Here is a 57,671-nt window from a genome sequence, read left to right as displayed (position 1 = left end):
TTTTGCTTCAGTTAGACTCGCTAAGTAGAAAAAGTTCATGCCAGGCAATAGATTTAAGAAAATATTGGTACGTCGATCATGTTCACAGTTAAGAACCAAATAAAATCGCCTTCTTGGGAGCTCTGTAACCTTCATAAGGGATAATATACAATGCGGCTAATGGGAGGACTGAATGGAGAAGGAAGTATGCATCTTATTAAATGAAAGTTTATAGCATTGATCCCCGGACATTAATGTATTCCGGGGATTATTTTATTATTAAAAGCTTGTAGAATCTGTCCATTTGGCCTTTTTCTAAAAGCATTTTTATTTGACAGGTGAATGTCTTTTTTCAATTGAATGTGAAAAGATTGGTACAACAAAGGGATATCCAAGTCTAAATCGACATCTTAAAACTCGTTAAAGCGCTCTTTTCGATACTCAGCCTCCTCTTCTTCAGTAAGCAATCTGGTTGCTTCTCCTACTGAACCTCCTTGAAGTTCCCAAATTTTATTATGGTCTGAAACAGCTTTACTAAAATCACCCACTTGCCATTTCTCTAAGATGCCTATGTATAGATCACTGTGATCTAAACCGTTCTTATCTCGTATAACTGCATCAAGTAATTGATCAATTCTTTCTTGAGTTGGCTCTAAATCACTCCATTTCTCCGAAGCATATACCTTAGAATGACTCATGAAATGGATCGCGTCTTGAACTTCATCATCAGTCATACCTTCTGGAAATTCTGTTTCCACTTGCGTTTCAATTACTTCATCATCTTCTGAAGCTACATCAGTAGGGGTCCATGTTTCAATGACGTCCTTTTTTTCGTTTTTTTCAACGTGTTTAACCTCTTCCTTTGATCCTAGCAAACTAGTAGATACATAGTAACCAATGCCCAAGACTAGAGTGGCAATAACGATAACGATGGCACTTCTATATTTCCCCATAATACCCTTCATACCCTTCAATGTAGGTTTGACCTGATAACTGCACCAAATCTTTCCTTAATTTAGGCGTATCCACCATAACGTACACTTGATATTTGGGATTGTCCTTGTTTCTCATGCTGTGGTGAAAATCTTGGCCTAGTTTAACTAACTAACATTATTAATCTTGTGAAAAAGGGTGTATTGAAGAAAAAATAGATATGCTTTAATAGTTCATAATGGATTACAAAAGAAAAATTCCCCGATCCACTAAAGTATTCGGGATTATTTAGTTCTTGTTTTAAGCTATTTTTATGAATCTAGTTGGTCTTTATAAAATTTCAACTGCTCTCCTATCCCTTTTCCTTCAAGTGGTATCTCATATTGAATCCCACTATTTTCTAGAAGCGGAATAAGGTATTCTCTATATTTTTTTCCAGCATAAAAGTCTAATTGGAGTGGCTCCAATTTTATTAGTTGATCAAATCTTCTTTTGACCATTCTTTGCGTTGTGACGAATTCATTTTATTTAAAGTTTCATCATACGGTTCAATTACTGTTTCTTTATTAAGCAATCCATATTTAGAGGATAAAATAAACCAATTATCGTAATTTTGTTTGCTGATAAATGCGATTGCTTTTTTGAATAATTGAGATTCTATGTACATTTCTTGAGCAGAGCAAGGATAATCTCTTTTTAATTTTGTACAGCTAATTAAGGCATATTTAGACATAGAATTCACCTTTCATAAAAAGTGGTCTAATATCACAGTTCCAATAATGTAAAAGGTTATCCCTAGTTCACTTGAAAGAGCCTAAGGTATGCCATCGGACTTGATCCCCATCAACACTTTAAAAACCCCCGTGGGATTCTTATCTAGATCTTCAAAGGGAACTTCCTTCTTTACATCATTCTTGACAAATACAATTTTTCTCTCTGCCTTGTGCATGATTACCTTTATCTCTTTTATCCGATAATAAGCACAGTAAAAGGAACTCATACAACTTGAGATCCTTTTTTTGTTGGAGCTGGATAGTTTAAAACCAATAGGCGCTCATTGAGTGAGTTTCTAAAAAAGATGAAGAGTCCTTTTATGGATTCTCTTTTTAATTCCAAAAAAAGTTTACATCCAGTACATAAATATCATTACTAGGAAAAATAATACTTTCGTAGTACATAATCCAAATTTAGGAGGAACTATTAATGATGAAAAGTTTTAAGTTTATTGCTCCAATTATTGCATTGGTATTTGGATTGATTTTACCGAATACTGCATTTGCACAAGACAAAGATTGCTCTGATTTTTCAACATGGCAAGAAGCACAAAATTATTTTGAATCAAAGGGTGGAAGCCCAACGAATAATGTAGATCGACTGGATGGAACAAACCCAGCTCAGGGAGAACCTGATGGAATCGTTTGTGAGAATCTACAAGGATATAACGGAGAAACCTGGGCCAATCTTCATCCTGCTGACGGTGGTGGTACCACGACACCAACTCCAACCCCTACTCCACAACCTGCACCAATGCCTAGCACAGCAACAAACAACGTCCTAACTTTGATTATTGGTGCTTTAGGAATGGTAGGATATCTCTTCTTAAGACGTACTTTGAATAAATCAGGATCATGAGAAAGTTTTTTGTGAGAGTGGTTGGACTACTCTCACTCTTTCTAGTTTGTAGCAGCTTGTATCAAATGGGATATGCCAAATATTATATGTATCGATCCGAACAATCCTTTGAAAAGCAAGTTAAGGTAAAATCTGTCGAAGTAAAGAAACAAGAACCTGTAGTGAAACCTGCTGTAAAAGAAGAGCCACTTGCCGACAAGGAAGTGTTCCTAACCTTCCCCAAACTGAAAAAGACGGTTTCTGTTGTCGAAGGGATCGATAAGAAAACTTTACTAAAAGGTGTAGGCCACTATCCTGATACCGCTAAACCTAATCAATATGGTATGTCAATCCTTGCAGGACATAATGATACAGTGTTCAAGAATCTTGATCTTTTGAAATTGGGAGATCGAGTTGTTGTAGATGAGGATAATGTATCGACTACATACTATATAACTGGTAAGAAGATCGTTTCAAAGGATTACAGGTTACCGATCACCGATCAGAAAAAACCTGTATTAGTTTTGATCACCTGTTATCCAATGAATATGATAACTCCTGCTCCAGAACGCTTGATTTTAACAGCAGAAAAAAGCCAAGGGAATTAACCCAAGGCTTTTATTTTGACCAAGTAGTACCGTTTCAAATTGTCTAATAGTACGTGAATCCACACCAAAAGCAAGAAATATTACCTCATAAGTCTTCTAAAACTATAAAACTTTACCTCTCACAAGCATAATTATCGTGATCTATATCCATTTTAGATTGATATGCTGGATGATTAGAAGGTAAGCCATTATATCTTCCAAATCCATCCATAAGTAATCGAGCAGTATCTCTTACCTCACCCCAAGTATTTTGGCTTTTGAGGAAAGCAAATCCTTCTCTATGCGAATTCCTTTTTTTATATATTTTTACTATAATTTCAAAAATAATAAATTCTTACGAGGATATTATATATATTGGTTAATGAACCTATCAAATGGTTTTAGATTTTGAAACCAGAATCGAGCTAACTTTAACAACTTTTAACAACTTTGAAAGAAAAGAATTAAATAAAATGTGAAAGTAGGGACTAAATTGACAAACAAAAGAAAATGGGGCTTCCTCTCTCCCTTCTCTTATATATGCAGAAGCTTCAGTACACTCCATTGGTGGTGAATCGTTGTTCGAAACAAAGGAAATTATCACCCCTGAGAACGTCGGACAATTCCATAATAATCCAGACCTAGTTGATTTAGCGGTAAAAAAATTGAAGAGTGCTGGCTTTGATGTATTACAAATTGGCCCGACTTCTATTAACATCGCGGCTCCTGCGGAGATCTACGACAAAGTATTCCAAACAAAGATTGTCCCAAAAGAGCGCGAGGTGATCAGGTATGGGAAAAAAACTCTATCTACCTTTCTTGATACCACTGACACTCCCCTATCAGGTTTTATTGACACTTCGAAAAGTTCGCTTGCAGACGTACTTGAAGGTGTGGCGCTTAATGAGCCGATGTATTATTTTCAAATTGGTAGCAGCGCACTAGCCGACCGACACACTGAAAATACGATTCCTCCCCAAGTTGATCAGTTTCATCTGAGTGTACCAGATGATGTGGCAAGACTTTTACGGGCAGATCGTGTACACAATAGTGGAATCACCGGAAATGGTGTAAAAGTCGTAATGGTGGACACTGGTTGGTATCGTCATCCTTATTTTGAACATCAAGGCTATCGTTCCACACCGGTTGTGTTGGGTGTAGGTGCAAGAAACCCAGAAGATGACGAGTACGGTCATGGAACAGGAGAATCGGCAAACTTGTTTGCCGTAGCACCTGGGATAACGTTTACAATGGTAAAACAAGGGCCTGCTGAAAGTGAAGATCAAGTAATGATCAATGGTGCCGCAGAAATTAATATAGCCTCTTCCCTAAGCCCAGATATCATTTCCTGTAGCTGGGGGCTAAGCTTCCGTGATGGAAGTTTGACTCCTCCACAGAAAGCCATAGCCGCAGCAATCGCGAATGCGGTGAAAAAGGGAATAATTGTGGTATTTTCAGCAGGTAATGGTCACTACGGTTTTCCAGGCCAGCTTCCTTATGTCATATCAGCAGGCGGTGTATACATAGACGAAGATGGAAAACTTCAAGCATCTGATTACGCCAGCGGATTTGAAAGCAAGCTATTCCCTAGTAGAGAAGTTCCAGATGTCTGTGGTTTGGTTGGAATGCAGCCTCGCGCCCAATATATTATGTTGCCAGTACAACCAGGAGACACACTCGACGAGGAAGAATCAAAGGATGAAGTGGATAGAAATGGTAATGTACATCGCGAATGGGGAAATGATGGAACAGCGCCTAATGACGGTTGGGGAATGTTTAGCGGTACTTCTGCTGCTGCTCCACAAATCGCTGGCATTTGTGCCTTGTTGAAACAGGTCAAGCCGAATCTTACATTTCGTGAAGCAAAGGATATTCTTACGAAAACTGCCATCGATATTGTAGAAGGACAAAGTTCTCAGGGCAACTCTGCAGGTCCTGGTCGCGATTTAGCAACTGGCTTCGGTCTGGCTGACGCAGAACGAGCCGTTCAAATGGTTCGCGAGGGAAGATAAGACTAATAACCAAATAATAGTTAATAATCAATTTTGCTTTCACTATTGTTCGAAAAATTGACAAACGACATATTTTTTTTTACTAAAGGAGGAAAGATGATTCAAAATCAATTTACAGGGATTGTTGAAAACGGAGAATTTCACATTAGAAAAAAAGAACCACATGAGGAATGTAATAAATTGAGGTTAACCAAAATACCATTGCAGGCAGCACAAACTCCAGAAAGCGCTATAATTGACCTGTCTAGTTATGAAGGAAAAACAATTACAGTTAGTGGAAAAGAAGACGGATGTTGGATTTTCTCCGCTAACATAATCTAGTAAGTCTCATTTAAACTAAAATATTTATATTGTGGGATTGGTCAAAAATATTCCATATTAGATATACAGTAGATTGGTGGGTTTAGGATATTACAATAAAGCTTTCATTATTTCTTCAGCGGTTCAATGGTTTTCGTCTCCTTAATACATACCTGTCAAAGTCTTGCCCTGCCTTTCCCCTTACGCTCAATTCCATAGCTTTTGACTACAGCACCTTAGGGTGGTTTGCAACCTCTACCTGCATAGCGATTGCGAGAGGCCTTCTCTCATCTTAAGTGCAGCACAGCGAACTAATGTGCTTTTCAAGCACACTTAGTTTGCTTTCGTGGCACACAGTCATCGGCATAGCGTACAAATTTATGTCCTCGATTTTCCAGTTCTTTATCAAGTTCATTTAAGATGATATTGCTTAGTAGCGGACTAAGTGGACCTCCTTGCGGAGTACCTTCTTTATTTACAGACACAACCCCATTTTCCATGAACCCCGCTTGTAGGTACCGACGAATTAGTTTTATGTTGGTTTGTCAGTGATAGCCTTAGAAACGATTGACATTAATTTGTCATGTTGCACTTTGTCAAAGAACTTTTCCAATTCCATATCCACTACATATTCATTTCCATCTTCGATGTATAATCTTGCTTGCTCAATAGCTTAATGTGCACTTTTATTGGGTCTGAACCCAAAACTATATGGACTAAATTGTTTCTCAAATATTGGGGTTAGTATTTGGATAATTGCTTGTTGGATAACTCGGTCAGTTACTGTAGGGATTCCAAGATTTCGTTTTCCACCTTTTGGTTTTGGATTTCTACCCGTCGGACAGCTTGAGGTTTGTATTTTCCATCCTGTATAAGTCGGATTATTTCTTGACCGTGCTCTTTCAAATAAAGGCGGGTTGCTTCTATATCTTTCTCATCGACACCTGCAGCCCCTTTATTTCTCTTGACCTTTTGAAAGGCTTGGTTCATATTTTCACGACTTATGATTCTCATAATTAATTCATTGTCTGGTTCCATATTGTTTCCATGTCCTTGAGTTTGCACAAAGGGAACTCCACTCTACAAATGAATTCGCTGGTTTCCGTCCATCTCCATCTTTTGTAATCATACGATTGGCTGTGTCTTAGTTCCTTTGTAAAGTGCTCTAACATGGTCGCTCCTTTCGTTCCGTCCTTCTCAACCGTAAGGTTGATACTATGACTTCGGCTGACTTCTCTTAATTCAGCTACTTATCACTAAGTAGGTTCCTGTATTGGGTATTAAGCGACCTCCCAGGGTAAGTTCATTCACTTTCTCCTCAAATATCCGCCACATTTATTCCCGTTTCATCCGGAGATATTTTGGACTTTGTTTTGTTCTGCTAACTCGTCCTGAAACGGAAACCTCGAATGTGATTCGTGTACCTCAGACCGAGGATTTGCCTAGAGCTTCCTTCAGATTCCGTGTCACCACGGACACCCTTGCCTTCGGCTAATGGTTCGCATATCCCAACGCCCATAGCGGACTTGCACCGCCTAGTTAATGAACATGCCTGGCACACAAAAAAGCTGGGGCTCGTAAACAGAGCCTCAGCTTAATAAAACATCTATATTATCTACATCTTGCCTTCTATTATTTCAAATCTATGGTCTAGGTAAAACGGTATACGTATTTGATTGTCCAACCGAAACCACATTAAAATAAGTATTTTTATTGTTTGGAAATTTGACCGCGTAGGAGATTCCGCCTCCAAGGTCTTTAACTCCACTGATGGTGACCTTACTAGGCACAGGGATGCTTATGGCAGCGGCTTTATCTGATAATATGAGTTTTTCTTTTACTGGAACTCCATCAACAAATATGGCCACTTCATCCAAATCCACTTTGTTAAAATCCCATATTAACATTCTTGCTTCCCCACCATCTGAACCAGCGTTCGTCACTTGAAAATCTCTTGATTTAATATTACCATTTGTTTCATTTTCAAATAAACTTTCGCCTGCTGTTGTTGATTGACTTATTCTGTTTGCAACCACTTCTTCTGCTGTCCCTTCATCACTAAAACTGGTTGTAAGAAAGCTGCCCAGTATAGCCATCGCTATGATTATCAACGAAGCCCAACCGAGTGATTTGCGAATCAATGGTTGATGTGGGACAATCTCTCTTTCGATCGGATCCTGCTGATATTCAGAATTTTGTTGGGTATATTCGGCATGATTGTCATGGTTGCGCTGCTGTTTGTTTTTTTTCATCGTTTATCCCCTTACATCTTGTGTACTTTATAGCTGATTGGGTATTTACTATACCAATACGTTAGATAGAATCGCACAGTTATGAGACAAAGAATGGATAAGGCAATGGCCATTCCTTTACCGTAAACAAGTTTATCAGCCCACAGGTTGGCAAAAAATATCGCGACCTCTATTCCTATTAAAGTAATAAAAAACATTTGTAAGAGTGGGATTAATACAGGGAATTGTCTATTTAACCAGCCGAGCCTAGGGAATCTATAGGATAAAAATAAGAGGACCCCCAATACAGCTAACAAATCGAGTGTTAAACCTGCTCTTGGTGTACTCAGTCTAAATATCTCTAAAAGAACAGGAAATTCCATTAGTGGCCCAATTAAGATGAAAATTAAGACAAACGGATAGCATAAGTAATAAGCTATCGCTCCTAGAATGGCAAATAGTTTACTCATATTGTTCACCGACTTCCGAAATATCCTCTGGTAGAATGGTCACTAATTGCTCGACAGTAGGATTACTAATTCGACTCACTCGTAATGCATGATTACGGATGGCTAATTCACAAAGGTTTCTCGCCATTCTTCCATTGCCTGCGTTTTCCATTTGCTTCGATTGATAGAACCTTTTCAGTAAAACAGCTTCTGTTTCTGTTGAAACCGAATAGCCTTTCGCTTTAAAAATAAGACGGCTAATTTGTAATAGCTCATGTGGAGTATAATCAGGAAAATTTATAATAGTTGGAAACCGCGAGCGCAAACCAGCGTTAGAATCTAGGAATTGTTCCATGTCATCATCATATCCTGCTAAAATGACAATAATGTTTTCACGATGATCATCCATAAATTTTACGATGGTATCGATTGCCTCCTGACCGAAATCATTGTTACTTCCTAACAGGGCATAAGCTTCATCAATGAACAAAACTCCACCTAGCGCTTTCTCAAGTACCTTTCTCGTTTTAAGAGCAGTTTGACCAACATAGCCTGCAACCAAACCAGAGCGATCAGTTTCTACCAGATTATCTTGTTTAATCACCCCTAATTCCTTCAATCGTTTAGCCAAAATGCGCGCAATCATTGTTTTGCCCGTACCAGGATTTCCTTTAAACACCATATGAAGGGACTGTGAACCCGCCTTTGGCAGTCCTAATTCTTCCCTCTTCTTTGCAATTTCTATTTGTGCTGAAAGAGACCTGACAAATTCCTTTATTTTTTCCAAACCAATGACTTGCTCTAATTCCTTTAAGGCGGCTTCTTTTTTCTCTACAGCTGCTACCTTAAAATCTGGTAAAGATAATCGATTGAGTTCTTCGACTACTAAATCTGGTTGCTCAACGATTCGAATCGATTGATTCCGAATGGCACTCTCAACGGTATTCCGAACAAGGCGTCCATTGCCACTATCATTTTTACCTGGTATTTGCTTTTTCTCATAAAATTGTACTAGTGCAGTAGTTACCTCATCCGAAACAACAAACCCTTTTGATTTTGCGATTATCTCTGTCATTTGAGCTAATTGTTCAGCTGTATAATCAGGAAACGTTATATTTAATGGGAAGCGTGAGGAAAGCCCCGGGTTTGATTGTAAAAAAGTTTCCATTTCATTTGTATATCCAGCAAGGATTACCACTAAGTTTTCACGATGATTTTCTATTAGCCGAACCAATGTATCAATGGCTTCTTTCCCAAATCCTCCGCCAACTGTCCCTTCTTCGACAAGTGAATAAGCTTCGTCAATAAATAACACACCACCTAATGCACTTTCTACTACTTCTGTGGTTTTTACAGCCGTTTGACCGGCATATTCAGCAACCAGGTGTGAACGGTCCACCTCTACAAGATGTCCTCGCTTTAAAATGCCCATTGATTTAAGCATAGAGGCAAATAAACGAGCAATAGTCGTTTTACCAGTTCCAGGATTCCCAGAAAAAATAATATTCAGTGTTTGTTCATTGCTAGTCTTAATTCCCGCATCTTTCCGTCGTTTATTGGCTAATATTTGCTTTTCTAACGTACGAATAAAAGCTTTCACGTTCTCTAGGCCAATGATATCTTTAAATGCGGCTGCTAAATCAAATTCTTCCTTTACACCAATTCCAAAATCTTTACTTGTAAGTACATTTATAGCTGCTTTATTTTCCTTATCGGTACTATTAATAATCCGGACAGATTGCTTTCGAATGGCTTCTTCGATTAAATTTCGAACAAGTCGTCCGTTTCCACTATCATTCCTTCCAGGGATCTGCTTCGTAGCAAATAAATCTATCAATCCTTCATGTATGGCAGGGTCTATTACATATTCACGCTGTTTTGCGTTAATAAGCATAATATCAAGCATTTCCTTTGGTGTATAATCTGGGAATTCTACAATAAACGGAAATCTTGAGCGAAGACCTGGGTTTGATTTTAAAAAGGTTTCCATTTCATTGGTGTACCCAGCAAGAATTACCACTAAATGATCTCGGTGATCTTCCATTCCTTTTACCAATGTATCGATCGCCTCTAGACCAAAGCTGTCATGTTTGTTACGCGCAAGTGTGTAGGCCTCATCAACGAACAAAACACCACCGAGTGCACTTTGGATTTTTCCTTCCGTTTTAGGAGCCGTAGAACCCACATATTCTCCCACAAGATCCTGTCTTGCCACTTCCACGAGTTGACCTTGGGACAGTAATCCCATTGCTTTTAAAATTCTCGAGATCAATCTTGCAACCGATGTTTTTCCAGTACCTGGGTTTCCTGTAAACACCATATGTAATGTCATAGGTGTGATTTTCCCACCAAGCGCTTCACGTTGTTTTTGTAATTTAACGGTTTGCATAAGCTGATGGACAAAGGACTTAACAGATTCCAACCCAACCAAGCTATTGAGTTCATTCAGTATATCGTCTAATGTTTCCTCTTTAATGATGGAGATCGTTTTCAGTAATATTCTTTCTTTTCCTGTATCAGCAATAAATCGATTATCGTCCATTTTTACACTGATTACGCTATTACTAGAGATGACACCTCTTGCTCGTTGGTCTAATAACACTGAAAAAAAGTGATCTTCTACCAACTCCTGGACCGCTTCTCCATATCTTTTGGTACCTAAAATTATTTCAGCTAATTCAAAAAAAACATTGGGGTCGAATTGGATGTTTAACTGTGCCTGCGACTGTAATTTAGCTGCGGCTTTATGCAGTTGAGAATGTAAAATCGTACGCAGCGAATCCACTTCCAATGGAGCAGTATATGCAAAAGATTGAATTTCACGCAACAATCCAGGAGGTACTTGATTGGCAATGGATACAGGAATTTGGTGACCTGCTTCCATTTGATTGACTTCTGCATCCATATAGAGAATTAAAAAGTAATCTGTTGCACTGACAACGATCCCTTCCGGTGTTCGAAAATACCCATCTCGAAACAGCTTTGTTACATAATGAAGAACCTCAGAATGAGCCTTTTCAAATCCAGTGAAAAAGACAGTACCAATCCCATAGCTAAATAAAGCAGAACAATCGACAATAAAGTTCGTATGTATATCTTTTTGACTGTATTGACTTAAATCAAGCGTAGAAAAACTTTTATAGGGTGTTAGTTTTTTCTTGTACAATTCGTTGATCAGAATATTTAAGCTTAGATTTTTCCCTGTTCCTGATGGTCCACCAATTAACATGGTATTTTGAACGGTGCCTTTGTTTCTTGCCAAAAACGCTTTCTTAAAACAAACCAGTAAATCATCAATGAATCTTGTTTGTCCTAATACATGGTTATTTAAAGTGAACTTAATCTCATTAAACAATTGATCCAATTCGTCATTGGACCGATTTAAGCTTAAATTCTTAATCCCTAATCGTGCATCCTTTGCCGCTTCCTTAATCGCCCCACCCGACTGAGGAATGCCACCGTGATTCGTACTTGGCATGTTTGAACCACTTGGAATACTATTAACCCCAGCCACTGCTTGTTTTTCCAAAATTTTTCGTTGCTTTTTCCCTCTAAACCCCTCTTTTTGGATAAAATCTATAAGTTGAATTTCTGGTATCACAATCCTCAACCATTTTTGAAAACTCAAGGTCAGTCACCCTATCTATGTATGAATTCTAATTTAAATTACCATATTAAATTGGATATTTGTGTAAGTAACTTTCGTTTCAAGAATCTCTAATAACTATTGGTCAATTACCGATTAATTTCCCCAGTTACTACTGTTATAATCCAACCTACCATGCATTTTCCTACTATATTTCATCTTCCTGTCTAAGGATAATCGATTTGCTTAGTCTGGTGATCTCACCACAAAAATGAACCACTAGGGTGGTGGGTCTGACTTTCCACTGTAATGAGATAGTTCGGTTTATCACATAATAATTAAAAAAATAATTACTTTGGAGGTTTTACACAAATGAAAACAACATTCACAAAGAACGGCTTAGAAACACGAGTAAAGAAGGGTTTTTCATGGGTCAACTTATTCTTCGGGTTCTTAGTTCCATTATTCCACGGTGATATAGCACGAGCGTTATTGGAGTTAGTGGTCGGGATTATCACGGCTGGTATCTCATGGTTTATCTTCCCGTTCTTCTACAACAAGCACCGAGCGAACCGCTTGGTAGATCACGGGTGGGTCGTTAAACAATAAGTCGAAACGGGGTTGCTCCAGTCTTGAAGGGTTGATCGTCCTTTAACTGATGAGATAGATCGAAAGAGAAACACTTAATTGAATAATGGTGTTGACTCAATTATATGAGTTACTTTACACAGAAAGAGAAAAAATTAGAAAATTAATCGAGTTTAATGTGATCATTGTATATCTTAAAAGGATAACTTGTATCCCATCCCTGTGTTTTGATTAATGCAGTGAAAATTCAACAAAGTATGAAGTCATTCTTTGCTAAACTATTTGGAGGTAAGTAAGATGAAGCAGTTATTAATGGTAGGTTTAGTTATGGCAGGATTATTAACGGGTTGTGGTTCTAAAGAGGAAGTTAAGCAAGAACCTAAGAAAGAAGTTGTTAAGGAGGAGGTTAAGCAAGAACCTAAGAAAGAAGTTATTAAGGAGGAGGTTAAGCAAGAACCTAAGAAAGAAGTTATTAAGGAGGAAGTTAAGCAAGAACCTACAATCAAGAAGGAACAATATGACGTGGTTTGGGGTACATACGATAAAGAATGGGTATATAGTGACTCTTGGACAGGTGAAGGTTTTGAAAGTTTTGATGTAGCGTTAGAGGTTTTAGATAAATGTTCTAAAGCCACCGAGGAAGCAACTGAACAATGTGTTAAAGATTATTTAATTAATCATTAAGGGAAGGCTTATGCTAACCCACTTTACATGTCATCTCTTATCAGTATTACTCCAGTAACAAAGTCTCCTCATAAGACAATTTTCAGATTAATTATACCCATAAATCTTGACCATAAGAATAGAGTAGACCCTTGGCAGGCTACTCTACTTTTTTCGTCAATAAGAAACTTTTAAAAAACAAATTAATTTCATAGGTTCATTTGAGAAGACTGGAAGTATTATAAATTAATAAGATTTAAAAAAGCTGTTTATTTAATTATAAGTCTGCCATTTTTGGTCTGGTTTCTCTCCAGCAAAATCCCATCCAAGTACTGCGTAAACTCTGATTCACCAGAGTAAGATAAGCAAAGATATTCCTTCGCCCTTGTCATTCCAATATAGAATAAAGAAACCTCTCTTTCTTTATCCTCTTCAAGGGGAAATGGCATGGAATCAACATTTACAATAAACACTGCTTGGAAGTCGAGTCCCTTACTGCTATCAATTGTACTTATTTTAATCTTGCCATCTTCTTTTTCAAAAGATCGCTTCGAAACATCATTCTCGGTGATCCAGTAATTTGGCAATGCCAATTCACCTAAAGATCGTTTAATAATATCAACAATCGGATATTTATATGTTCGCTTCACTCTATATAGGATTAGCATCTCCTCAAGTGGAACTTTCTTCTCTTCATGCAATTTTTTAATTTGTCTGGCAACCATTCTCATTTCGTCAAAGAAATTTGCTGCTCGAATAATACCTGGCTCTGGCCCTTATCGTTTCGTGCTTTGTGGAGCAATGATTTCACCCTCAAGATTACGATTAACGACCTTATTTTTAAACATGGAATGCTCACGATAAAAATCCCAAGCAAACTTAACAATTTGTGAGGTATTTCTATAGTTGATTGACAGCACCTTTGAGCGGCCTTGAAAAGATAAACCGGTATCCTGCACGTACGAACGTTTTCGCCTATAAATCGTTTGCGCTCGATCTTCTACCAATAATAAGGATTGAGTATCCGTATTTATTAGCAGGCTCACTAACCTAAGCCAATCCGCATCAAAATCCTGCCCTTCGTCAATCAATATCGCATCATAGGATGGTAGAATGGTTTCTTTCTTTTCGATTTTATCGATGATACCTGATAGGTGCTGCTCTCTAATCTTTAGATCATTCTTTAACCAAGAATGAAAATTCCGCACGATAATATTTTGATTTTGTACTGCCTTACTAGTTGGATCAAAATCAAATAAATCCTCAGGTTCATTCAGCATATGATGAATCATTTGTTGAATCGCATTGGCCAATGAAATGTTATAACAAAGGATTAGAATTTTCCAATCAGGATTTTGTTTTGACAGCATCTTCGCTCGACTGGCCAAAATAATTGTCTTCCCACTTCCTGCTACACCACGAATCAAGCGGTTCTTATCACCAATCTGTTTCGCTAAATTCTCCTGATGAAGATCCATGGTTTTAATATCATGAAGAGATAATAATAGTTGATCCTGGTAAGGAACCGGCGCTTTAAATTCGGCACTAATCCGAACTTCCGGAAATAAATGATATCTGATGGCATTAATATCCTCGATCGAAAGGGGTTCCTTTAAGCGGTATGGGACTACAAACATATTCAAGATCTTTTCCATTAAGATTTCTTCCGAAAACCCATCTTTTTCAGGATCGATTTCATCTCTTGTTAAACAGAGATTTGGTTCAATGACTGAGTAAAGTCCCTCTACAATAAAATCCTTCGCATACATTCTGGTAAAGACGACACCATGACCATATGGGAACTTTAATGAAAATTTATACTTCCCATCCAATTGAATAAGATTTTTGTCCTTTTTCAACACATCAACCACATGAAACATATTGTCTCTCGCTTGTTTCATCGGGCTTTTTTTGACTTCTTGATCACCAGATGTCGTCACAATATGCCATTCATCATGGTTAATTTGAAAAAGGGTATTTTTGGTATAATCCTTCACTTCCAACACTACTATGCCAAGATCCGGTCCAATGATCACAAAATCAGGCCGTCTACCTTGAATTTCTGGTTCAAAGTACACAATATAATCGTCTGGTAGAAAGGTTTTTAAAGTTCGGAAAAACAACCGCTCACCTGTTGTGGCGGTAGACCTAATTGTCTCGGGAATCGTAAATGCCATAATAAACCGCTCCAAAATTTGCATTTTCCTCCATTATACTACAATTAGTTCAATCGGCCTAAATATTTACATAAATCTTCTATAATTGTAAAACCACCCTATTATTTTTAACAATTCTCTACTAAAACAAACAAAATCCTCCAAAAGCATTGTTTTTTCTTTCTTTTCATTGAATAATAGAATGGGTGAATTTACCTACACTGAACGCGAGAATGAAGAAAATGGAGTGGAGATCTTGTTTAAAGGAATCCTTAATAAATTATTTCATACAAACCAACAGACAAAAAAAGTGAACGTCCAACCGATTAGCCAAGCGGAAATAGAGGCATTAGTTGAGGGAAAAATCAGGGAGCATGCGGCAACACTACAAACTACAACGAATGACCAACCCATTCCAAAAACATCAACTGACCAAGAAGATTACACCTTAACCGCAAAACAGATTGAATATGCCCTCTCTTTACTTGAAAAGATCAAGCCTGAATTTGAACTTGCAATTGATCCAGCTCAATTGACTATTAAGGATTTAAATAGATTAATTGCTTATAATCGTTATAAAAATAAAGGGACACTTGTTAATCCGGTAAAAAAAGGGGTATTGAGAAAAAGGTAGAAAGGCTGTAGCTTATACAAAAGGAGATCATCGTGGAAAGAATAAGACCAACATTACAAAACAAGACCGAAATACCGGTAAACATATACAAAGGTGAAAAACTTCTGATAGAATGTCCATCGATTCAACAGGCAGCTAGGCTCTTCAAAAAACATACTGGAGCTGACCGTTTCAACTGGTCAGCTATTAATAAAGGCATATGGGTTAATGAGCCATATGCCTTTATTGGGGCTAGCTATTTTTTCTTAACCGACCCAGAGGCTGTTAAGAAAAAATAGGAGGAACTGTAGCCAAAACATCACGTTTAAATGAAATTTAATTACAGTTACAGTTTGAAAGATTAATTTGACCATACAATAAATAGAGCTTCCCTTTACTCGGACAGCTCTTTAAGGTTAATTAATACGGTTATAATGATTCCCCCAATAAATGACACTAATTAGGGTACCTATAAATACTAAGCTAAACTAAATCAAATTATTGAACAAGGGTATTATTAGATTTCCGCTCAAAGTGGTAATGAAGGCGGTATTCACATATTTCTTGTGTCCAGTTAAAGAGAGTTGTTTCATGTTCATTTAGGACTTCAATGTTTAACGTAAATATATCATTTTCAAATGTGATTAATCCTTTTGAGCTGCCACTCCATTTTGTCATCGGCATGGTAGCAATCAGTTTACTAACACCTTTTTCATCATAATCCCATAATTTTTTAGCACCTTTATCGGAAAAGTCTATCCTTTTGCGATGCTCTTTTTCCATCAAATAATAATGAAAGAAGGGTGCTACGTCTTTTGATGTAATGGGATGATACCAATTCGAAATACCCCGTTTCAGCATTGCCAACAAGACAACCATTTTATAGCTTTTGGCCATACCCGTCTTTTCTACTTCAACGAACCAATTTTCGTAACGGTTGTAAATTTCTATCTCATGATCTGTTAATTCCTCTGCCCATTTAAGAAATCCGAAGTACGAACTAAATTCCTGTCTGTATTGAGGAGAATCAGATGCACCCTTTAAATGTAATTCCAAATACGATGGCCTTCTTCCAAGCTCCCTTTTTAAATCCATATAATCATTGAACAACTTCTCTTTGCGCGGCTGCCGTTTCCGGGACATTGTTTGAAGAAGGTTAATTACATTTACATCTAAATTTAATTCACAGTAAATTGGCAATGTAGGTTCAATGATTCTAGTTTTTCCTTCACCTGGTAGTGTATCAAATAGACTTAACTTTATATCCGCATTTCGATAATTTCCGATTAAGTCAATGATGACACACGTTTCTTTACCAGGATGCAAACGGAGTCCACGTCCTATTTGTTGGGTAAAAACAGTTAAAGATTCAGTGGGTCTGACAAATAAAAGAGTATCGACGGCGGGAATATCTACTCCTTCATTAAATAGGTCCACTGTAAAAATAATATCAATTTCACCTTTTGAAAGTTGAGAAATAGCTTTATTTCTGCTCACACCCATTTGCTGTGAATGAAGACTAAATGTTCGATAACCATGATGATTAAAATAATGGGATAAAAAGTCTGCTTGCCTAATAGAAGAGCAAAATCCTAATGTTCTCGTCTGTTTTTTATTCTCCCAGGCACGAAGTACTTTAAGGGCTAACTCCTCTCGTAACTGGGCTTGAAGTAATTCTTCTTCATCATAGCGGTTACCCAGCCACGTTATTTGACTATAATCCGTATCATCATAAACGCCAAAATATTGGAAAGGTGCTAACCATTTCCGATTAATCGCATCTAAGAAATCTAAACGAAAAGCGACGTTCCCATCACATATCGCATAAACATCTTTATTATCATTTCGATCCGGAGTAGCCGTAATGCCCAACAGGAAGCGTGGTTGAAAATAATCAAGAACCCGTTGGTAGGAGTCAGCTGCAGCATGATGGAATTCATCAATGATAATTAAATCAAACTCATCTGGCTTAAAGTTTTCCAAATGCCTTTTAAGACTTAATGTATAGATAGAGGCAAAGATGGCATCAGCCTGGCCTTCTTTTGTCTTTCCATTATAGATCCCGAATTGTTTTTCAGGCATTATTTTCTTGAAAGAATCTCTAGCCTGATGAAGAATTTCTTCACGGTGGGCAATAAAAAGGATCTTATTAAAATTTTGTGCGAAGAATCCAGCTAAGTAGGTTTTCCCTAACCCTGTTGCCATCACAACAAGTGCCTTATTATACTCTTCATCAAGAGTTTTGTGTAACTCCTCTAATGCTTCTATCTGAGCAAATCTTGGTTGTATCTCCCCATATCCGACCGGAGGATCCAAAATAACTTCTGGCTGTACAGCTATCTCCTTCTCTACTGGCAGCATTAAATCTAATTCTTCAAGCTCCGTCCATTTTTGAACTAAATTCGGATGTTTAAGTTGGTATTCATCATAGCTTTTTCGATATTCTTCTAAGGTTTCTTTATTTAATGGCACGGTTTGATCTGAATAGAAAATTTTTAGAAACTCCGTTTGGGCATCATCAAATACTTGCTGCTCATCACTAACCAAAAGGTTCCATTCCACACCATTATGTAAAGCCGATTTTGATAAGTTAGATGAACCAATAAACAAAACATCATGTTCATTGGATTGGAATAGGTATGCTTTTGGATGAAAAGAAACACCATTACTTTTCCAGATACGAATATCTATATTTTCATCAATTGATAATATTTCTTCTAACCCCTTAGGTTGAGTAATGAACAAATAATCTCCGGTACAAACCTTTATTTCAGCACCGTTCTCCGCAGCCTTTTTTAATGCTTCTTTTAAGTAATCCACACCTGACTTCATAACAAAAGAAGCTAGAATACAAATGGTGTTAGCACCTTCTAGCTTTTCTATTAAATGCTTGCCAAGTTCTTTGGTAAGCAGTTGAACCTTACTCATCTTCAACCTCAATTAAGAATATTTTTTCCTTAAAGCCCCCACGCTTTTCCGCCTTTTTTTGTCGGACCTTCTCTACCTCTTCAAAAGATGAGCCATGACACTCTGCTAAGGCATGGATGATTTCCAATAAATCTGCTAACTCTTCAATTGCATCTTTATCAGTTGCAGCATTTAGGTATTCTTCAAGTTCTTCTTTGCTTTTGTTTTTAAGTTCTTTTATGTATTCTCCATTGTCCAATGTTTTTGCGGAAAACTTTTTTCCGGTACTCTCGATTATTTCTGGTATACGGTCTCGGACTAATTTGTTGTGTACGGGCATTTAAGATACCTCCAATATTGAAATATACCTATATTATATCGAATCATGGAATAGATTGGGAACTTTAATAATGAGAAACTAGGGTTACTATGAATTAAAAATATGTTTATTAATTTACAAAATTAAGTACTCTTCCAGAATTAGATTTGGTTAAAAAATAGGTGGTTAATGGTGTAAACGGAAATAGATTGGCTTAAAATCAAGGGTCGAGGGAACTATATAAAATTAATTAGTTGTGTTCAACGGAATGTGGTCGATGTTGTGGGCAGTCTTCTCCCAATAGTTTATTTGTAGGGGGGATTAAAGATTTACCCTAATAAATATTTACCGTCTGTTGCCAAGAAAGTAACCTCAATTAAGGTTCTTCTTAATCTAGACTATTTACAACCTTCAATATAAATCGCTCATTTACTAGCTGATTTTCAAGATTTTACTTCGTGTTTTCTTTTTAACAATCCTCCTTACCTCATGGTTGAGATAAAACTGCTAGTTTAGCCTGAAAGATGTCCAGCTCGCTACTTCAAAGGTCTTGTCTTTATTTATCCAAACTCTCGTTAAAAATTTTCAAATTTCCATCTTCATCAAACAATGCTCTTTCTTGTAGGAAATATATTTGCACGACAGTCATGCAAACCCTTATAAATCAACGATCTACCATAAATAGCAATGAGCTACAGTTTCCTAAACTGTAGGTCGGAGGTTCGAATCCTCTCTGGGACATCCTTTTAAAGAAACGCTATGTTATCGTATTGTTAACCTTTCAATCATACGGGACAATCACGTGACATAGCGTTTTTTTTTCGTTGTCTGTAGGACGTGGTTTTTATGACTGTAGGACAGATTTTTGTAACTGTAGGACACCTCGGCTGTATCTAAGGAGGAGTCAAAAACCGTATGAAAAGAAGAATTATCGGCGAAAGAGGTCTTAAAGTCTCTCCACAGGACCGACAGATTAGTAATGTCCTATATACAATGGACGAGGCCCTGGAAGCATTTATTCGTGCTAAAACAGCTGAAGGAGTTAGGAAAGGAACGCTCACTGGATACCACGATATTTTCCGTTATTTTCGGCAATGGTTAGACGAAGAAATTACGAATATTAACGATATTACAGCAGATACCATTCGTAATTACATTAATTATCTTCGTACAGAACGAACGCCATATGCCGAGGACCCACAAAGGAAACGAACCGGTAAAGGTTTATCGGTTCATACCATTAACATACGTATTCGTGGTTTATGCACGTTGTTTCGTTTTCTATATAACGATGGCATTATTTCTTATAATCCGATGCAGAATATCTCTCAAGTTCGCGACGATGCCCACGAAGAGGTTCCAGGCCTACCTGACAAACAGATTGACGCTATTCTCGCCTCTTATGTCGACAGGCAGTTCGCACAATGGCGCGATAAGACGCTCATAATATTGTTATTGGATACAGGTCTTCGAATTGGTGAAGCGTTATCCTTGACTGCCGATCAAGTGAATTTCAAGGAATTATCGATTACAGTACCATCTCAGATAGCAAAAAAACGAAAGTCCCGTGAGATACCAATTAGTCGTGAGGTTGCGAAAAGACTACGACAACTATTAGATGAAACGCAGCAATATTTCGGAGAAGGTTGTAAGCTATTTATGAACGCGTATGGCGAGGACTTGACCGACGACGCCTTTCGCCGCAGATTAAATCGACTAAAGCGAAAATTAAACATTTCAAAGTTGCATCCGCATATGTTTCGTCATACCTTCGCAAGAAATTATGTATTAAATGGCGGTGACATTTTTACATTACAGAGAATTTTGGACCATGCAGACATTCAAACAACACGTAAGTACGTACAAATGGACAACGAACATATACGGGAGCAACACAATAAATTTTCTCCCTTGCGTAACATCATTAAACGAAATGGTATTCGAGTATAAAAAGTGCCGTCCAATTTTTGGACGGCTTTTTCGGTTTATTGGTTGTTTTTCTTAAGAACGACTATACCCACTCCACAAAACTAGGTAGACGCAATAAGCCCGCCTTCGTTAAATTACGATATTTTACTCGAACCTTTACCGGCTCAATAAACGCGATCTTCTTCTCTTCACGTATCACCGGCTTTCCGTAAATCTCCTTACGAGCCAACGGTGGTACACCCAACTCCATTATACCTGCATAGCGGCCATCATCGAAAGTTAACAACAAGCCGAATTTACCTGTTGTACGATATCCAACGATATTCACTTCATCATATTGATAGTTAACCACCTTCAGCCACGAATGTGAACGTTTGCCGACTTCATAACGAGAATCCTTACGCTTTAATACGATGCCTTCTAGGGCTTGCGCTTTTATAGCGTCAAAATAAGCTTCACCGTTACCCTCAATGAACTGCGTTTTGGCAATTAACGAATTATCGGTTGGCACTATTTCTGCAAGTACTTCCTTACGCTGCAACAATGGTAACATTGCGATACGTACACCTTTGTGCTCGATCACGTCAAAAGCGACGAAAGTGATCGTGGACTTATCTTTAGAACTCATAAAACGGCTCATTACAGCTTCAAAGTCAGGCTTACCGTTGTTGTCACTAACAATTAGTTCGCCATCAAGTACGGTGCCTGGCGGAATGTTTAGATTATGAAGTTCCGGGAATTTCGATGTGATTTCGTTTTTGTGTCGTGAATATAAACGGACTTTGCCGGCATTATCCACTGAATATATTAAACGGATGCCGTCAAGTTTCAGTTCAGTAATGTAATCTTCTGAATCGAACGGTTCATCAGTTTTATGCAATAGCATTGGCGATATAAACATATGAACACCTCGTCTACTATTCTATCAGATTCCGACTGTAAATTTAATGGAAACGAAAGGGTGCTTAGTTTTTCTAATTCAAACGAAAAGCGAACCGTCTATAGGCTCGCCTGTTGTTCACTATATCATTTAAGTAAACTATGAGACGATTTACGTAAACAAGTCGATTTGGGACTCCCTCGTTAGTAATTGCCTTTACAACTATAAAACGAAATCTTACGTGCTATCCGTTGCACCACTTGTCGGTACAATTAGCTTTGAGCGCTATTATATCAATGGTTTATGCTTGTTTAAGTGGTTTTCATTGCGTGTTATTCCTATAAACAATGATACTGAATCAAACCCTTAATTGCAAACAAAAGGTATGCCCTGCTTATCTGTACAATTATTACCGTGGATAATATGCATCTAATTCGTTTAGAATCTCCTTTAACAACACTAGAATTTTCTTAAACGTGTGGATGTAGTAGCCTATCCACTATCCAGCACATGCCCCACTGATAGTGTGGGATTTATGCCCACATGTCGATTGCAAATGAAAAGAGAACCTCGGTGTCCCTTAACTCACTTGTTGACTCTCTTCGATTAACCTATCTAGGGTTGGTCTAGTCTCTAATTCCTCCCGCTATATGTGATTATTGTTACAAAAATTCATATATAGGGAAATTCATCCTAAACCGCTGGAAAATTCCTAAGTATATTCCTATGAAATTATTAATCCTCAACATCCCTTAGTAGGTTTTTGATAATTTTATACATGTTATCCAATAATGTGAAATGACCATCTTTAGAAATATTTATTAAAACGTCATTAACAATTTTTAACATCGTCTCTTCCACTTTATTACTGTCCGTCTTCAACAACCTCTTTATTTTTCTGATTGCTCTTTTGTTAAGTTTATTTTGATTAAACTCAAAACTATGACTTATAACCGAACAAGCCATCTCATATCCAAAATAGTAAGTCACAAGAATCCAAATGCTGTATAATACCCTATACTTCATAAGTTCACTTGATTGGTCTTTAATACCCATCTTTCTTGCTTCTCTTTCAACCTGTTCCAAGAAATCAAAGAAAAATTCTAAAATAGCAAGTACATTTGCTTGTCCACTTAAATCCTCATAAACCTCCTGCACTTCCCTCACTGTGGGGATTGTGAAAACTCTACACTCATCCTTAACCTATGCACCTTTTATAACAGCTATTATGACTTTTTCAGCTGCATTACTCGCTCATGTAGTTTCCCATAGATACACAGCTAAAAGAGAGCATCAGAAATATATTAAAGAATGTTACCAAAACCTTTATTCACCAATGCTTTTTAAGGTTATTAGATTTATGGATGTCAAAACTACATTTTACAAACCACTATTAAAGGACAATCTTGATGAGAACAAGATTATTGACGATGCTTTGAAAATATTCAGAGAAAATTTGAGATATGCAACTCCCAATCTTATAACTAAATTTGAAGTATAAAACACCAGTCAATCTTCTAGATTACAAAGTTAATAAATCCAATATAGAACAGTACGGTCAATTAACAGGAGGCACTAGGAAATGACAACTGAATTACTTTTAGACCACCTTACTAAACAACTACGGATTCCGACTATCGCTGCACAATACCGTTCTCTCGCAAGAGAGGCTGAGGATCGTAACTTGAGTTATGAGGAATTTCTATTGGCTTTATTAGAATCAGAATCAGAGGCTAGAGAAGAAAACCAAAGACAAAGAAGGCTTAAACAAGCTGCTTTTCCAGTCCAGAAAACACTAGATAGCTATGATTTTAGTTTGATGCCAAGTCTGAACCGAAATCGATTTCTGACTCTATCAAAGGGAGATTTTGTGGAGAAGAAGGAGAACATAATATTTTTAGGAAACAGTGGGACGAGAAAATCGCATCTAGCAGTGGGGCTCGGCCTTGAAATGATTAAAAATGGCTATAAGGTTAAGTTTATCTCGGCTGCAGAATTAGTAGAAGAATTACTTTTGGCAAATGAAGAACACAAGCTAGGTGCATTGGAGAAGAGATGGCTCAAATTTGATCTAATCATCATAGACGAACTCGGCTACGTGCCATTCACGAAAATTGGTTCTGAGCTCTTGTTCCAATTCTTTGCCGGCCGCTACGAACGAGCTAGCGTCATGATAACTACGAATTTAGAATTTACGGAATGGACCTCTATATTTGGAGATGAAAAAATGACCGCAGCCCTACTAGACCGACTAACCCATAGGGCCCATATCCTCCTCCTAAATGGAGAATCGTATCGATTTAGACAAAGTATGAAACAAAGGGATGAGAGCGACCAGTAGTCTGGGCGCGCGAGGAGTGTAGGGTATCTTGCCCCGAGGGGCAAGATACCCTACACTCCCAATCCCCCTCCAAATTTGGAAATAACTCAGAATGAAGTGGCTCACTTTTGAAGTGATCACTCTGGCTCAAATTAATATTGACAAATACATCTACATTGGTAGTATCAAATTCTCCACGAAAAAAGAAATCTAAGAATGGTTCAATGTTTCTCATTAATGACCAATAGAGAATTAAATCATAATTGGTTGTAAAAATGCCTTGGAATTTTTGTAGATACTCATTTAAGAATTGGAACTTTGAATCTTCAAACTCATCCCAAGAAGGATGAACCTTCCTCACAACTTTAACCAAAGCATTTTTTATGTGTTCGTACCTCTTTTCAATTTCTCCAGTTTCTAACCCAACTATATTATTTACAATCTTTGAAGTATTTAGAGCAAATAAAACCCTCTCAAAATCAAAAGTTTCAAACTGCTCAAAAAAATTTAAGTCTTCATCGGATAATACTCTTTCATGGTTTTCATCCTCTAAGGATTTGCACTCAGCTAACAATGTTTGATAACTAAAATTTTGATTAATAGAAATTGATAAGCCATTACCAGTAAGCAAATAGTTATTGAAAGATTGACTAATATCTTGATAATTGTAGATTTCTTCTGTGATTTTTACCCCCTTAATTTTTAACTTTATTATTTAATTTATCGTCACCGAAAATTAGGTAATCTTCCATTTTTACAGGTAAATTATACCACAACAAAACTACTATTGGTATTGTAATAAATAAAGAGAACAGCTAACACTTGATGCTACTCTCTTGTAATATATTTATAGTTTCTTAAACACGAGTAAAAAACCTACCCATTTGTTGATTTATGTCACCATGTTTTAACACCGTTTCAATCCATGTTATTACTGCAACAGAAAATTGATGTCCATATTATTAAGTTTTGTCACTTTTAATTTAAAAGACTATTTATAATAGTTTACTTTGCTCCATTCTCCTAGTTTATTCTTAGTGGAAGAATAGTAACTACTTAGGCATGAAAGATATACCTAATCAATACTAAATAATACAAATGGTAAATTAGTAGTATAAAGGAAAAATTCTATGTTATAATATGGAAAAAATATATTGTAAGTGGGGAGATATTTTATGTCGCCAAAATTGCCAATGATTGAATCAATAACAGATATGATACCTGCACTAAATATTAAGTCCCTTCAATTAATAAACAAATATCTAAGTGAGATTAAGACCGAAAGCACAAATGTTCAAAGTTCAAAGAAAGAGGCTATTTCTAATCTAAATAGAGCATACAAAGACGAGGAATTAGTACTAGTACTTGGAGCAGGAGTTTCTGTACCATATAATCTTCCAAGCTGGGGAAACTTACTACAGAAATTATTACTTGAAACTTTTACTATTACTGATACTAATACTGACGCACCATTAGTATTATCGAAGCTATTTCCTTTGTTATTTCCTAATAGCCCTTTAATTTCTGCTAGATTTCTTGAAGAGGATTTTAAGAAGAAAGATAAAGGAAAAACATTTGAAGAGATGGTAAAAGAAGCACTTTATGCCCAAATAAATAGAGAGGCTGATTCACCAACGATTAAAGAGATATTGCAATTCTGTATTGCTCCTGGAAGAAGTCCAAATCTTGATAGTATCATTACATACAATTATGACGATATTCTTGAGGGTGCTTTATTAAATAGCAATGTAGAAATTCCATTTAAATCAATATATAGAGAGGGGATGAACCCTAAAAATGGGCAATTACCTATCTATCATGTTCACGGATATTTACCCGAAGAACAAGAAATTGATAAAGGCTATAAAATAACTCTAAGTGAAAATTTATATCATAAACAGTATAATGATATCTATAGTTGGAATAATATGGTTCAAATCAACAAATTTAAAGATAATGTTTGTATATTTATAGGTATATCTCTTACTGACCCAAACATTAGAAGGTTACTTGATATTGCAATGTTACAAAAAGGGGATAATCCAAAATATCATTATTTATTCAAGAAGAGGTATAAATTCAAAGATGTAGAAAGGAACTTAGAAGAACTTCTAAGTCAAAATGCCCCACTACTGGATGAAAAGAATAAAGCAAATTTGGAACTTGATGAGACTGCTAAACACCTTTTGAAAAAGATGGAAGAATTCGAAGAGTTAGATGCAGCATCATTTGGCATAAAAATTATATGGATAAGTGACTATGATGAAATTGCAGACGTTCTCAAACAAATAAGAACAAGTTAGCTATTATAGTGCTTATATAACCAGAAAACAAGTGATTATTATTTGTCACTTGTTTTCTGGTTATGCCATTGGGGTGACCTCTAATAAAATCAAAATTTTATTAGAGGTATAAATTGAAAATAAAAAAGCAACATCAAACGTTTACAATGCTTCTTCTTCCTTGTTTCTCGATTTGGAAATTGTTTCTAAAATTTCTTTCATTACTTTAGATTGCTCCTCTAACATTCCTCTCTTTCTTTCAGCTAATAAACCAAGTTCCTCTATCTGGTCTGGGGATTTATTTAACAAGCCTACAGCTAGTCTTAGGAAACTATCATCCCTTTTCTCCTCCCTTGGAGATATATTATAATTCACAAATTTTGGTACATAATATTTTATATGTTCTCTAATTTCTTGAACAATGTTAGGTAGGTAATCCCCTTTATTCTCAAAAATATGAGTTGTTTCGCAATATTGTGGGTATTTGTACTTTAGTAGAAAGAGTAGAAATGCTGGTTTAATATTAAAGTTACATTTTTGCACATCTTTAAAAAGTTCCATATAAAACTTTGGCCAAAACTCTAAAATATAATTGGTCAAATTAATGAAGTTTCTAGGAACTTCAATATTTAATTCTTCGATAATAATATTACATATTTTACTATGGCTCTCAGCCGCATTTCCTTGTTCATATTCATTTAGCTGGTATAACATATAATCTGCTGTACTTAATCCAAAATCATTTGTGAATTTCTCGAAATTATCAATACTTATCAAATGATAATCATTTCCTTAAAAGATAAGCTTCTATAGCTACTTTCAAATCTTTATAAGCTTCTTCACTACGTGATTCAAATATTGGATACATGATTTTTTGCACTAATGTTCTAATTTGATTTTTCGTATTTATATTATAGTTGAATTGAAATATCTTCTCTAAGTAATAGTTCGGCTCCTTGATACCAGACTCTTTCAATGCCTCTATAACAGCATTATAATCCATTGAAATAACAAAGAATAACCCTGGTAAATTAAGAGTAGACCTTATCATTTTTAAAACTGTTACAATTTCATCATGTAAAAGTCTATCAATTTCATCAATAAACACTACTATTTTTTTGTTTCTATCAACATACTCTTTTTTCATTTCCGCTTCTAGGTTTTGTTTTATTTCGCTGAGAGGCATATTTTCATACTCTTCTTTTATCTCTTTAGAGAAATCTCCCATAACCCCGGATATAAAATTGGCACTTCTTTCTTCAATCCCAAGATAAAGTGAAGTTGCATAAGTTAATGCTTTCACAGTTGTAGGTAACACCTTCTTAGAATAAGCCAAAAACTGATGACTTAGTTTCTGGCTTGTTCCATCAGTATTTTCATCTTTCCTCCTTAGCCTTATGAATATTTCTTCAAATAGATTTGAAATAAGTGTTTCTTTATCAGAAACTAACCAAGGATTAAATGGTATAGCTTCACAAGACATATCTAGATTCTTCATTATAAAATTTGCCATAGTAGATTTCCCTGAACCCCATGGTCCATTTATAGCTATAGCAAATGGATATAATGGAGTATGATTATTTATAAATCCTGCAATATGTTTGGCTTGTGCTTCAAACCCAAGAACATCATTATCCTGCTGCGGGTCTGATAATGGAAAGTAGTTTAATAAACTCATAGTGAACTGCCTCCTAATATAATTTTAATTTATACCTTTGCTTATTTGATTTTTTTAAAAATTTTAAATTACAATTAACTTTTAAAAATATTTTCCCTATGCCACTTAATATAATGTTGTTGACCCTCATTTATCCCAATCCTCATAGATTGATTGATATTTAGAAATACCAGAGTTCCAGCATCCAGACACTCTGAAATCAATATTCTTCCATCATCATCAAAACTAATATATCCTTTATCAAATAAAGCATCATGATTTGGACATAGTAGCAATCCATTATCCACATCTAACCGCTCTTGATTATTAGATTTACTCCATGGCTTTATATGGCTTGCTATAAGGAAATGCTCATCATTCACTCCCATAATCTGCATTTTTTATCAAATTGTAAAAGAGCCTTTTTAAAAGCTGACTGAACTATTCTGGTAGGTATTATGTAAACAGTTATTTAGTTGCAAATGGGAATAATTCATTTCTTACCCGAATAGCAGCTAATTTTGCCGCATTGAAATCTTTAGTTCTCATGATATACCGCTGTCCACATGTTACAATCCAATCCTTATGTGTGTTATCCCAGTTTACATTTCTGATACCAGAAATACTATTTTTGTTTGCACCTTTTCTATTTTGTTGATTAGCAGAAATAGTTACATTTCTCAAGTTGCTTTTTCGATTATCCAAAGTATCGTGGTTGATATGGTCAACTACCTTATCATCTGGACAATCATTTACAACTCTATGTAAATAAACTCTCTTTAAAGAACCATTTGTTTCCTTGATGGTATTAACAATATAGGGTTCTCCATTCCCTTGATAGTAGTGCCAAGTATAACCCAAACTATTTACCTTCTCGAAATCTTCTTCATCTATCATAGTGACAACATAGCTTTCTTCATTTCTAACTTTTACAAAAATAAATGCTTTATTATCTTCTACATAATAATCGTTTGTCATTTCTTCAGAATATAATTTAATATTCTCCATTCTAAAATCCAAACGATTACCATTAACAAAATAGGCAGTTTTCTCATTCTCATTACCCAATAAGAATTTTCTCAAAGAGATTTTTCTTGATGCATTTCCCTCGTATATCTTTGTATAAACTACATAATCGTTGATATCATTTTTTCTTTCACAAACCCAAGTATACTTGGAAACTAATTCAACCTTTTTTGTATCTAGGATAACTACCAAGTCTCCTTCATTCCTTCTAGAGATATGCAAATAGCTTATATTGTCCTTTACAACTATCTGGTTTCCTTTAAGAGGCTTATTAAAAGAAAGATTCTCTCTTCGGTTATCAAACGTATTCCCATTAACAAAATATATCGGTTTATTGGGATAGTCTAGAATCCATTTAGCTAAGGTAATCTGTTTTTTCACTCCATTAACCCTATACGTTCCCCTAACTTCTGCTCTATTTTTTAACTGTTGCAATCTCCAAGTATTGGGGAAACCTCTGACTTTTTCTAAATCACTTGAATCAATTACAACTTCTCCAGTAATGTTGTTCGAAGAGTCTTTTAAGAATATCTTTGTAACATTATTACAAGTCTGATAGTCATTATTCATTTATCTTGACCTTTCTCTTTTAATAGTTGGCTGTAAACATATTTTCCCTATGCCACTTCATATATCCCCGCTGACTTTCATTCATATTAATTTTCATAGTTTCATTGATATTAAGAAAAACTTTAGAATGCTTATCCAGACTATCTGAAATCAAAATTACACCATCTTCATCAAAACTAATATATCCTTTATCAAATAAAGCATCATGGTTTGGGCATAGTAGCAACCCATTATTAACATCTAGCCGCTCTTTATGATTAGATTGACTCCAAGGCTTAATATGGCTAGCAACTAACAATCGTTCATCTGAGACACCACACAGTCTACATTTCTTTTCAACAGCTAAAAGAGCATTTTTAAAAATTGACTGTCCTATACGTGCCTTAACAACCGATTCTTTTTCGGTTTTATCCAATACAATCGGTGATTCTATATCTTTCTGTAGTTTTAGAAAACTTTCATTATGCAGTGGATTCACTTTCTCAAGTAATAGTTTTACTTGTGAATTATTTAATCGCTTCCATCTTAACTTTAACGTAAGAGCTTGCAATTCTGTATGATTCGGAGATGGATTATAATTAATCGATAATTCCTCTAGTAATGCCCTGTTAACTATCAAAGGGGTTTCTAATATCATTGATTTTTCTGGATTTCCAAAAACAATTACTTCATTCTCTTGAACTTTATTTCTAAATAAGTGAGGATTTTGGTAATTCAACGTGATTGTATTATCCATTTTTGCTTTTTGAATATCCAAAACCTTTTCCACTTCGTAAAATGCAGTGATACAGGGGTTTTTTTCTATAGTTTTATAAAAAAAAAGGACGTCCCCCTTTGAAACTTTAGTTTTTAAAATTATCCCTCTATCCCCATCATCTCCATAAGTGTACTCCGAGAATAACGGGTCTTCCTCCATATTATGTTTCTTTGGGTCTAAATATGGGATTATATAACTGGTCAAAACACGCTCCCCCATCCAATTTACAGTTTGTTTTCTTAAACAAAATTTCCCTTTATTGATTATCCTAAACGGATAAAGTTGACTGACATAATTTCAAACATAGCCTGTACTTTATAAGTTAATACAGGAAGATTATACCACATCCTTTTGGCATAAATATTTTAAAAGAGAACAGGGTGTTTAAACCTGTCCTTCAAATTTGTTCCCTATCCTGTTCATTTGTAAGCAGATAATAAAAGACGGGATTTATTAGTTTGTGAACGATGTCTTGAATTCCGACCTCTGTTCAATCATCTGCACCAATATACAAAAAAAGAGAGTCTCAATTGAGACCCGTTCACCAGATTCATCTCTTTAGGGATGTTTGTAGGCATCATACTCCTAGCTGCACAAGTACAAATTAGTGACTTCTTAAAACGCCACCACGAGCAACTCTGAGAGGTTGTGGGCGTGTTTGCTTAATGGAATCTCTCTGCTTCCTCTTAACAGGTTCTTATATACGTTATTTAAGTAAACGACAATCAAATTTTTGATATAAGAAGTATTTCTAGATGTATTAAACCATTCACTTCACTTTTATATTATAATAATACAAAGATTTCCAATGTATATTAATTTAAGGGTAGGTTATGAACATGTCTTTTTTAGCAACTGTTTATCAAGTTTTAATTGCATCTCCTTCTGATGTTTCGGACCAGAGGAAAAAAATCCCTGGGGTTATTCACAAATGGAACACTGAACAAACTGCATATTATAACATCGCTTTCCTTCCAGTAAAATGGGAGACACATGTTATTCCAGAAATGGGGGATAGACCCCAAGCAATAATTAATAAACAGATAGTTGAAAACTCAGATATTCTTGTAGGGACTTTTTGGACAAAACTTGGTTCACATACTGGAGTTGCTGAATCTGGAACTGTCGAAGAAATACAAGAGTTTATGAAAAATGGCAAGAAAGTAATGCTATACTTTTCATCCGCACCAGTGGTTCTAGAGAGTGTCAATCTTGAACAATATCAGAAATTAGATGCTTTTAAAAAGGAATGTCAACAAAAGGGGGTATATGATAATTACTCTACAATTGAGGAATTTGAAAGGAAATTATATAATCATTTAACTTCCTTTGCTCAAAATATTGTACCCCCAAAAAAAGAATTAAATAATAATGAAATTGAGAATGAATTACTCGTTCAATACTACTTACCAAACTACAGTAGTTTCTCTAGTAACTTCAAGGCTTTTAAAAGAGACGATTTAATTAAGTCCAAATTTATTACGGATATTAAGGATGAGTTATATAGGCTGATTCATGAAATATCAGATGTTAAACTTCCATCATATAGTGAAATTAGCAAGGAGAAAATAAATATAGGTAAGGATGATACTAAGTTACCAAGGCTTAATTTATCAGTTAAAAATGTTAGTCCTATGGCTTCTAAAGAACTATCTAATCAGAAGCAAACTGAGATAATTCAAAAAACAAATATATTACTTGGGGTAGACCTTGAGTACTCTTTTTTTCACGTTGGTGAATTGATGGAATCAATGGTGACCTTTTCTCACCCGTTATTTAAAACTCCAAAGAAAATTGAAGGTTCAACTGTAGAAAGAGAAAAAGACGAGAAAATCACGAATTTTATTTATAAATTAAAAGAGTTAGAGGATTATCTAAATATATTTGAATATATTGGTAATTACTACATTGCCCCGTTATCATTACAAAATATTGGGAAAGTTTTTAATGAATCAATTACTGTAAAATTAAAGTTTCCAAAGAACGTTGAAATCCTAAAAGCTAATGACATTAAAATACCCCCGCCTAATATTGTTGAAGAATTTACAGACGGCATTTTCAACTTTATTCTCAGACAAAATAAGGATAGCCTTGTGCAAGAAAATTTTAATTATATACCGCTGCCTTCCTATGGCGGAGTTATTGAAATGTACCAAGAATATATAGAAAAAGTTAACAAATTGAATACTGATTATAAGCATTACATTGAAAGTCTTTTTAACGTTGAAATATATATTGAAAGCGACTATACAGTTCTTGAATACTACTTTAAAGAATTAAACCCTAAAGAGAATATTGCTTTCCCATCCTTTATCTTATTTAAATCAACTGACACTTTTAAAATTCTTTACGAAATAACCTCAAAAAATCTCCCTGATAGGGTTGAAGGTGAATTGGAATATCAAATATAAGATAAAAATAAGTAATTAACATTAAAAAGGATGACTTTTGATTAAGCCATCCTTTTTTGTTTCTTTTAAAAATCAATAATAAAATCACAGTTTTATTAATTGATTTTTAAATCAAACCATATGTTCAATCATGCACTTACACACGAAAAAGAGAGCCTCAATTAAGAGACCCTCTGTGTTTACAATTTTTTCAGCATTGTCTCCACTATTCCCCTATGTTCATGTGAAATTTGCAGTACACCAAATCTTATATTCCTAATGCAAGCAGCCAATCTTCTTTAGGTTTTTCTTGCTCATCAGTAAATAGAGAAAGGGACTTCATAAGCTTTTCTTCTTCCTCAATTTTCTTTTCTTTTTCCATTTCCTTTAAACGAATTTGGGTCTCTCTATACGTTTTAGTGTAATCAATAGTGGGAGTAACAGGCTCATTCATTAACTTTTCATTTGCTCTTTTTTGTGCTTCCACCTGTTTTTTACGTTCCTTAGCTTTTGAAATTATATTATTCGAGAAGTATCCTGCCCATTTAGATTCTGGAATACCATTATTTCGACAAATGAAATCCAATTCTTTAATACCAATGATAAGTTGCTCTACGCCACAGATTTCAATAGCCTCGTTTATCTTTGATTTAGTACCCTTGTGCATTGCTAATCCAGCTTTAACAAAACCCACTAAAGCTTTATCAATGGATGGGTCAAGACCAGTATTATCATTTTTGGGTGTAGTAGATTTAGCCACAACTTTATTTGTTGTCTCAACAACACCCTCGTGCTGAGTCTTTCTTTTCTTTGAGATGTAACCTGTAATTTTTACTTCAGCTACCGCTTCTATCACATCTTCCTTATCACTCCAACGTGAGTATTTATTATGAGATTTATCTTTAATAGTGACTGTATCCATGTAAATTAGGTTATATTTTACCAGTATCTCGTTATACCTAAATACAGTCTTTCTATCGAATCCTGTTGCCGCAGCTATTCCCTCAACAGTAGGATACGAAATTTTTCTTTCTTTTCCACTCTCATTAACCATACCAACAATGTACAAATACTGAAACATAATCATTTGTTTACATTCTTTCTCTTCGAAGTAAACTAATTTGTTGAAATCCCCTAAAGACATTTTCAAGAAATTGTCTATTACTGACGGAACTTTAGCATAAAAGTACTGTGTACCTTTCAGTTCCAACAAATTAAGTCTTTTCTTTAACTGAAAGTCCGTGTAATATTCAAATCCTAAATTACTTTCTAGATTTGCTAATGATTGCTTAATCTTATCTCTGTTTTCCGTTCTATTGCTAACGCCAAGCATTTCAGCTAACTGAGGTAAATGCACCATTGCACCGCCATCAAGTAATGAACTCTTACTAAGAATAGAGTAGAAATATGCTTCATTTGCTTCTAGATTTAATATTTTTTTTGAAATTTGAATGTGTAAATTGTCTTGTATTAACAACTATAAAACCCCTCTGTAATGTAATTTTTTAAAATTATCATTACCTCCAGAGTCATTTTCCTGTCCCCTTGTTTAACCTTTTGCCTTCTTAATTTCTTCCTTTAGCCTTAATCACTTAAAGAAAAAGCAAACAAAATGCTCGCCTGCGAGCGTCTATTCTCTTATTAATTGTTTCTTTCTTATTACTTTGTTTCTTTCTTATTAGAGTACCGTTGAGTGTGTATATTTCTACAGTCAGTGATACCATTTAAATAATTGTGTGTAGATATTTATACACTTATTGTTTCTAACTAAGAATTGAGTGTAGATATTTATACACTTGTCTGACTGAAGCAACATTATCATCAGGTCTTATGTTTGTTATTATACCAAAATCGATAATTAACAATTTATGCTTAAAACCATCAGAAAAAAGCTATTGAATCTCATCATAAAATCAAAAATATCGTGTCAAGAACTTTTCAGAAGAAAGTTTACTTTTTTTATCTAATGAAAATCAGCTTCGGATAAAGGGTAGTGTTTTACTAGGAAATCTTTGTATAAACTCTTGATATGGAATATCGGGGATGTTAATGGTTTGCCTTGAAAAATCTAATTTAAGCATATACGTTGAAATTGGGTAATCGAGGCTACCGCTTAATCGTGTCAAAGGTTTTCTGGACATCGTATTGTGTGAGTCTAGGTGCTATCCTTCCTTTCCCTAACAAGAAGGTATGAGATGTGGAAAATATCCCTCTCATTCCTACTCCAACAATGAGCAGCTAAATGGGGCTGCTCATCAATTTAGTACTATTACTCATCATCCATATTATCTCGATTATCTTGGTCATTTTTCCTCTTTATGAAATTCTCAATCCTTGTTTTTAAATAGAAACGAGAAGCAGGGTTGTCATTAATACCAAATCGGTTAATGATTATTGAAGTAGACTCGTCAATATTAATTCCATTATTAATCAAATCAATAGCATAATGTATTTGACCACTGTAAGAGATTGTTGTTGCGTTCAGATACTCATAATCAAATATTTCTGCAATCCTTAAAATACGCTGACTCACTATTTGACCTTTAACTTGGACTTTTCCCCTGAGACCTCTTAAAAGATTAGTACCCTGTGCAATCTTATACTTGCGAGATGTTTCACCTTTGATACTAACATATGTGTCGTCCTTAATTGCTTTTTTCACTAAGACAGATGTTTCAGTACTCATCGGAATTGTTCTGTCTGATAATATGATTTGTTGATTATCTTCATTGATATTATCTAGAGTTAAGTTTCTCAACTCTTCAAATTCATTTTTATGACTTATTCCATCGAACAATAATGCTAGGATAACTCCATCTTGAGCATTATCTGAGTCCATTGCCATTTCCATAATTTCTTCTTTATCAAATATCGTATTTTCTTCTTTATCTTTATTAAGGTACATGGAAATATCCTCCTTCTTTCGTAAATTTTTATAATAATTAATCTTGTTATCTGAAACAACTTGCTGGATTGCAAATTCCAAATACTTTGAAAGTGTTGGTTTTGAATTTTGAATGCTTCTGATTGTCCCTGCACCTAATGCACTTAAGACCTTTCCAGCTTCTTCAAAGGTAAAATTGTATAAATCTTTATTCAACTCAACCTCAAAGTCGTAAGTAATTTTAAATAATTGTTTGGCTACTCGCTGAGTTTCGTGTTCATACCCTGTTAGGAAAGATTTTTTAAAGTCCCTATTAAATATTTTCTCTGACTTTGATTCAAATCCAGCTTTCATATCTTCTAATTCATCCAGCAAATCTTTAAAGTAAGGTAGTTTTTGTTCCCACTGATGGATAAAAGCCTCTATTTCTTGATAAAGAATTGCTGGGACAAGTAATTCTCCTTGTTCTATCTTTCTAATTTTTCCACCACTTCTATCTCTTTTGTTGTAAGCCTTATCTACCCTTGAAAACAACTCTATTAATAACTGTTCACAAAGTTTACGGTCAATACTATTTATTATCACTTCATATTCAAATACATCTTCTCCATACTTTTCATAATCTTCTTGGAGTGGTTTATTTCTCTCAATCCCCTTTTTAAGATTACTTCTATGTTGAGATAAACGTGAACTGCCATCATCACCTTCACCTATTAAAACCTTGTGATTTATCTTGTTATTAATTACGTATACATCTCCATTTATAGTTTCCATCTTATATCTCCTCCATCTCTAAAACAAAACAACTATTACTATATTTATACTACTATAATTAACCGAATAAATAAACCACCAAATTACATTAATGGAATTTACTGTAATAGTGTTACAGTACTACACTTAATCAGCAATTCATTATAAATAAGCCATATCACAAGACTTACTAGCTACAATTAAATAATTATATTAAAATAATTAAATCATTCTATGCTACACAGTGATAACAAGAAAAAAAGAGAACAGCCATGTGACTGTTCTCTTCATACAATGCTAAAAGTTTAATTGTGACTTGTTTCACTTCATACCGTGTGGTTTATTTGACTTGTTTTTTTCGACTTAAACATCTAATGTATTTAATGGGTGATACTTGTCATTTCGCTCCCTCAATTCATTTCCCCACATAGTCATAGTAACAGGAAAATGAAGAATCTTAATCAAAACCTTTCTCAATTGCTTGTTCAAGGTCTTTTCCATAAATCTGAACATAACGCTGGAGCATTTCAAGTTCACTATGACCAGTTTGTCTTTGCAATACAAACAAGTTTACTCCTGCTTCAACTTTCAACCGACAGAACGTCCTTCTAAAAGCGTGAGGACTCACAGAAACCTCGTTCTCGACCTTCGAAACCACGCCGTAACGTTTCAACCGCTCTTGAACCGTTCGAGCGTTTATTGGGGCATTCTCAACGCTTACAAACAGAGCATCATTATCCAGTATTCCACGTTCTTCAATATAAGCTTTTAAAACCTTTCTCAACCTATTGGTCATTGGAACACGTCTTGCATATCGGTTCTTTGCTTGTTGAATTATGACTTCCCCTTTTCCGTCAAATGAAATGTCTTGAACCTTAATTGAACAAAGTTCTTTGAGACGGAGTCCAACATGGGCAAATGTCAACATAATTGCAAGGTCACGGAGACCAACAAATTGAGTTATGTCTGGAGCGTTTAACAGTCTTTCTAATTGTCTCTTTGTAAAGGTTGCTCCGACTGTATGACGTTTCCTCAGTTGTGATACTCCGTCAAAAGGATTCTTATCAATATAACCTTTCTTTAAACAGTAATTCATAAAGGTTCTCCCTGCTCGCATTCTTGCATTGATTGAAGAGACTGCTCTATTATTTTCCAACATGTATTCGACCCAACTCTCAACGTCATTTGTCTTGAAAGTTCTCACGTCTTTCAATGAGACCTCAATTACAACTAATGCTCTAGAGAGTCCTTTGAGTTCTTTATCATAAAATTTGACCGTATCTATTGAAAGTCCTTTAATCTTACAATGCTTAAGAAATTCCTCTGAAGCTTTCTGAAAATCTTTAGATGGTTGTTCCTGCTGTTGAACCAGTTTTTCCAATACGTTTGTGCTAACTGATTTTCTTCTTGACATGATAATGCCCCCCATTGCGTGTTATTCGTTACGTGGTATCCGCAATTGAAAAGCACCCAAACAAAAAAGTTCCTATGCTTGTATAAAACTCATACAAACATAGGAACTCATTGACTTCATGATGTGCTCGGCGAGAATCGAACTCACATTTTAAGCTTCGGAGGCTTACGTGCTATCCGTTGCACCTTCGGTTTGCTTCTTTAAGGAAAATCGTTGCTATATCAATGTTATACAGTGCTTTTTTATTTACCACCGCGCAATATTTAGTACAATGATTAACCTTTACGTTACCCACATGATAATTGAAACCGACCAACATTTGTCAATGGAAAGGTCATCATAGCCCCTTAGGCTAACTCAGTCTTTAATATTTTCAATAGGTTCTGGTGTCTGTTATCAATAAAAGCTTTAAATTCACTATTACTCGACCTAGAAGTAATCATGTACTGTTGAAACAGAGGATTGCGTACGCTCCAATCAAAATATTCTAACTTCTCCAATACTAATTCCCAGTCTGGGATCCAAGCTATATCTTTATCTGCTTCGAAAGATGAGGGTCGCTGCGGCGATCTTTTTACTTGTTTTACTAACGAGGCAGTTTAGTTGAACTAGAAATGTTAAAATAAAGATAAAAGAGGGTTTAATGTAAATGAAAAAGATAATAGTTGTTTGGGTAGTTCTTTTTGGGGTAGTATTTTCTGGATGTGGAAAAACGACAGGTGAATCAACAAAAACCTCCCCACAAAGTTCAAAGCAAAAAACAAAAACAACAGAAACGACATCACAAAGTTCGAAACAAAACACAAAACCTGCAGTGAAAACATCGCCATCTAAAAGTTCAACATCTTCAGAAGTACCACAGGCGAGTGATAATATCAGTGGTGTTTGGCTGGCAACAGGAAAACAGGATGGGGTAAGTAGCACTTGGTTCTTTAACAATGGGCAATTAACAGTCAATTACGTGTACCATTTTTCTTATGTAATCGCTAAAAATAAAGATTCTCATGGGTATACTGTTGTAACGATAACAAATAAAGAAGGCAAAAAACATGCTCTATTATTGAAAAAAAATGGTAGTAATTTTGACGGTAGAACTGTTGAAGGTAAGGCTTATGAAAAATATTTAACTGATGGAACGGTTCCAAATGGACAAATTATCGAATTTATTTATCAACAGAAACAGGAAAAAGTTGATTCCCATAATGCTTATCTCGAAGAGATGGAGCATTTAAAGAAGACGCTTAGGACATATATATTTGATAAGTATATGCCTAGTCCTGATTATGGTTATGCAAAAGGTATTAACTGGTCTGAGAATTTTTATGATAATTTAACCGCTAATGAGATATGGAATGTTATAGAGGAATTTAAGAAAAAACATAACGGTGAAGAAGGAACTCTGTTTGAACAAGCCTTTTACCTTTCTCATAATGCACCCATAAAAGATAATTGGAAAGAGCTATTTTTAGAGAACTGGAATAACAGTTATTATAAGGAAGATAAAATAGAAAAATTAATTGATAGAGGTGATACTGTAGAGGTTTATACGGATTCTTTACCTTATACGGGCGAAAAAGATAATTATCCTTTTGTAACATTAGATAAAAGAACTGGTTCTTGGCACGGATAGAATTTATAAGGAGGCTCGCCGACCTCTATTTCTAAAAGAAAGTATAAAATTTTTCAGCCACCACAGTTTGATAAAATACGTTATGTTTTTGTTGGAATCCTTCTTCAACTAAAGGGTGCTTATGCTAAAGATGAGATGGCTGTGGCGATCCCTTTTTAATGCATTAACTGTCAGGTTAGCTGAACAAGGTAAAAAGTATCTTTAAATTTTTGCACCAGAACCAATTCATATAATATCTTTATTTATATTTGCCAGCTAAAATTTAGTAATCTAATATATAAAGAGGAGAAATATAGGAGGATTTACTAATGAGCACTCATGAATTTGAAATGAACCTAGATGGAGAAATAATCAGATGGGCAGAAAAATCACACGCACAAATCTTCCGCAACTTCTGGCAGTTCTTCATGGAAAAAGATTTACAAAAAACAATTGAAACAATCGAGTTTGCAGGAATCCGTACTTCCAATTCTGAATACTTCGTAGCTAAAAATGGAAGTAAAAAGAAAAACATCTTTGTAAAAGACAATCACTACGTTTACACCCACTTAACGCCATCCGCAATGCAAAAAGTATATGAGAAATTCATTAAAGGCTGGGAGGATATATATAAACAACCGAAGGGCGAAATGCTTACCATAGAACAGGAGGAAACGCCTGAGGAACTGCAAACGGAAGAAAAGCCAAATTTGAAAAATATTTATGAAAAAAGCCATGCAATTGCTTCGGTTCAGGCGAATCATGACCTACATCATAGTTCTCTAGTTAAAGAACCTTCCGTTACAAAATTGCCTGAAGAAACAGAACCATTAAGAATTCTTTTTGGTCATTCGGCCAACAGCAATGAACCATTGTATTGGTATCCAACTACGACGAGTAAAATCATGCATACGAATACAGGTATTATTGGCACGATGGGGACGGGGAAAACTCAGTTTACTAAATCGCTCATTAAACAGATACATGATGGTGCTCTATCTAATGTAAATGGAACACCTATTGATATTCTCATCTTTGATTATAAAGGTGACTATATCAAAGATGACTTTATAGAAGCGACAAACGCTAAAGTGTATGATCCATATCACCTTCCGTATAATCCGTTAACTTTATATAGGGGAAAACAGCTAAAGCCGCTATTGCCTTTGCATACAGCTAGTACCATTAAAGAAACAATTGCAAATGCTTTTAATTTAGGTATAAAGCAACAGCAGTTATTAAATGATTTAATCATTGAAGCTTATTCACAAGCTGGTATTCATAAGGCTGATATGGATACATGGGATCTGGTACCACCTACATTAAATAATGTATTTGAACGATTGATGAATCGGGAGGATGTAAAAGAAGATAGTCTTTATGCAGCACTAAAACAAATATATGATTTTGAAATCTTTTCTCCAAATAGTGAGAATACAAAGTCCTTATACGTCATGATACAAGGAGTAACTGTTGTACATCTGGCTGGTTATGATCCAAGTGTTCAGAACCTAATAGTAGGAATCACTTTGGACACCTTCTATTCCCAGATGTCTACAAAGGGGCACAGTACAATTCAAGGAGATTATCGTGAATTAACGAAAATGATACTTGTTGATGAGGCGGATAATTTCTTGAGTCAAAACTTCTCTTCTTTAAAGAAAATTATGAAAGAAGGAAGAGAATATGGCGTTGGTGTAATCCTATCAACCCAATTCTTAGACCACTTTGCAACTACAGATAATGACTATGCTCAGTATATATTGACTTGGATTATACATAGAGTACCTACCATTAAAAAGAAGGAAGTAAAAGCTATCTTCAGTCCAGAAAATCAGGCTGAGGGTGAACAGATAGTTAATATGATAGCGCGACTTCAAAAACACTATAGCTTAGTCACGTCTGTAACCAATAATAGATACGAAATTATGGAGGATATGGCGTTCTGGAAGCTTCTAAATAAAAATACTAAATTTATTAAAGCTTTCTGATAAAAAAACCCTTTGAATTTAATTATTATTAAATTCAAAGGGTTTCTCATTTACGCTCTATCTGAATTCCTCCTTCATAATAACTTTTTCCGTTCCACTCTATCAATTATTTTTATTAATCTCCCAATGACATGGCAGTGTTGTCGAAACTCCTCAAGTTATTCTTTAAATTCTTAACTTGAAAAATTGGGACAGTCTGATTAATTGAGAAATACGCACCAATTAAATCGTTCTCTAATTCTTTTAATAGATAATCTTTTGCATCTTCAATTAGTGAATAAGAAAAAGCTATCTTTTGACCCCAATCCTTTTTTGCGTGATCCCTTAACCGATTTCTTAAATATTGAGATTGTCCAATGTATAGAAGTGTATTTGTATCGAGTCCAATGACACGATATACTCCTTCTTTATTTGGAATTTGTGATAATTTTTCTACCTCTATAAATTCTGACCACTCAAGACCCATAAAAGTGGATGAAGTTGGAGTGCCATGAAAACTTAATGGCTCACTTGAGATCCCCCATGCTGGGTTACGTTGCTCTGAATCAAACAATTTTCTTCCACGAAATTTACTTGATCTGTTTTTCGATTTTATATAATCTTGATGAAAACGACCATAATTACAATAAGTTGATTCCTTACTTTGCACTCGATAATCCCATAAAAGAAAGCTTTCTAATCCTTCACGCTCCTCTTTTGGCAATTCAATCGTGGAAACTGACAACTCAAATTCCCAACCAGTAGCATCCTTCCAAGCCCATAATGAAGGTGCGGCAGTATGAGGATCATTAAAAGGCATTTCTTCTTTGAGTGTGTTTCTTATAAGATCAGTAAGCCTTTCACGCAAGTTACGACCTGTTTGTCCTATATACATAAAGTGATGATGACTCACTGGCTTAATACGATACATACCAGGAGAAGTCGGTAATAAACTCTTCGTCTCCATTATTTTTCGGAATGAATACCAAGGAGTCCAATTCAATCCAGACCAATTTTCCTCTAAGTACGACTGATTCATATTTGCACCTTCTTATCTCCTATCTGAGTACTTAAATACTGGAGTTGCTCTCCAATTTGCATTCCTTTTAGTGGAACACGGCAAGTATACCCTGCCTCCTTCAATTTAAGTAGCAGGTATTGTCTGTATTTTTCACCTGCAAAGAAAAAAATATCGTAATGAGATGGTAATTCTATTTTAAGTTCATCAAAAACTTTATCTGACCAATTTTTCCTATCAACAGCTGTCATATTAAGACAGGTTACATCGTATGGTGAAATTACTGAATCTTTCTTTAATAATCCATATTTTGCAGATAAAATATACCAATCATAAAACTCAGATTGGTGAATTTATTTGTTAATTTTAGTAAACAAACTTGATGGTCTATACATCTCTTGTGCTTCACAAGGATAATTTTGTTTTTGCTATGTACAACTTACTAATGCTATTTTTTTAGTCACGTATCATCACTTCTCTTTCATTTTTCAACTTTTTGGAACATACGTTTATTCTCTAACCTTCCTAAATGTACCTTTTATTAAATAAACTGCTTAAGATGTTCAAAAATAAAGCTGCCATAAATGGCAGCTTTAAATTAACTTAAGCGCCCGTTTCTGATTACTATATATAAACTGTTACAGATTATCCTCTTTAAAAACATAGTAGGGATTTTCGATTAGATTAATTCCTGTACATCCATATCTAATAAAAAAATTTTCTCCATCCCACTCTTCATTTGCATGCATAACACTTCTTAATCCTTTTTCATCTAGTTTTTTATCCTCTTCCTTAGTTATAAGTGCCGTAAAGTAAAACTTTAACAGGATATTATTAATTATTTCTTTATCAGGATAATTTTTCTTCAATTCATAAATCATTTCTTTGAAATATATATTTTTTGGTACTACATGTTCCTTTATAAAAGAACTTTTCTTATTTATTAAGTATTTTTCTAGTGCAGAAGGTGTGATATATTTATGTACCCCAATACCGTTCCAATTATAGTCTATTTCAACAATTTCAGCTGCAGCTGATCGTAAGCTTCTATATACAAAACCCTGGATGAAATTTGTGTTATTTTCGAAGGTATAAATTGATTCGGGATCCATTAATTTTATTGATTGATAATTTTTTATTAACCACTCTGTTGCTCTTCTATATACTAACTTCTCTGCTGTAGTTATCTTTTTTTGCATTTCTTATCCCCCTACAAAACTAAAATACATCAATGTTTTAGTGGAACTCCCATTAGATATTCATCAATTGTCCATTCATGTGATGGATTATTTTTTCTACCAGGTTTAATGCATTGATGCCAAATAGTTTTATCTAATGAGTGTCCGTTTTTCAATAGATATTCACCTATCATTTGTCTTGCCTCTTTCAATCCACCTTTAAGCCTTCCTTCAATTTCAAATAAATTCTTTGAATTTCCATTCTGCCACTCAATTACGATATATCTTCCAGACTCTTTATCCCCTTCTATTGTAAAAAAATGATTTTTCATTACATCTCCTCCTTTATATAGGAAATTCGAACGAAAATAGCTAAACATTTATGGGTATGCTCACATATCTCAAGTTAACTTCAGGCTTTTAGAAAATGGGTAAGAGCTATTTCAGGTCCATTTGGTATTTCAACAAGCTTTGTATTTCTAATAAAGAATCTTTTCGCTTTATTTACATATTGGCCACCAAGTGGATTAATATGGTAGGACAATTGCACCGAACCAAAGTATTTTTTATTACGATCACCCTTACATAGAAAAACAGATCCAACTTTTTCTTCTAAATAATTGTGGATTGATCTAACCAATTCTCTATAAGATCCCTTGTCAACAATTTCTTTTGGCACTAATCCAGTAGAGAGAAATACATAATTGCTATTGTCGATTTCTTGTAGGATTGTTTTCATGTTTTCCTTCATCGTATTTTCATATATACTTGGATGATTAGTCTTTAAATCATCAAGGATTGCTTGTAATTTAAAGGATTTTGGCTCGTAATAAGGATGAACATTTACAATCGTAATTGACCCTATTTCAAATTTGTTTAAATCATTAAAAGCAATGTGAGAACAAATGTTGATTGTTTCGTCTGAAATTAAATCAGTTGCATGGCTAGGGTTCATTAAGATAAATAGTAATTTATTTTTAAAAGAATTATCGAATTCTGCCGTTAAGGAATATCTAACTTTATAGGGAGTATTTGGAACCTCTTGTGGGTCACATATAGCTGCCTTTACATAAGAAGGATACTTTTTAGACATCGGAGTCATTCCTTTCCAATTCTTTTTGTAGTTCTGCTAAGTTTCCTTTGTTCTTCCCAATTTGACTTCAAAATTTCCCCGTCTAATATCAAATAAAAAAGACTAGCAAAAGCTAGACTTCATAGATGTCGGGAGAATGTTTGAAAGTTTTAACAAAATCAACTAGGCATCTTTCGCATATATCAAATTTCCATTTCTCCTCATCATACATGGAGCCATATCCAAAAGATATGTTGAAAGCATGAAATTTATCTTCCTCAAAACCATATTCAGTTATTTTTTCCGTCTCTCCACATTTGTTGCATGTAATTGAAGTAGCTATTTTTTTCGATACATTTACCTCTTTATATTCTTTCATAATTTCAATCTCCCCTCCGATTATTCAATATGTACATAATTATCTATCATACTTCTAGAATATCTCCTGAATCTCATTTTTGGCAATACCTAACAAAGATAAATTAAAATGGGAATTTTAAACCTACTTAACTAAGTAATAGGTTAATGAGAAAAAGCATGTTAGTGATGTCTTTTTAAAGTAAAATAAAGGATATAATACATACATGGAGGCAATTAAATGGCTACCCCAATAACTATTATGAAAAATGATGAGCTATTATTTAAAGCAGCAAATATTCAAGAAGCTGCAAGATTCCTAGCGGATCACCTCAATACAACTATATCTAGGTGCTATGATCCAATCGAACGTAGCTATGTATATAACATTCCTTACTATGTGAATGAAGACGAGTTTTGTTTTGTTACGCCAGAAAAAATTGCAGCCAATCGACGGAAAGAACTTGAGGAAACAGACCATCATAATGCTCGTCGTTTTTGGTTAGTTCCATCTAATCCAGAAGAATTTGACCTGACGGGTGCATTTAGTCGTTTTGATACAATACACTGGAGAAGGTCCGGTAATTATGAAAAAGGCGATATTATATTTATTTACGTTTCTAACAACGTACAAAAAGTACGTTATAAAGTTGAAGTAGTCAAAGGATTAGTACTACCTAATGAAGTCCAATACAATAAAATGTTTTGGAAAGATGAAGAGAAATTTAAGCAATCAAAAACATGGAATTGGTCACGATTTCGCTTAATAGATCAGGTTGATACTACTGAATTATCGTTAGCCCACTTACGTGAACATGGTGTGAAAGGAAATATACAAGGCCCGCAGAAAGTTACTGGGGTACTCCGGGATTATATCATGTTGTTCTTTAATTATGATTTAACAAAAGATTATTATCCTGACGAAGTCCCTGAATCCTTAGAAGAAGGGAAACGTAAATCTGTAACAGTCAACGTATATGAGCGCAACCCTTTTGCTCGCAAGCAATGTATAGACCATTATGGTGTTCAATGTCAAGTTTGTGATTTAAATTTTGAAAACCTATATGGAGAAGTGGGGAAAGATTTTATTCATGTCCATCACATAGTACCACTTCACGATATACAACAGGGCTATGAAGTAAAGCCCATTCAAGACCTAATTCCTGTTTGTCCGAACTGCCATGCTATGCTTCATCGAAAAGAAAATGGTGACTACTTAACGATAGAACAACTAAGAGAACGTATTTTAAATAGGACCTAAATGGTCCTTTTTTGATAATGAAATAGGACTTAGCAAAATATAAAATCTGAAGTTGATGGCTATTCGCACCAGGTAATTTGTGGTGTTTTTAATTCAAATACATTAAAGTTGCTTAATGAAAGAGGTGTGGTGCAACGTGGGTAAAGTATTATCAGGAGATTACAGCGGTTGTTCGATAAGAGCAAACAAAAAGAGTCTAAAAATTGAATACATATCAGCTAGTCCGTTGAACAAGCATAACATTATTAACGTTATTAAAGCCAATTGCAATCAGGTGAGAGTCCAGTTTATTAATAACGGGGGTGAAAAGGAAAGTGTCCTTGATTTAACGGATAATGAATATGAAGTTCTTATGGCTGTTCTTGCAGAGCAGGCTGAACACCACATCGAAGTATTGAAGCCAGCACCAAAATCACCACCAGAACCAACGCAATCTAAGCCAATAACAAGGAAATGTATAACATGCAATGAGGTTAAAAATATTGAATTATACCCAAACTCTACAGCTAGAAAGTGTAATGAATGCAGGGAAAAGGATGCAAAAAGAGCGGAAGAGGCTAGGCTAAGGTATGAGGCAGAACTTGCTGAAGCCTTGAAATATGGTAAGTTTTGTGGTGGCGGTTTTTGTGTAGAAGGAGTTTATAATGATTTGGATAGAATCAGGCCTTTTTCCGCATTCAGAAAAGATAAGCGTTTCAAGGATGGTTATGCTGATTGGTGTATCCAGTGTGAAAAAGGCAGAGAAGAGTACTATGAACATATTTTTTCAGGCGGCACAGCAAGCACATTCCGACAATTGAAATCTGCGTCTGGGCCATTTCCAAACCCAATAAGGTCTACACATACACCAAGCAATCCTAAGAAGTCAGGATTCTGGGCGACTATCAAATCCGCGCTAGGATTAAAAGGAGAAAACTAGCAGCTAAAAGGTCTGTTTCTGAATCAGCTACAGATTGCTTTAGTTTAAGAAACTGAAAAAGGACCTCAGTAGTCCTTTTTTATTTGTTTAATAAAATATTGATTTTATATATCTACTAGATATTTCAAATTCTTTTCACAAATTTCCCTTTACTATATCAAAATAAGTTAATAATAAAAGGAAAAGTAGTTAGCACACCTATCTTTGTAACTGAATTTGATGTTTGGAAACAAAACAGAGACGCTAAATAAATAGCGGCCCAATTAGTTTATCTATATATTCCATTTGGATGAAAATACCCCCACCAGTCTTTCACCTTTTTAAACTTCTTATCATCTGTAACAAATGATTTTACTTCAATTCCAAAGAGATGTTTGTGATAGGCTTTAAACTGTTCGCAACCTCGCATAAGTTCAAGAGCTGCATCTTTCCCCATATGATCTGTAGCGCCAACTACAATAAAAGGGACATCCCCTTCAATCTTAGCATCTTCATAATGCAGTAGTACCTTTCCACCAAAATAAATGTCATATAGTTCCGGTAATTCATCACTTCATAGCTATTTCCATCAACATTAACCTACTCATTGAATCACTCCTTTTCCCTTTAATTATGAACTTATTTTTATCAAGTAAATGGAAGAATTATGAAATTAATTTGAAATATCTGGAGAATAAAATAAGTATTTCATTACATATTCTGGATACACTACCTGTTGAGGTGAAATAAATGAGCAGATTTAAAGTTGTGTTTGAGAATACAATCCAAAGTGGTGGATTTTCATTGGAGCAGTATTTGATAACATTACATCAAGAAAAAGATATGTTGGATTCATTTGATGGTCATCCAGAATATGAATCAGATATGAAGTTGTTCGAAGAGGAAATTGAGAAGTTGAACAAGTTACTGGAGGGCTGATTGCTCTCCTTTTTTATTTTTATAATAGGGATTTTTTATTATAATTCTGTTTACACTCTCTAAAACCGACATATAATCAGTTCATCAAACAAAGGAGATGTTCACTTATGCAAACAAAAATTCTCGACATCTTAAAATCAAAACTTACTACTCAAAATATAATCAGTTCATTAAATTCAGAATTAAAAACAGATATTCAAATACTAAAACTTGAAAGCAGAGTAGCAGAAGAACCTTGGAGTTTTGAATCTTTAGATATTTTCTGGCTTATTCGATCTTCCCAGGGTGCCTCATAGATATCTACCAATGCTTGTTGTAAGGACGTGTGATCCTCCATTTTCATTTGGTTAATTTTATCCAATTCGGCAATGACTTTCGCAATCTCCCAATCATTCATGGCTGCAAGCGTCAAGATGTTTCTCTTTTCTCGTTCCTTCCACAGATCGAGTATGAGCTTCTCCGTCCCGTCAAATTTCTCCAGATCCGCATATGATAACAGCTCCGAAAGGTAAGACATTCCACCTAATGAATCGAGGTCTGGTAAGGTTGTCCATGTGATTAAATCAACATTCTTACCCGCCCGGTTTAACTCCACCATTCTTCGCATGATTTCTTTATGCCGTGTACTTTCTAGCTGTTCAGGTTGAATGATGGTATCTTGGAGCAAGTACTCCGCCTTCATCAAGCTTCCTAAGAACGCTTTTTCTGCCATACTCATCCTTCTTCACCTGCCGTAAGGTCAAGTTTAAATCCACTTGGAATTGCTCTTCCAGCAGGAAATGATTCGGTTGATTGCCTAGGCTTTGGTGTGGAATTTTGACTCACATAAAAGGAATCAATTTCTTCTACGGTCAGTAAGGAGTCATTTACCCAGTTTTTCAGAATCCCAACCACATAACTCAGCCTTCGCTTGTTATTGGCACAGGCAATATTCATCGCTTTTAAAATCACCTCTTTCGGCTGTAAAAAGCTAGAATCCTCTAACCAAACTAACAGCTGCTCTTTCGCATTCACGTTCGAAAAACCAAATCCATTGTTGTCCCAAAACTCAACAATTTCTTTTACATCTACTTCTTTTTGATTATTTTCTTTGTCTGGATTTTTCTCTATATTTGGATTAAAAGCTTCTTGTTGTTGTTTTTCTTTTTTATTATCTTTTTTATTTTCTTCTTCTTTTTGCCCCCTTCTCGTATCACGATGCGTCAACGTATCGTCAAGCTCTCCACATTCGGGTTCTAGATATGTATCATTTTCATCTTGGCCGCTAACTTCTTTGCCGAAAACCAGCTCTTCTTGTTCACAAAATGATTCAAATAGACTGCGAATTTCCTGTTTTTGAATCGCCTTCGAAACATATTGAATCAGTGAGAGATCCTCCACATCCTTTAACTCGGAAAAAATACAATCCATGAACGGTTTCCCGCCTTTATCCAGGTTATATTTCCCCCAGTTCTTGATCGCCAGTTCTCTCGTTTCAGGATTGTAACGAATCAGCTTGTGATGCACGATGAATCGTTCCATTAACGAGTGGACACTCTCAATCGAATAACCCAAATCAAAAGCCATTTGTTTTTTGGTAATCTTATAGATTCCAATTTGAGTCGTTTGTGGATTCGTAAGAAGATAAAGACAGAAGAATTTGTCCTCTGGAGTCATCTCCTCTGACACCATTGGATTCTTCCAAAAATCAGTACGTACCATTCTAAACTTTGCCATCTTCCACCACTGCCTTTCTCCTAAAAAATTCCTTCATACTTGATATATAAATAAATGAAGAAAATGGTCATATGTTTTTCAATAATATGTGAATACTTTATGACACCTTTTCATCACCTTGTCCTTTGCGAGGGATTTAGGTGAAAGCCCGCATCCTTTGCACTTCAACGATATCGAGATTGGCGGGGTAAAGCGAATCGCCAATTTTCAAATTTGAGGGCTTTTTTTGAACGTAAACGTCAAAAAACGCCTTCAAATTTGATTTTTGAAGGCGTTTTTGCAATTTTGATTATTTTTTACCCTTTTTTTGTGAAGCCGTTTATCTAAACTTTCTTAGGTTATAGAAAGAACTGTTCCCCTGTTGCTTCTAAAATATTGGACCAAAAATTAATTGTTAACCTTTGTTTCTGTCCAATCCAAACAATGAATTATTTTGACCACAAGCACCGTTAGGAATAGCCCTATTTTCGGCCTCGTTTATTATCGGATCCGTCCTTCTTGCCTTACTGATTGAGTACATTACGAAATGGTTCGACCAATAATGGCAAGCTGAAACTTGCCTACCTAAGCTTTGCAATTCTCTCCATACCTGCCATCCTAATACTAGTATTTATGTTTATCGAGATTTTTACCGAAATGCTGCCAAAAATAATAAACAACTGATTTATCGGTGCCTGAACTCCAAGAAGATTGATAAACTAGCTTAAATACTTATAAATAGCTTCCTTAACTTTTAATTTAGATTCTTGATTAATGTATTTCCGGTTTGCTGCTGACGGTAGTGGTGAATAATTAGTTTCCTACTAGTTTTTTCTTCCAGAGTTAACCATTTCTGCATTGCTTTTGATTAGCTTCATGGTTTTGCTCTTTTTACCGTTAGGAATTAGTTGATTTTTGGTGTAAACCTACTGCATTCACACTTCCAACAGTCAAAAACAAAGCTCTAATCATCTTTAATCGATTAGAGCTCTATCTTTATTTCAAAAAAAGTATTTACTTCCACACAGAACCTAGCTTCCATGATTCAATGCTATTTACACAAACCTTGCCGCCTTCTGTAAATAGGTTAAACTGCTTGCTAGTATCCTCTGGGAATATCCGATTGGTAATGACCTGCTCCCCATCGTTAACAACTAGCTTAATGGATGTAGTATCCATAAAGATTCGCAGATTAATGGTGCCATCTTTCTTCACTATCAGTGGTGCTTTGCTAATTCCTTTTTCACCGCAGCCAATATGTTCTTTAAATCGATGATAAAGTCTTCAAAAATACTTACTTCTATAAAGATAAACACTTCAACTGTCTCAGTACGGTTATCTACGATCCAATACCCTTTAACTCCTGTCGGTTCATATACTTTTATTTTTAGCTAACGCTCATGTTTGTCAGTTAATGGCGATGATATTTTTACAATTATGGAGAGGGAACCGAATGGTAAACTTGGTTCCTTTTCCTTTTTGGCTTTGGACGGTGATTTTTCCATGAAGCGAGTCGATAATGCGATAGCTCACCATGAGTCCTATGCCGGTTCCTTTTTCTTTCAGGGAATAAAATGGTTGTCCAAGACGTTTCACTTCGTCTTCATTCATCCCCACTCCCTCATCTTGGATTTGGATCATCACATGCTGTGACTCCTGTTTCACGCAAATGGAAACCGCACCACCTTGAGGCATCGCTTCGATTCCATTTTTGATGATATTGAGGAAGGCTTGTTTCATTTTTGGGGGATGACCCAATATCGCACACTCTTGCTCCGGAAGTCGGACGTCTATGCTTACTTTTCGTTCTAAAGCATAGGAGTAGAGAATCTTGACGACTGTTTGTATTTTTTGGCAAACATCGACGGACTCTTTCGTATCCGCTTCTGGCTTGGCAAGCGAAAGATATTCGGTAATGACGTCATTCGTTCGATCCACTTCTTCTATACAAATTTGAACATACCTTTTATACGTCTCTGAAATTGGCGATTGTAGAAGTAACTGAAGAAATCCTCGATTGGTCTGCATGGGATTTCGAACTTCATGAGCAAAGGAACTGGCCAATTCTCCGAGTATCTTATATTTTTCCGCCTGTTGAGCTTCCATGTGTAACTGGGCATTTTCCCTTAAGGTTTCAATCAAAAAGACGGTTACGATGGTGGCAGCACATATCGCTAAAATTTCCTGAAGTGTGTGGCTAAAAAAATCCATCTCTTGAAAATCCACGAGGATGAAGATCAAGGACATCCCCGATGTTATCATCCAAGCCAGTTTCATTCGACCTGCTCGATCCTGTTGGATGAAACGTGGATATGCTAAAAAAAACATGGGTAAGAAGAAAAGGACTTCGTATGCCGTTGAATAAAAACCTGACCCCCCGAAATACCACCGATACAACAATAAGATGATCGTGAGAACAATACCTGTTGCGTATCCACCTCCATAAAATATACCTATCATAAGAGCTACAAACCGTAGGTCATTTCGCTCGTTTACATCCGAATAGATCGGGAATGACATGCACAATACTAACGTAATCGTTGCCAAGAAACTGAAAATTAATTTTTGACGTTTCGTTTCGATGAATTGATGACGATTGGTTAAATACATAGAATAAAAAAAGACAGGGATCAAAATAATCATTACTTGTAAGAGCAAGTTTTTAGTATGTTCCATACAGTTTACCTCATTGTTAAGATCATTCTAGTATAAAAGAAAACCGAATATAAAAACAGAAGAAAAAAATGGGTTCTGAATACTGTGGGGACGGTTCGGGATTGGTGAAAATCAGACATTATGCGTTACTGGCAAATCTTCATTCTTCTTGGGCAATCAAAAATTTTGCGAAAAGATCTTACCCATAAAATAACGAAAAGGCCCGACTAGCTCCCATCTGCTAGTCGGGCCTTTTCACGCGCAAAATTTCCGATTGTCCCCTTAAAGAAGAACGAAATCGCTAACGCGATGGCTCTTTAAAAGCCCAATATCAAATAATTTTATAAAAAAACAAAAAAGTATGTTCTCTATGTGGTATTGTTTAATCGCCAAACCAAACAATCCATAGAAGGACATACTTTTTCTTATGCCAATTATATCACAACTTACTACTAGATGTCGTGCTCCTCCTTTTGATGATTGATTAATCAACTAATCTACTTATTCAATCATCAGGAGGAATTTTTATAAAGCATTATTATAAAAAAATAGAACTATACTTTGATCTTAAAGGTACTCCCGATTCGTCAAGAGAATCCTATTGGAGACGAATACGGGCATTCTTATCTTTTATGCAGAGTTCAAATAAATCCATAGAGGATATGAAAGAAGAGGATATTCAACAATATATCCTCTTCCTAAAAAAAGAAAAAGGTCTCTCGGCAGGGACCATTAATAATTATATATATACGCCTCCCTGCTCTTAGCTCGATCGGAACACGGTTTGCATTATAAAGTTCTAAAGTGATATGCCCTTCAAAGCCTGGATCCACCCATCCGGCATTTTGAATAAACAAGCCTAATCTTCCAATGGAGCTTCTTCCTTCTACAAAAGCCGTCATATTATTAGGTAAGCTGATACAACTCAAGGGTAGATCCTAATAAAAAGGATTGAGGTGGCATGATGATAATATCTTTACGAAATTCTTTATAGTCAGCGGGTTTGTCGATTGTAATAAGCGGAACAGCATTTTCATCCACTGTTAAAAAATGATTTGCCAACCTTAAATCAACAGATGCAGACTGAAGTTGTGACGTTGAAAACGGATCAATAATTAGCTCCTGATCCTTTAACCTCTTCAAGATTGTCTTATCAGAAAGAATCACAATCTAATACCCCCCAATAATTTTCTTATTGATTTAAATACTGATACTCGTTTACTTTGATTTGTTCTATGGAAATTTACAGTACTATCATCTTATTTTCCCCTATTAGGGTCTTTACAAAAAGCATGCGCCTTTGTCGAATAAAGGCGCACATACGGTAAAATGGTCTTCCAGTTGATTTAGTTATTCATTTCTATTTTGTTTCGCGATGCAATGTATGTTTTTTTAAACGCGGGCAATACTTTTTTAATTCAGGCGTTCTGGGTGTGTCCGTTTATTTTTTGTCGTAATATAGTTTCGATTTCCGGTTTCTGTACACGCTAAGGTAATTTTTACTCTCATTTTGAAATCCTCCCAATTTTTTGTTTTATGCTTCCACAAATGGTGGTAGTGGGTCTTTAAATACAGACCACTCTCTCTTTAGTTCCTCTTCTGTTAATAAACAGTCATCAAGTGTTTTTTCAATCTCTGTTTGATTCATGTCCATTCCAATCATGACAAGCTCTGTCAACCGATCACCATAAACTGGATCCCATCTTTCCAGCAGTTCTGGTTCTTCCTGTAAAACTTGTTGTTTCTCCTCTTCAGGGTAGGCTGCTATCCATTCACCAGCACCTTGAATGGTAATGGATGGACCAGCTTGTGACAGTAAAGCTGCTATATTATTTCGGGACGCCAGCCATAAGAAGCCCTTTGCCCGAACAACTTCTACAGGCCACTCTTCTAACCAGTTCATTAATCTTTCCGGGTGAAAAGGAAGTCGTCTTCGGTAAACGATAGAAGAGATTCCGTACTCCTCTGTTTCCGGTATATGTTCATTATTTAATTCTTTTATCCAGCCGGCACCTTGGCTTGCTTTCTCAAAATTAAACAGTACTGTATTCAAAACTTGGTCCAATGGAACACTGGCATGATCAGTTTCAATCATGCGGGCCTCCGGATTTAGTTTTTGAAGGACTGTTTTTAATTCACGTCTGTCGTTCTCGTCTACTAGGTCCAATTTATTTAATAAAATAATGTTGGCAAACTCAATTTGGTCAAATAACAAATCGACTACTTCTCTTGTATCGGTTTCATCAGTCCCCTGTTTCCGATCTAGCAGGCTTTCCCCGGAAGCAAAATCATGCCAGAAGCGATTCGCATCGACAACAGTCACCATAGCATCGAGCCTGCAAAAAGCCGATAAATCAATTCCTAAATTTTCATCTACGTAGGTAAACGTTTGGGCTACGGTTATCGGCTCACTAATGCCGGTTGATTCAATGACAATGTAATCAAGATCCCCTATAACCGCAAGCTTCTCCACTTCTTTTATTAAATCTTCCCTCAGCGTGCAGCAAATGCAACCATTCTGCATTTCCACCAGTTTTTCTTCTGTACGTGAAAAACCTCCTTGTTTTACTAAAGACGCATCAATATTAATTTCACTCATATCATTAACGATGACAGCAACCTTTTTATCTTCCCGGTTTGCTAAAATGTGATTTAATAATGTTGTTTTTCCTGCCCCTAAATACCCACTTAATACGGTTACCGGTATTTTCTTCATTTTGTTTCTCCTTTATAAATCTGAATGATTACGATTTTGATGATAGACTGTACATGATTATAATAGTAATCCCTACCCCCTCTCCCCTGGTAGGACAAGCTGTTAACAAAGAGTACTTAGTCCACACATAGTTAGGATAAGGTAAATTGAGTAGTGTAAGAGTTTTTAATAGTCGTAATATCTATATCTTTCCCAATTAAGACTATACAAGGATCTGCTTCAAGTTTTTGCGGAAAATCACCTATATGCACTTGATTCGAACTATATTGAAATGGATACAAACCCGGTTTATCTTTCAAGAATATGTATCCTTTGCCACGCATAATCCCTTCTGGTAATGATTTTAGCCATTTTTTTAGCTGTCTTTTAGTTACAGAAGGAACATCTTGAATCGTAATGGTTTTAATGCTGGCGTGCTGTACATGTTCATGATGGTGTGTATGGTCATGATTGCAAGTAGAATGTCTAGGATCACCATAACTATCGGTTTGGTGTTTATGTGAAACGACGGTAGTATTTGATCGTTTTTGTAGTAATTCTCCTATATCCACGTTTCCATAGGAAGCCTTCATTACTTGTGTATTGTTATCTAGCAACTTAGTGAGTTTAGCATCTATTTTTTGTAATTGTTTTTCATTCACCAGATCCACTTTATTGAGCACGACAGTTGTAGCTCCCTTAATTTGGTTTTTAAGCAAGTCACGAACTGTTTTCGAAGTAAAAATATCTTGATTTTCTAGGTATGAACTTGCATCAATCATACTAATGACGGATTGAATGTCAAAAGAGTGCACATAAGGAGGACTAGCCATTACTTCTACGATTTCTAACGGATTCGCAACACCTGTCCCTTCAACGAATAATGCATCTATAGGTTTTTCGGTGTGCATTTCTAAAAGTGATGTTAATGTTGCTTTTAAATCGTCTTGAATGGAACAACAGATACATCCATCTAATAACTCAAATACATTCTCGTCTTCAAACAAGTAACTTTCTACATTCACACTGCCTAGCTCATTTAATAGAATGGCAGCTTTTTTTTGTTGAGATTTGCAATACTTTAATAAATGTAGCAGCAATGTTGTTTTTCCGCTTCCCAAAAACCCTGAAATAATATAAGTGGGTATTTTTTTCATCGTAATCCTCCTCGTCAACATATACTTTCAGTAAAACGTAAAGATTTTATCTTATATAACAACAGATATGCACCGCTCTCCATATAATGCATAATGACGGCATTTATAAAAATTATGTTTAAAAAGGCAATAAATCCAAACTTTCTAAAACAATTTGTTCCTAGAAAACTCCAACCTTTTATGTAATCCGTCACTATAAACTACTAACAATCCGTGCCGCTGCCTGGCGTGCCCCAGAGATATTGCGAGCAATCGTCCATTTATACATACACCTCACCTCTCTTAAATCGTAATCATTACGATTTAAACTTGATACTTGATAATTTATCACTTTTTTATTCAATGAGCAAGTTCCTTTCGTAAAAAATATTAAAAATATTTGTTCCTTGTTGCTGTATACAGTTTAGCCTTTCAGTATTTTGTTTCTGTGCAGTATGCACTACATATGTTGTTTTCAGGGTGAGGACCGTCAATGGAAAGAGAATGAAACAAGATTAAGTGAACTTGTTTTTATTGGAATAAACAAGAATTAGAACAGTAATTTATTCATTGTATGGCGCAAATCAACAGAACTCTTCATCATGACATGACAAATCAGCTATAGAAAAAGAAAACTCAGTTTAGAAATGAATGCCCATCTCTAATTATGAACAAAAAAGCTAATTCCTTGGAATCAGCTTTTTTGTTATTTAATAATGCTGTTCCTCTCTGCTCATTAGGAGAAATATTACTCATGTTATTTGAAAGGGACATGAACGGTATCAATAAAATCATTTAGGACAAGAGATAGTATGATCACAAAAATGAAAAAAGAAGATTTCATAATGATTATGAACAATGAAGAAGATGGATCACAAACTTCACAATCACAGTCCGCCCCTTTTAAATCACTGTTTAAAAGACGGAAAAAACCGATTATAAAAAGACTTACCATGGCAAACAACAAAAAAGGAATCATCTCAGGTTCCAGTATGATCAAGACTTTTTTTGATACATATAGCTTAAAAATCACTAAACTAATACCAATTAATAAAATTCCTTGTAGTTCGTTGTTGAATTGCCAAATAGGGACCTGCTTTTCTTTCATTCTTTAACCTCCATGTATTAGGTAGCCGGCCAGTAATGAGAGGCCAAGTACTGTTATAGTGATGACAAAAAAATAGAATAGTACAAAGCGAACTTTGAACGAAGATAACATAACAAATACATTCTTTAAATCCAAAATTGGACCATAAACTAAAAAACCCAATATCGCACCTGGAAGAAATACATGTCCTAGAGAAGCCGCAACAAAGGCATCCGCTTCTGAACAAAGTGACAGAATAAAGGCAAACGCCATCATCATAATGGTTGAGTTTACAGGTTCTTTTG

At 35.4% G+C, this 57,671-nt stretch carries 56 protein-coding genes, 1 tRNA gene and 4 pseudogenes (1 of these 61 only partly in view); 19 read left to right on the top strand and 42 right to left on the bottom strand.

The features are described from left to right. Window positions 1-389: 389 nt before the first annotated feature. Together CCK98_RS16540 and CCK98_RS37055 are read right to left on the bottom strand one after the other, a co-directional pair. Window positions 390-932, bottom strand: coding sequence for a DUF6241 domain-containing protein (locus CCK98_RS16540; RefSeq protein WP_088087567.1), 543 nt, complete (start codon window positions 930-932; stop codon window positions 390-392). A gap of 291 nt (window positions 933-1,223) precedes the next feature. Continuing rightward, a pseudogene (locus tag CCK98_RS37055) lies at window positions 1,224-1,579 on the bottom strand (DUF6884 domain-containing protein). Between the two features lie 536 nt (window positions 1,580-2,115). Here CCK98_RS37055 and CCK98_RS16530 point away from each other — a divergent pair. Further along, window positions 2,116-2,544: a hypothetical protein gene (locus CCK98_RS16530; protein WP_088087566.1), complete on the top strand. Its 429-nt coding sequence runs from the start codon at window positions 2,116-2,118 to the stop codon at window positions 2,542-2,544. After that, window positions 2,541-3,131: a sortase gene (locus tag CCK98_RS16525; RefSeq protein WP_088087565.1), complete on the top strand. Its 591-nt coding sequence runs from the start codon at window positions 2,541-2,543 to the stop codon at window positions 3,129-3,131. The genes CCK98_RS16530 and CCK98_RS16525 overlap by 4 nt, the downstream gene beginning before the upstream one ends. A gap of 112 nt (window positions 3,132-3,243) precedes the next feature. Here CCK98_RS16525 and CCK98_RS34890 read toward each other — a convergent pair. Next, window positions 3,244-3,321, bottom strand: a pseudogene (locus CCK98_RS34890) (excalibur calcium-binding domain-containing protein); the annotation flags it as partial. Between the two features lie 367 nt (window positions 3,322-3,688). On the opposite strand from CCK98_RS34890, the gene CCK98_RS16520 reads away from it, so the two are divergent. Then, window positions 3,689-5,122 carry a S8 family serine peptidase gene (locus tag CCK98_RS16520; RefSeq protein WP_256942375.1) on the top strand — a complete coding sequence of 478 codons (1,434 nt, stop codon included), beginning with the start codon at window positions 3,689-3,691 and terminating at the stop codon, window positions 5,120-5,122. 96 nt (window positions 5,123-5,218) lie between these two features. After that, entirely contained in the window at window positions 5,219-5,443 is a 225-nt protein-coding gene (locus CCK98_RS16515; protein WP_088087563.1) for a hypothetical protein, read from the top strand. Window positions 5,444-5,745: 302 nt separating this feature from the next. On the opposite strand, the gene CCK98_RS36370 is transcribed toward CCK98_RS16515, so the two are convergent. The 6 genes from CCK98_RS36370 to CCK98_RS16495 form a co-directional block, all read right to left on the bottom strand. After that, window positions 5,746-5,922 (bottom strand): reverse transcriptase domain-containing protein, encoded by a 177-nt coding sequence (locus CCK98_RS36370; RefSeq protein ID WP_256942374.1) that lies wholly within the window; start codon window positions 5,920-5,922, stop codon window positions 5,746-5,748. Window positions 5,923-6,095: 173 nt separating this feature from the next. Then, a complete protein-coding gene (locus CCK98_RS36365) occupies window positions 6,096-6,191 on the bottom strand; it encodes a hypothetical protein (protein ID WP_256942562.1) in 96 nt (31 codons plus the stop codon). A gap of 11 nt (window positions 6,192-6,202) precedes the next feature. Then, complete coding sequence (locus CCK98_RS36360) at window positions 6,203-6,487, bottom strand: hypothetical protein (protein ID WP_256942373.1); 285 nt, start codon at window positions 6,485-6,487, stop codon at window positions 6,203-6,205. Window positions 6,488-7,065: 578 nt separating this feature from the next. Next, on the bottom strand, window positions 7,066-7,674 hold the full coding sequence (locus CCK98_RS16505) for a hypothetical protein (RefSeq protein WP_088087562.1): 609 nt from the start codon (window positions 7,672-7,674) through the stop codon (window positions 7,066-7,068). An 11-nt stretch (window positions 7,675-7,685) separates the two neighbouring features. Next, complete coding sequence (locus CCK98_RS16500) at window positions 7,686-8,123, bottom strand: hypothetical protein (protein WP_088087561.1); 438 nt, start codon at window positions 8,121-8,123, stop codon at window positions 7,686-7,688. After that, a complete protein-coding gene (locus CCK98_RS16495; protein ID WP_088087560.1) occupies window positions 8,116-11,730 on the bottom strand; it encodes an AAA family ATPase in 3,615 nt (1,204 codons plus the stop codon). The genes CCK98_RS16500 and CCK98_RS16495 overlap by 8 nt, the downstream gene beginning before the upstream one ends. Window positions 11,731-12,060: 330 nt before the next feature. On the opposite strand from CCK98_RS16495, the gene CCK98_RS16490 reads away from it, so the two are divergent. Together CCK98_RS16490 and CCK98_RS35460 are read left to right on the top strand one after the other, a co-directional pair. Further along, entirely contained in the window at window positions 12,061-12,297 is a 237-nt protein-coding gene (locus CCK98_RS16490) for an HrgC protein (protein ID WP_088087559.1), read from the top strand. Window positions 12,298-12,573: 276 nt separating this feature from the next. Next, window positions 12,574-12,960 (top strand): hypothetical protein, encoded by a 387-nt coding sequence (locus CCK98_RS35460; protein WP_088087558.1) that lies wholly within the window; start codon window positions 12,574-12,576, stop codon window positions 12,958-12,960. 248 nt (window positions 12,961-13,208) lie between these two features. Here the strand turns inward: CCK98_RS35460 and CCK98_RS16480 are convergent. Beyond that, window positions 13,209-15,116 (bottom strand): annotated as a pseudogene (locus CCK98_RS16480) (3'-5' exonuclease). A gap of 226 nt (window positions 15,117-15,342) precedes the next feature. Between CCK98_RS16480 and CCK98_RS16475 the strand changes: the two are divergent. Further along, window positions 15,343-15,729 carry an ABC transporter ATP-binding protein gene (locus tag CCK98_RS16475; RefSeq protein WP_256942561.1) on the top strand — a complete coding sequence of 129 codons (387 nt, stop codon included), beginning with the start codon at window positions 15,343-15,345 and terminating at the stop codon, window positions 15,727-15,729. A 32-nt stretch (window positions 15,730-15,761) separates the two neighbouring features. Beyond that, entirely contained in the window at window positions 15,762-16,007 is a 246-nt protein-coding gene (locus CCK98_RS16470) for a hypothetical protein (protein WP_088087557.1), read from the top strand. A gap of 199 nt (window positions 16,008-16,206) precedes the next feature. Here the strand turns inward: CCK98_RS16470 and CCK98_RS16465 are convergent, their stop codons facing one another. Then, complete coding sequence (locus CCK98_RS16465) at window positions 16,207-18,636, bottom strand: DEAD/DEAH box helicase family protein (RefSeq protein ID WP_088087556.1); 2,430 nt, start codon at window positions 18,634-18,636, stop codon at window positions 16,207-16,209. Beyond that, the gene (locus CCK98_RS16460; protein ID WP_088087555.1) at window positions 18,629-18,955 is read right to left on the bottom strand and encodes a nucleoside triphosphate pyrophosphohydrolase; all 327 of its coding nucleotides are present in this window, start codon (window positions 18,953-18,955) and stop codon (window positions 18,629-18,631) included. The genes CCK98_RS16465 and CCK98_RS16460 overlap by 8 nt, the downstream gene beginning before the upstream one ends. Before the next feature lie 894 nt (window positions 18,956-19,849). Here CCK98_RS16460 and CCK98_RS16455 point away from each other — a divergent pair. Beyond that, window positions 19,850-20,884: a tyrosine-type recombinase/integrase gene (locus CCK98_RS16455; protein ID WP_088087554.1), complete on the top strand. Its 1,035-nt coding sequence runs from the start codon at window positions 19,850-19,852 to the stop codon at window positions 20,882-20,884. Between the two features lie 61 nt (window positions 20,885-20,945). Here CCK98_RS16455 and CCK98_RS16450 read toward each other — a convergent pair whose 3' ends face one another. Both CCK98_RS16450 and CCK98_RS16445 read right to left on the bottom strand, forming a co-directional pair. Next, complete coding sequence (locus CCK98_RS16450) at window positions 20,946-21,764, bottom strand: RNA ligase family protein (RefSeq protein WP_088087553.1); 819 nt, start codon at window positions 21,762-21,764, stop codon at window positions 20,946-20,948. A gap of 714 nt (window positions 21,765-22,478) precedes the next feature. Further along, window positions 22,479-22,901, bottom strand: a complete 423-nt coding sequence (locus tag CCK98_RS16445; protein ID WP_142292170.1) for a hypothetical protein — start codon at window positions 22,899-22,901, stop codon at window positions 22,479-22,481. Window positions 22,902-22,920: 19 nt separating this feature from the next. On the opposite strand from CCK98_RS16445, the gene CCK98_RS16440 reads away from it, so the two are divergent. Next, window positions 22,921-23,244, top strand: a complete 324-nt coding sequence (locus tag CCK98_RS16440; protein WP_088087551.1) for a hypothetical protein — start codon at window positions 22,921-22,923, stop codon at window positions 23,242-23,244. Between the two features lie 81 nt (window positions 23,245-23,325). After that, on the top strand, window positions 23,326-24,084 hold the full coding sequence (gene istB / locus CCK98_RS16435; RefSeq protein WP_088087550.1) for an IS21-like element helper ATPase IstB: 759 nt from the start codon (window positions 23,326-23,328) through the stop codon (window positions 24,082-24,084). On the opposite strand, the gene CCK98_RS16430 is transcribed toward istB, so the two are convergent. Continuing rightward, on the bottom strand, window positions 24,044-24,694 hold the full coding sequence (locus tag CCK98_RS16430) for a DUF4917 family protein (protein ID WP_179195832.1): 651 nt from the start codon (window positions 24,692-24,694) through the stop codon (window positions 24,044-24,046). The two genes, istB and CCK98_RS16430, sit on opposite strands and share 41 nt — an antisense overlap. A 544-nt stretch (window positions 24,695-25,238) precedes the next feature. Between CCK98_RS16430 and CCK98_RS16425 the strand changes: the two genes are divergently transcribed. Then, on the top strand, window positions 25,239-26,366 hold the full coding sequence (locus CCK98_RS16425) for an SIR2 family protein (protein ID WP_088087548.1): 1,128 nt from the start codon (window positions 25,239-25,241) through the stop codon (window positions 26,364-26,366). A 141-nt stretch (window positions 26,367-26,507) separates the two neighbouring features. On the opposite strand, the gene CCK98_RS16420 is transcribed toward CCK98_RS16425, so the two are convergent. The 5 genes from CCK98_RS16420 to CCK98_RS16400 all read right to left on the bottom strand — a co-directional run bounded on the left by CCK98_RS16420 (window position 26,508) and on the right by CCK98_RS16400 (window position 30,559). Further along, entirely contained in the window at window positions 26,508-27,122 is a 615-nt protein-coding gene (locus tag CCK98_RS16420; RefSeq protein ID WP_088087547.1) for a hypothetical protein, read from the bottom strand. A gap of 7 nt (window positions 27,123-27,129) precedes the next feature. Beyond that, the gene (locus CCK98_RS16415; RefSeq protein WP_088087546.1) at window positions 27,130-28,023 is read right to left on the bottom strand and encodes a P-loop NTPase fold protein; all 894 of its coding nucleotides are present in this window, start codon (window positions 28,021-28,023) and stop codon (window positions 27,130-27,132) included. A gap of 74 nt (window positions 28,024-28,097) precedes the next feature. Further along, window positions 28,098-28,385 (bottom strand): HNH endonuclease, encoded by a 288-nt coding sequence (locus CCK98_RS16410; RefSeq protein WP_306298946.1) that lies wholly within the window; start codon window positions 28,383-28,385, stop codon window positions 28,098-28,100. A gap of 85 nt (window positions 28,386-28,470) precedes the next feature. Next, on the bottom strand, window positions 28,471-29,598 hold the full coding sequence (locus CCK98_RS16405) for an HNH endonuclease (protein WP_088087545.1): 1,128 nt from the start codon (window positions 29,596-29,598) through the stop codon (window positions 28,471-28,473). Window positions 29,599-29,617: 19 nt separating this feature from the next. Next, window positions 29,618-30,559 (bottom strand): HNH endonuclease, encoded by a 942-nt coding sequence (locus CCK98_RS16400; protein ID WP_088087544.1) that lies wholly within the window; start codon window positions 30,557-30,559, stop codon window positions 29,618-29,620. Window positions 30,560-31,194: 635 nt separating this feature from the next. Here CCK98_RS16400 and CCK98_RS16395 point away from each other — a divergent pair. After that, a complete protein-coding gene (locus tag CCK98_RS16395) occupies window positions 31,195-32,766 on the top strand; it encodes a hypothetical protein (protein ID WP_088087543.1) in 1,572 nt (523 codons plus the stop codon). Between the two features lie 247 nt (window positions 32,767-33,013). Here CCK98_RS16395 and CCK98_RS16390 read toward each other — a convergent pair whose 3' ends face one another. From CCK98_RS16390 to CCK98_RS35455, 4 genes are all read right to left on the bottom strand, one after another. Beyond that, window positions 33,014-34,222: a hypothetical protein gene (locus tag CCK98_RS16390; RefSeq protein WP_088087542.1), complete on the bottom strand. Its 1,209-nt coding sequence runs from the start codon at window positions 34,220-34,222 to the stop codon at window positions 33,014-33,016. 792 nt (window positions 34,223-35,014) lie between these two features. Further along, the gene (locus CCK98_RS16385) at window positions 35,015-36,403 is read right to left on the bottom strand and encodes a hypothetical protein (protein ID WP_088087541.1); all 1,389 of its coding nucleotides are present in this window, start codon (window positions 36,401-36,403) and stop codon (window positions 35,015-35,017) included. Window positions 36,404-36,839: 436 nt separating this feature from the next. After that, complete coding sequence (locus tag CCK98_RS16380; RefSeq protein WP_179195831.1) at window positions 36,840-37,796, bottom strand: tyrosine-type recombinase/integrase; 957 nt, start codon at window positions 37,794-37,796, stop codon at window positions 36,840-36,842. 129 nt (window positions 37,797-37,925) lie between these two features. Further along, window positions 37,926-37,982, bottom strand: a tRNA-Arg gene (locus tag CCK98_RS35455). A 463-nt stretch (window positions 37,983-38,445) separates the two neighbouring features. Here CCK98_RS35455 and CCK98_RS16375 point away from each other — a divergent pair. Both CCK98_RS16375 and CCK98_RS16370 read left to right on the top strand, forming a co-directional pair. Then, window positions 38,446-39,426, top strand: coding sequence for a hypothetical protein (locus tag CCK98_RS16375; protein WP_088087539.1), 981 nt, complete (start codon window positions 38,446-38,448; stop codon window positions 39,424-39,426). 308 nt (window positions 39,427-39,734) lie between these two features. Further along, window positions 39,735-41,396, top strand: a complete 1,662-nt coding sequence (locus CCK98_RS16370; RefSeq protein WP_088087538.1) for an ATP-binding protein — start codon at window positions 39,735-39,737, stop codon at window positions 41,394-41,396. A 115-nt stretch (window positions 41,397-41,511) separates the two neighbouring features. Here CCK98_RS16370 and CCK98_RS16365 read toward each other — a convergent pair whose 3' ends face one another. The 6 genes from CCK98_RS16365 to CCK98_RS16340 all read right to left on the bottom strand — a co-directional run bounded on the left by CCK98_RS16365 (window position 41,512) and on the right by CCK98_RS16340 (window position 45,022). Next, window positions 41,512-42,414: a GIY-YIG nuclease family protein gene (locus tag CCK98_RS16365; protein WP_088087537.1), complete on the bottom strand. Its 903-nt coding sequence runs from the start codon at window positions 42,412-42,414 to the stop codon at window positions 41,512-41,514. Beyond that, on the bottom strand, window positions 42,411-42,746 hold the full coding sequence (locus CCK98_RS16360; protein WP_373408535.1) for a DUF6884 domain-containing protein: 336 nt from the start codon (window positions 42,744-42,746) through the stop codon (window positions 42,411-42,413). Before CCK98_RS16360 ends, CCK98_RS16365 begins: the two co-directional genes overlap by 4 nt. 285 nt (window positions 42,747-43,031) lie before the next feature. Continuing rightward, complete coding sequence (locus CCK98_RS16355; RefSeq protein WP_088087535.1) at window positions 43,032-43,592, bottom strand: hypothetical protein; 561 nt, start codon at window positions 43,590-43,592, stop codon at window positions 43,032-43,034. A 29-nt stretch (window positions 43,593-43,621) separates the two neighbouring features. Beyond that, complete coding sequence (locus CCK98_RS16350; RefSeq protein WP_088087534.1) at window positions 43,622-43,903, bottom strand: hypothetical protein; 282 nt, start codon at window positions 43,901-43,903, stop codon at window positions 43,622-43,624. 80 nt (window positions 43,904-43,983) lie between these two features. Next, complete coding sequence (locus CCK98_RS16345) at window positions 43,984-44,664, bottom strand: DUF1643 domain-containing protein (RefSeq protein ID WP_179195830.1); 681 nt, start codon at window positions 44,662-44,664, stop codon at window positions 43,984-43,986. A gap of 112 nt (window positions 44,665-44,776) precedes the next feature. Then, window positions 44,777-45,022, bottom strand: a complete 246-nt coding sequence (locus tag CCK98_RS16340) for a hypothetical protein (protein ID WP_088087532.1) — start codon at window positions 45,020-45,022, stop codon at window positions 44,777-44,779. A gap of 219 nt (window positions 45,023-45,241) precedes the next feature. Here CCK98_RS16340 and CCK98_RS16335 point away from each other — a divergent pair, with 219 nt between their 5' ends. Together CCK98_RS16335 and CCK98_RS16330 are read left to right on the top strand one after the other, a co-directional pair. Further along, window positions 45,242-46,261: an HNH endonuclease gene (locus CCK98_RS16335; RefSeq protein WP_088087531.1), complete on the top strand. Its 1,020-nt coding sequence runs from the start codon at window positions 45,242-45,244 to the stop codon at window positions 46,259-46,261. 136 nt (window positions 46,262-46,397) lie between these two features. Continuing rightward, window positions 46,398-47,180, top strand: a complete 783-nt coding sequence (locus CCK98_RS16330) for a hypothetical protein (RefSeq protein WP_088087530.1) — start codon at window positions 46,398-46,400, stop codon at window positions 47,178-47,180. Window positions 47,181-47,448: 268 nt separating this feature from the next. Here the strand turns inward: CCK98_RS16330 and CCK98_RS35450 are convergent, their stop codons facing one another. Beyond that, window positions 47,449-47,616: a hypothetical protein gene (locus CCK98_RS35450; protein WP_179195829.1), complete on the bottom strand. Its 168-nt coding sequence runs from the start codon at window positions 47,614-47,616 to the stop codon at window positions 47,449-47,451. A gap of 293 nt (window positions 47,617-47,909) precedes the next feature. Between CCK98_RS35450 and CCK98_RS16325 the strand changes: the two genes are divergently transcribed. Continuing rightward, window positions 47,910-48,098, top strand: coding sequence for a hypothetical protein (locus CCK98_RS16325; protein WP_088087529.1), 189 nt, complete (start codon window positions 47,910-47,912; stop codon window positions 48,096-48,098). Between the two features lie 196 nt (window positions 48,099-48,294). On the opposite strand, the gene CCK98_RS16320 is transcribed toward CCK98_RS16325, so the two are convergent. From CCK98_RS16320 to CCK98_RS16305, 4 genes are all read right to left on the bottom strand, one after another. After that, window positions 48,295-48,816 carry a DnaB-like helicase N-terminal domain-containing protein gene (locus CCK98_RS16320; protein WP_256942372.1) on the bottom strand — a complete coding sequence of 174 codons (522 nt, stop codon included), beginning with the start codon at window positions 48,814-48,816 and terminating at the stop codon, window positions 48,295-48,297. Further along, a complete protein-coding gene (locus CCK98_RS16315) occupies window positions 48,813-49,814 on the bottom strand; it encodes a DnaD domain protein (RefSeq protein WP_256942371.1) in 1,002 nt (333 codons plus the stop codon). The genes CCK98_RS16320 and CCK98_RS16315 overlap by 4 nt, the downstream gene beginning before the upstream one ends. A 993-nt stretch (window positions 49,815-50,807) precedes the next feature. Further along, the gene (locus CCK98_RS16310) at window positions 50,808-51,029 is read right to left on the bottom strand and encodes a GH32 C-terminal domain-containing protein (RefSeq protein ID WP_256942560.1); all 222 of its coding nucleotides are present in this window, start codon (window positions 51,027-51,029) and stop codon (window positions 50,808-50,810) included. A 171-nt stretch (window positions 51,030-51,200) separates the two neighbouring features. Then, a complete protein-coding gene (locus CCK98_RS16305; protein ID WP_088087527.1) occupies window positions 51,201-52,469 on the bottom strand; it encodes an ATP-binding protein in 1,269 nt (422 codons plus the stop codon). A gap of 482 nt (window positions 52,470-52,951) precedes the next feature. Here CCK98_RS16305 and CCK98_RS36840 point away from each other — a divergent pair, with 482 nt between their 5' ends. After that, entirely contained in the window at window positions 52,952-53,215 is a 264-nt protein-coding gene (locus CCK98_RS36840; protein ID WP_306298990.1) for a phage integrase N-terminal SAM-like domain-containing protein, read from the top strand. On the opposite strand, the gene CCK98_RS36835 is transcribed toward CCK98_RS36840, so the two are convergent. The 7 genes and pseudogenes from CCK98_RS36835 to CCK98_RS16270 all read right to left on the bottom strand — a co-directional run. Next, the gene (locus CCK98_RS36835) at window positions 53,147-53,350 is read right to left on the bottom strand and encodes a hypothetical protein (RefSeq protein ID WP_306298989.1); all 204 of its coding nucleotides are present in this window, start codon (window positions 53,348-53,350) and stop codon (window positions 53,147-53,149) included. The genes CCK98_RS36840 and CCK98_RS36835 overlap by 69 nt on opposite strands. Window positions 53,351-53,354: 4 nt before the next feature. Beyond that, on the bottom strand, window positions 53,355-53,615 hold the full coding sequence (locus CCK98_RS36830) for a hypothetical protein (protein ID WP_306298945.1): 261 nt from the start codon (window positions 53,613-53,615) through the stop codon (window positions 53,355-53,357). Window positions 53,616-53,808: 193 nt separating this feature from the next. Continuing rightward, a pseudogene (gene rpmG / locus CCK98_RS16290) lies at window positions 53,809-53,957 on the bottom strand (50S ribosomal protein L33). Between the two features lie 25 nt (window positions 53,958-53,982). Then, the gene (locus CCK98_RS16285; protein ID WP_088087525.1) at window positions 53,983-55,164 is read right to left on the bottom strand and encodes a GTP-binding protein; all 1,182 of its coding nucleotides are present in this window, start codon (window positions 55,162-55,164) and stop codon (window positions 53,983-53,985) included. 131 nt (window positions 55,165-55,295) lie between these two features. Continuing rightward, window positions 55,296-56,300: a GTP-binding protein gene (locus CCK98_RS16280; protein ID WP_179195828.1), complete on the bottom strand. Its 1,005-nt coding sequence runs from the start codon at window positions 56,298-56,300 to the stop codon at window positions 55,296-55,298. A gap of 736 nt (window positions 56,301-57,036) precedes the next feature. After that, complete coding sequence (locus CCK98_RS16275; protein WP_088087523.1) at window positions 57,037-57,387, bottom strand: DUF1980 domain-containing protein; 351 nt, start codon at window positions 57,385-57,387, stop codon at window positions 57,037-57,039. A 3-nt stretch (window positions 57,388-57,390) separates the two neighbouring features. Then, window positions 57,391-57,671: the end of a permease gene (locus tag CCK98_RS16270; protein ID WP_088087522.1), read on the bottom strand. It continues 733 nt past the right edge of the window; the window shows 281 of its 1,014 coding nt (coding positions 734-1,014); its start codon lies off the right edge, out of view; the stop codon is at window positions 57,391-57,393.

The sequence above is a fragment of the Bacillus sp. OV166 genome, assembly GCF_900177675.1.
Taxonomy (GTDB): domain Bacteria; phylum Bacillota; class Bacilli; order Bacillales; family Cytobacillaceae; genus Neobacillus.
The sequence above is the reverse complement of the archived record's forward strand: the minus strand, read 5'-3'. Positions and strand labels throughout refer to the sequence as shown.

Coding starts and splice junctions, on each gene's coding strand:
- CCK98_RS16540 (WP_088087567.1), bottom strand. CDS start 932: ATGGGGAAATATAGAAGTGCCATCGTTATCGTTATTGCCACTCTAGTC.
- CCK98_RS16530 (WP_088087566.1), top strand. CDS start 2,116: ATGATGAAAAGTTTTAAGTTTATTGCTCCAATTATTGCATTGGTATTT.
- CCK98_RS16525 (WP_088087565.1), top strand. CDS start 2,541: ATGAGAAAGTTTTTTGTGAGAGTGGTTGGACTACTCTCACTCTTTCTA.
- CCK98_RS16515 (WP_088087563.1), top strand. CDS start 5,219: ATGATTCAAAATCAATTTACAGGGATTGTTGAAAACGGAGAATTTCAC.
- CCK98_RS36370 (WP_256942374.1), bottom strand. CDS start 5,922: ATGGAAAATGGGGTTGTGTCTGTAAATAAAGAAGGTACTCCGCAAGGA.
- CCK98_RS16505 (WP_088087562.1), bottom strand. CDS start 7,674: ATGAAAAAAAACAAACAGCAGCGCAACCATGACAATCATGCCGAATAT.
- CCK98_RS16500 (WP_088087561.1), bottom strand. CDS start 8,123: ATGAGTAAACTATTTGCCATTCTAGGAGCGATAGCTTATTACTTATGC.
- CCK98_RS16490 (WP_088087559.1), top strand. CDS start 12,061: ATGAAAACAACATTCACAAAGAACGGCTTAGAAACACGAGTAAAGAAG.
- CCK98_RS35460 (WP_088087558.1), top strand. CDS start 12,574: ATGAAGCAGTTATTAATGGTAGGTTTAGTTATGGCAGGATTATTAACG.
- CCK98_RS16465 (WP_088087556.1), bottom strand. CDS start 18,636: ATGAGTAAGGTTCAACTGCTTACCAAAGAACTTGGCAAGCATTTAATA.
- CCK98_RS16460 (WP_088087555.1), bottom strand. CDS start 18,955: ATGCCCGTACACAACAAATTAGTCCGAGACCGTATACCAGAAATAATC.
- CCK98_RS16455 (WP_088087554.1), top strand. CDS start 19,850: ATGAAAAGAAGAATTATCGGCGAAAGAGGTCTTAAAGTCTCTCCACAG.
- CCK98_RS16450 (WP_088087553.1), bottom strand. CDS start 21,764: ATGTTTATATCGCCAATGCTATTGCATAAAACTGATGAACCGTTCGAT.
- istB (WP_088087550.1), top strand. CDS start 23,326: ATGACAACTGAATTACTTTTAGACCACCTTACTAAACAACTACGGATT.
- CCK98_RS16425 (WP_088087548.1), top strand. CDS start 25,239: ATGTCGCCAAAATTGCCAATGATTGAATCAATAACAGATATGATACCT.
- CCK98_RS16415 (WP_088087546.1), bottom strand. CDS start 28,023: ATGAGTTTATTAAACTACTTTCCATTATCAGACCCGCAGCAGGATAAT.
- CCK98_RS16405 (WP_088087545.1), bottom strand. CDS start 29,598: ATGAATAATGACTATCAGACTTGTAATAATGTTACAAAGATATTCTTA.
- CCK98_RS16395 (WP_088087543.1), top strand. CDS start 31,195: ATGTCTTTTTTAGCAACTGTTTATCAAGTTTTAATTGCATCTCCTTCT.
- CCK98_RS16385 (WP_088087541.1), bottom strand. CDS start 36,403: ATGGAAACTATAAATGGAGATGTATACGTAATTAATAACAAGATAAAT.
- CCK98_RS16380 (WP_179195831.1), bottom strand. CDS start 37,796: ATGTCAAGAAGAAAATCAGTTAGCACAAACGTATTGGAAAAACTGGTT.
- CCK98_RS16375 (WP_088087539.1), top strand. CDS start 38,446: ATGAAAAAGATAATAGTTGTTTGGGTAGTTCTTTTTGGGGTAGTATTT.
- CCK98_RS16370 (WP_088087538.1), top strand. CDS start 39,735: ATGAGCACTCATGAATTTGAAATGAACCTAGATGGAGAAATAATCAGA.
- CCK98_RS16365 (WP_088087537.1), bottom strand. CDS start 42,414: ATGAATCAGTCGTACTTAGAGGAAAATTGGTCTGGATTGAATTGGACT.
- CCK98_RS16355 (WP_088087535.1), bottom strand. CDS start 43,592: ATGCAAAAAAAGATAACTACAGCAGAGAAGTTAGTATATAGAAGAGCA.
- CCK98_RS16350 (WP_088087534.1), bottom strand. CDS start 43,903: ATGAAAAATCATTTTTTTACAATAGAAGGGGATAAAGAGTCTGGAAGA.
- CCK98_RS16345 (WP_179195830.1), bottom strand. CDS start 44,664: ATGTCTAAAAAGTATCCTTCTTATGTAAAGGCAGCTATATGTGACCCA.
- CCK98_RS16340 (WP_088087532.1), bottom strand. CDS start 45,022: ATGAAAGAATATAAAGAGGTAAATGTATCGAAAAAAATAGCTACTTCA.
- CCK98_RS16335 (WP_088087531.1), top strand. CDS start 45,242: ATGGCTACCCCAATAACTATTATGAAAAATGATGAGCTATTATTTAAA.
- CCK98_RS35450 (WP_179195829.1), bottom strand. CDS start 47,616: ATGGGGAAAGATGCAGCTCTTGAACTTATGCGAGGTTGCGAACAGTTT.
- CCK98_RS16325 (WP_088087529.1), top strand. CDS start 47,910: ATGAGCAGATTTAAAGTTGTGTTTGAGAATACAATCCAAAGTGGTGGA.
- CCK98_RS16320 (WP_256942372.1), bottom strand. CDS start 48,816: ATGAGTATGGCAGAAAAAGCGTTCTTAGGAAGCTTGATGAAGGCGGAG.
- CCK98_RS16315 (WP_256942371.1), bottom strand. CDS start 49,814: ATGGCAAAGTTTAGAATGGTACGTACTGATTTTTGGAAGAATCCAATG.
- CCK98_RS16305 (WP_088087527.1), bottom strand. CDS start 52,469: ATGGAACATACTAAAAACTTGCTCTTACAAGTAATGATTATTTTGATC.
- CCK98_RS36835 (WP_306298989.1), bottom strand. CDS start 53,350: ATGACGGCTTTTGTAGAAGGAAGAAGCTCCATTGGAAGATTAGGCTTG.
- CCK98_RS16285 (WP_088087525.1), bottom strand. CDS start 55,164: ATGAAGAAAATACCGGTAACCGTATTAAGTGGGTATTTAGGGGCAGGA.
- CCK98_RS16280 (WP_179195828.1), bottom strand. CDS start 56,300: ATGAAAAAAATACCCACTTATATTATTTCAGGGTTTTTGGGAAGCGGA.
- CCK98_RS16275 (WP_088087523.1), bottom strand. CDS start 57,387: ATGAAAGAAAAGCAGGTCCCTATTTGGCAATTCAACAACGAACTACAA.